43 protein-coding genes and 2 riboswitches (1 of these 45 only partly in view) are annotated in these 57,671 nt (G+C 72.3%); of the genes, 20 read left to right on the forward strand and 23 right to left on the reverse strand.

Annotated elements, in window-relative coordinates:
• Positions 1-159: 159 nt before the first annotated feature.
• Together fes and fhuB are read right to left on the reverse strand one after the other, a co-directional pair.
• Positions 160-1,443 carry an enterochelin esterase gene (fes, locus tag ACIRR8_RS19530; RefSeq protein ID WP_404066093.1) on the reverse strand — a complete coding sequence of 428 codons (1,284 nt, stop codon included), beginning with the start codon at positions 1,441-1,443 and terminating at the stop codon, positions 160-162.
• Between the two features lie 14 nt (positions 1,444-1,457).
• On the reverse strand, positions 1,458-3,872 hold the full coding sequence (fhuB, locus tag ACIRR8_RS19535) for a Fe(3+)-hydroxamate ABC transporter permease FhuB (RefSeq protein ID WP_404066095.1): 2,415 nt from the start codon (positions 3,870-3,872) through the stop codon (positions 1,458-1,460).
• Positions 3,873-3,973: 101 nt separating this feature from the next.
• On the opposite strand from fhuB, the gene ACIRR8_RS19540 reads away from it, so the two are divergent.
• The 6 genes from ACIRR8_RS19540 (at position 3,974) to rho (ending at position 10,116) form a co-directional block, all read left to right on the forward strand.
• Entirely contained in the window at positions 3,974-4,804 is an 831-nt protein-coding gene (locus tag ACIRR8_RS19540; protein ID WP_404066097.1) for a 2,3-dihydro-2,3-dihydroxybenzoate dehydrogenase, read from the forward strand.
• 90 nt (positions 4,805-4,894) lie between these two features.
• Positions 4,895-6,100 (forward strand): isochorismate synthase DhbC, encoded by a 1,206-nt coding sequence (dhbC, locus tag ACIRR8_RS19545; RefSeq protein ID WP_404066099.1) that lies wholly within the window; start codon positions 4,895-4,897, stop codon positions 6,098-6,100.
• Complete coding sequence (locus ACIRR8_RS19550) at positions 6,097-7,728, forward strand: (2,3-dihydroxybenzoyl)adenylate synthase (RefSeq protein WP_404066102.1); 1,632 nt, start codon at positions 6,097-6,099, stop codon at positions 7,726-7,728. The genes dhbC and ACIRR8_RS19550 overlap by 4 nt, the downstream gene beginning before the upstream one ends.
• Before the next feature lie 51 nt (positions 7,729-7,779).
• Positions 7,780-8,412, forward strand: coding sequence for an isochorismatase family protein (locus ACIRR8_RS19555; protein ID WP_404066105.1), 633 nt, complete (start codon positions 7,780-7,782; stop codon positions 8,410-8,412).
• On the forward strand, positions 8,409-8,648 hold the full coding sequence (locus ACIRR8_RS19560; protein WP_404066108.1) for a phosphopantetheine-binding protein: 240 nt from the start codon (positions 8,409-8,411) through the stop codon (positions 8,646-8,648). The genes ACIRR8_RS19555 and ACIRR8_RS19560 overlap by 4 nt, the downstream gene beginning before the upstream one ends.
• Before the next feature lie 328 nt (positions 8,649-8,976).
• A complete protein-coding gene (gene rho / locus ACIRR8_RS19565) occupies positions 8,977-10,116 on the forward strand; it encodes a transcription termination factor Rho (protein WP_404066110.1) in 1,140 nt (379 codons plus the stop codon).
• A 9-nt stretch (positions 10,117-10,125) separates the two neighbouring features.
• On the opposite strand, the gene ACIRR8_RS19570 is transcribed toward rho, so the two are convergent.
• Genes ACIRR8_RS19570 through ACIRR8_RS19585 form a run of 4 tightly spaced genes read right to left on the reverse strand, consistent with a single transcriptional unit; the run spans position 10,126 to position 15,319 of the window.
• The gene (locus ACIRR8_RS19570; protein WP_404066113.1) at positions 10,126-10,989 is read right to left on the reverse strand and encodes an ABC transporter ATP-binding protein; all 864 of its coding nucleotides are present in this window, start codon (positions 10,987-10,989) and stop codon (positions 10,126-10,128) included.
• Positions 10,986-12,809, reverse strand: a complete 1,824-nt coding sequence (locus ACIRR8_RS19575; protein ID WP_404066116.1) for a dipeptide/oligopeptide/nickel ABC transporter permease/ATP-binding protein — start codon at positions 12,807-12,809, stop codon at positions 10,986-10,988. Before ACIRR8_RS19575 ends, ACIRR8_RS19570 begins: the two co-directional genes overlap by 4 nt.
• Complete coding sequence (locus ACIRR8_RS19580; RefSeq protein WP_404066119.1) at positions 12,806-13,747, reverse strand: ABC transporter permease; 942 nt, start codon at positions 13,745-13,747, stop codon at positions 12,806-12,808. Before ACIRR8_RS19580 ends, ACIRR8_RS19575 begins: the two co-directional genes overlap by 4 nt.
• A gap of 45 nt (positions 13,748-13,792) precedes the next feature.
• On the reverse strand, positions 13,793-15,319 hold the full coding sequence (locus ACIRR8_RS19585) for an ABC transporter substrate-binding protein (protein WP_404066121.1): 1,527 nt from the start codon (positions 15,317-15,319) through the stop codon (positions 13,793-13,795).
• A gap of 186 nt (positions 15,320-15,505) precedes the next feature.
• Here ACIRR8_RS19585 and ACIRR8_RS19590 point away from each other — a divergent pair, with 186 nt between their 5' ends.
• Positions 15,506-16,216, forward strand: coding sequence for a TetR/AcrR family transcriptional regulator (locus ACIRR8_RS19590; RefSeq protein ID WP_404066124.1), 711 nt, complete (start codon positions 15,506-15,508; stop codon positions 16,214-16,216).
• Here the strand turns inward: ACIRR8_RS19590 and ACIRR8_RS19595 are convergent.
• Positions 16,206-17,129 carry an SGNH/GDSL hydrolase family protein gene (locus tag ACIRR8_RS19595; protein WP_404066126.1) on the reverse strand — a complete coding sequence of 308 codons (924 nt, stop codon included), beginning with the start codon at positions 17,127-17,129 and terminating at the stop codon, positions 16,206-16,208. The two genes, ACIRR8_RS19590 and ACIRR8_RS19595, sit on opposite strands and share 11 nt — an antisense overlap.
• A gap of 406 nt (positions 17,130-17,535) precedes the next feature.
• Between ACIRR8_RS19595 and ACIRR8_RS19600 the strand changes: the two genes are divergently transcribed.
• Together ACIRR8_RS19600 and ACIRR8_RS19605 are read left to right on the forward strand one after the other, a co-directional pair.
• On the forward strand, positions 17,536-19,902 hold the full coding sequence (locus tag ACIRR8_RS19600; protein ID WP_404066128.1) for a glycoside hydrolase family 3 C-terminal domain-containing protein: 2,367 nt from the start codon (positions 17,536-17,538) through the stop codon (positions 19,900-19,902).
• A complete protein-coding gene (locus ACIRR8_RS19605; RefSeq protein WP_404066131.1) occupies positions 19,899-21,305 on the forward strand; it encodes a serine hydrolase domain-containing protein in 1,407 nt (468 codons plus the stop codon). Before ACIRR8_RS19600 ends, ACIRR8_RS19605 begins: the two co-directional genes overlap by 4 nt.
• An 89-nt stretch (positions 21,306-21,394) precedes the next feature.
• Here ACIRR8_RS19605 and ACIRR8_RS19610 read toward each other — a convergent pair whose 3' ends face one another.
• Both ACIRR8_RS19610 and ACIRR8_RS19615 read right to left on the reverse strand, forming a co-directional pair.
• Complete coding sequence (locus tag ACIRR8_RS19610) at positions 21,395-22,003, reverse strand: TetR/AcrR family transcriptional regulator (protein WP_404066133.1); 609 nt, start codon at positions 22,001-22,003, stop codon at positions 21,395-21,397.
• Positions 22,004-22,013: 10 nt separating this feature from the next.
• Positions 22,014-23,276, reverse strand: a complete 1,263-nt coding sequence (locus ACIRR8_RS19615; protein WP_404066564.1) for a glycoside hydrolase family 1 protein — start codon at positions 23,274-23,276, stop codon at positions 22,014-22,016.
• 325 nt (positions 23,277-23,601) lie between these two features.
• Here ACIRR8_RS19615 and ACIRR8_RS19620 point away from each other — a divergent pair, with 325 nt between their 5' ends.
• Positions 23,602-25,227, forward strand: coding sequence for a family 20 glycosylhydrolase (locus ACIRR8_RS19620; RefSeq protein ID WP_404066136.1), 1,626 nt, complete (start codon positions 23,602-23,604; stop codon positions 25,225-25,227).
• A gap of 116 nt (positions 25,228-25,343) precedes the next feature.
• Positions 25,344-25,796, forward strand: a complete 453-nt coding sequence (locus ACIRR8_RS19625; protein ID WP_404066139.1) for a hemerythrin domain-containing protein — start codon at positions 25,344-25,346, stop codon at positions 25,794-25,796.
• Positions 25,797-26,004: 208 nt separating this feature from the next.
• Here the strand turns inward: ACIRR8_RS19625 and pgm are convergent, their stop codons facing one another.
• The 5 genes from pgm to aceA form a co-directional block, all read right to left on the reverse strand.
• Entirely contained in the window at positions 26,005-27,648 is a 1,644-nt protein-coding gene (gene pgm, locus ACIRR8_RS19630; RefSeq protein ID WP_404066141.1) for a phosphoglucomutase (alpha-D-glucose-1,6-bisphosphate-dependent), read from the reverse strand.
• A gap of 213 nt (positions 27,649-27,861) precedes the next feature.
• Positions 27,862-28,932: a chitinase gene (locus tag ACIRR8_RS19635; RefSeq protein WP_404066144.1), complete on the reverse strand. Its 1,071-nt coding sequence runs from the start codon at positions 28,930-28,932 to the stop codon at positions 27,862-27,864.
• Between the two features lie 245 nt (positions 28,933-29,177).
• Positions 29,178-30,065, reverse strand: a complete 888-nt coding sequence (locus ACIRR8_RS19640; protein ID WP_404066147.1) for a 3-hydroxybutyryl-CoA dehydrogenase — start codon at positions 30,063-30,065, stop codon at positions 29,178-29,180.
• A complete protein-coding gene (aceB, locus tag ACIRR8_RS19645; RefSeq protein WP_404066150.1) occupies positions 30,062-31,654 on the reverse strand; it encodes a malate synthase A in 1,593 nt (530 codons plus the stop codon). The genes ACIRR8_RS19640 and aceB overlap by 4 nt, the downstream gene beginning before the upstream one ends.
• An 80-nt stretch (positions 31,655-31,734) precedes the next feature.
• A complete protein-coding gene (gene aceA / locus ACIRR8_RS19650) occupies positions 31,735-33,015 on the reverse strand; it encodes an isocitrate lyase (protein ID WP_404066153.1) in 1,281 nt (426 codons plus the stop codon).
• Between the two features lie 388 nt (positions 33,016-33,403).
• Here aceA and ACIRR8_RS19655 point away from each other — a divergent pair, with 388 nt between their 5' ends.
• On the forward strand, positions 33,404-34,897 hold the full coding sequence (locus ACIRR8_RS19655) for a short-chain fatty acyl-CoA regulator family protein (RefSeq protein ID WP_404066155.1): 1,494 nt from the start codon (positions 33,404-33,406) through the stop codon (positions 34,895-34,897).
• Between the two features lie 27 nt (positions 34,898-34,924).
• On the opposite strand, the gene ACIRR8_RS19660 is transcribed toward ACIRR8_RS19655, so the two are convergent.
• Entirely contained in the window at positions 34,925-36,334 is a 1,410-nt protein-coding gene (locus ACIRR8_RS19660) for a hypothetical protein (RefSeq protein WP_404066158.1), read from the reverse strand.
• Between the two features lie 120 nt (positions 36,335-36,454).
• Positions 36,455-36,533: riboswitch (cobalamin riboswitch) on the reverse strand.
• A 146-nt stretch (positions 36,534-36,679) separates the two neighbouring features.
• A riboswitch (cobalamin riboswitch) is annotated at positions 36,680-36,753 on the forward strand.
• A 139-nt stretch (positions 36,754-36,892) separates the two neighbouring features.
• On the opposite strand from ACIRR8_RS19660, the gene ACIRR8_RS19665 reads away from it, so the two are divergent.
• Genes ACIRR8_RS19665 through ACIRR8_RS19690 form a run of 6 tightly spaced genes read left to right on the forward strand, consistent with a single transcriptional unit; the run spans position 36,893 to position 44,889 of the window.
• Entirely contained in the window at positions 36,893-39,682 is a 2,790-nt protein-coding gene (locus ACIRR8_RS19665) for a prenyltransferase/squalene oxidase repeat-containing protein (protein ID WP_404066161.1), read from the forward strand.
• A gap of 23 nt (positions 39,683-39,705) precedes the next feature.
• Entirely contained in the window at positions 39,706-40,614 is a 909-nt protein-coding gene (locus ACIRR8_RS19670) for a hypothetical protein (RefSeq protein WP_404066164.1), read from the forward strand.
• A gap of 7 nt (positions 40,615-40,621) precedes the next feature.
• The gene (locus ACIRR8_RS19675; protein ID WP_404066166.1) at positions 40,622-41,791 is read left to right on the forward strand and encodes an energy-coupling factor transporter transmembrane component T; all 1,170 of its coding nucleotides are present in this window, start codon (positions 40,622-40,624) and stop codon (positions 41,789-41,791) included.
• The gene (locus ACIRR8_RS19680; RefSeq protein WP_404066169.1) at positions 41,788-43,440 is read left to right on the forward strand and encodes an ABC transporter ATP-binding protein; all 1,653 of its coding nucleotides are present in this window, start codon (positions 41,788-41,790) and stop codon (positions 43,438-43,440) included. Before ACIRR8_RS19675 ends, ACIRR8_RS19680 begins: the two co-directional genes overlap by 4 nt.
• Positions 43,437-44,273 carry an ECF transporter S component gene (locus ACIRR8_RS19685; protein WP_404066172.1) on the forward strand — a complete coding sequence of 279 codons (837 nt, stop codon included), beginning with the start codon at positions 43,437-43,439 and terminating at the stop codon, positions 44,271-44,273. The genes ACIRR8_RS19680 and ACIRR8_RS19685 overlap by 4 nt, the downstream gene beginning before the upstream one ends.
• A gap of 58 nt (positions 44,274-44,331) precedes the next feature.
• Complete coding sequence (locus ACIRR8_RS19690) at positions 44,332-44,889, forward strand: CchlQ (protein WP_404066175.1); 558 nt, start codon at positions 44,332-44,334, stop codon at positions 44,887-44,889.
• A gap of 371 nt (positions 44,890-45,260) precedes the next feature.
• Here the strand turns inward: ACIRR8_RS19690 and ACIRR8_RS19695 are convergent, their stop codons facing one another.
• The gene (locus ACIRR8_RS19695; RefSeq protein WP_404066178.1) at positions 45,261-45,716 is read right to left on the reverse strand and encodes a hypothetical protein; all 456 of its coding nucleotides are present in this window, start codon (positions 45,714-45,716) and stop codon (positions 45,261-45,263) included.
• Between the two features lie 271 nt (positions 45,717-45,987).
• Here ACIRR8_RS19695 and ACIRR8_RS19700 point away from each other — a divergent pair, with 271 nt between their 5' ends.
• Positions 45,988-46,977, forward strand: coding sequence for a DUF3048 domain-containing protein (locus tag ACIRR8_RS19700; protein ID WP_404066181.1), 990 nt, complete (start codon positions 45,988-45,990; stop codon positions 46,975-46,977).
• A gap of 45 nt (positions 46,978-47,022) precedes the next feature.
• Here the strand turns inward: ACIRR8_RS19700 and ACIRR8_RS19705 are convergent, their stop codons facing one another.
• On the reverse strand, positions 47,023-48,756 hold the full coding sequence (locus ACIRR8_RS19705) for a discoidin domain-containing protein (RefSeq protein ID WP_404066183.1): 1,734 nt from the start codon (positions 48,754-48,756) through the stop codon (positions 47,023-47,025).
• A 354-nt stretch (positions 48,757-49,110) separates the two neighbouring features.
• Here ACIRR8_RS19705 and ACIRR8_RS19710 point away from each other — a divergent pair, with 354 nt between their 5' ends.
• On the forward strand, positions 49,111-51,303 hold the full coding sequence (locus ACIRR8_RS19710) for a discoidin domain-containing protein (protein ID WP_404066186.1): 2,193 nt from the start codon (positions 49,111-49,113) through the stop codon (positions 51,301-51,303).
• A gap of 152 nt (positions 51,304-51,455) precedes the next feature.
• Here ACIRR8_RS19710 and ACIRR8_RS19715 read toward each other — a convergent pair whose 3' ends face one another.
• The 6 genes from ACIRR8_RS19715 to ACIRR8_RS19740 form a co-directional block, all read right to left on the reverse strand.
• Complete coding sequence (locus tag ACIRR8_RS19715) at positions 51,456-52,445, reverse strand: zinc-dependent alcohol dehydrogenase family protein (RefSeq protein ID WP_404066189.1); 990 nt, start codon at positions 52,443-52,445, stop codon at positions 51,456-51,458.
• On the reverse strand, positions 52,442-53,332 hold the full coding sequence (locus tag ACIRR8_RS19720) for a carbohydrate ABC transporter permease (RefSeq protein WP_404066192.1): 891 nt from the start codon (positions 53,330-53,332) through the stop codon (positions 52,442-52,444). The genes ACIRR8_RS19715 and ACIRR8_RS19720 overlap by 4 nt, the downstream gene beginning before the upstream one ends.
• Positions 53,329-54,294 (reverse strand): carbohydrate ABC transporter permease, encoded by a 966-nt coding sequence (locus ACIRR8_RS19725; protein WP_404066194.1) that lies wholly within the window; start codon positions 54,292-54,294, stop codon positions 53,329-53,331. Before ACIRR8_RS19725 ends, ACIRR8_RS19720 begins: the two co-directional genes overlap by 4 nt.
• Complete coding sequence (locus tag ACIRR8_RS19730; protein ID WP_404066196.1) at positions 54,291-55,664, reverse strand: ABC transporter substrate-binding protein; 1,374 nt, start codon at positions 55,662-55,664, stop codon at positions 54,291-54,293. The genes ACIRR8_RS19725 and ACIRR8_RS19730 overlap by 4 nt, the downstream gene beginning before the upstream one ends.
• 154 nt (positions 55,665-55,818) lie before the next feature.
• Entirely contained in the window at positions 55,819-56,580 is a 762-nt protein-coding gene (locus ACIRR8_RS19735) for a DeoR/GlpR family DNA-binding transcription regulator (RefSeq protein ID WP_404066199.1), read from the reverse strand.
• Positions 56,581-56,849: 269 nt separating this feature from the next.
• A protein-coding gene (locus ACIRR8_RS19740; RefSeq protein ID WP_404066201.1) for a radical SAM protein crosses the window boundary here: on the reverse strand, positions 56,850-57,671 show its 3' portion. 516 nt of this gene lie beyond the right edge of the window; only the last 822 of its 1,338 coding nucleotides appear in the window; the start codon falls outside the window, past its right edge; its stop codon occupies positions 56,850-56,852.

Below are 57,671 nucleotides of genomic sequence, written 5' to 3' on the forward strand. Positions count from 1 at the left end.
CCCCGGGGGGGGGGGGGGGGGGGGGGGGGCCCCCCCCCCCGCCCCCCCGGGGGGCGCCCCCCCCGGGGGGGGGGGGGGCGCCCCGCGGGCGGGGCCCCCCCCCCCGCCCCTTTCCGTGTTCCGGGGAGGCGACTTTCGGTGTTCCGGGGAGGCGACGCGTTACGGGCGTCCGAGCAGCTCGGCCAGTCCGTCCGCCAGGCCGCCGCGCCAACAGGCATAGTCGTGGCCGCCGTTGAACTCCCGGTAGCGCACGTCGTAACCGCGCGCCCGCAGGATGTTGCGGAAGCGGCGGTTCTCCGCCAGCAGCATCCACTCCTGGTGGCCGACCTCCACGTGGAGAGTGACGGGCCGGCGCTCACCCCAGGCGTACTGCCTGGTGAGCCACTCGCCGTCGCGGTCGTCGTCGGGCCACCAGAAGGAGCCGGACTGGGAGAGCGCGAGGCCGAAGCGGTCCGAGCGCTGGAAGGCGGCGAAGGCTGCGGTCAGCCCGCCCGCGCTCTGGCCGGCGACGACGGTTCGGGCCGCGTCCGCCCCGGCCCCGTACTCCTGCTCCGCCCAGGGCAGCAGGGTGTCCGCGAGCCAGTCGACGAACGGGGCGCTGCACGCCAGGTCCTCCATGCGGCGGCCCATGGTGTCGATCAGCACCGCGACGGTGGGCGGGATGTCGCCGTCGGCGTGCAGGTTGTCGAAGATGTCGCCGACACCGAGCACCGGCCCCCACATCTCGCCGTCCAGAAGCACGGCGAGCGCGTACGGGCCCGCGTCCTGGTGGTGGCCGGGCGGGAGGTGGACCGTGATCCGGCGGCCGTCCACCTCGGTGTCGAGGCTCTCGCCCCGGTCCACCTCGTCGCGGCGCCGGGTGCGTGACTGGTCGGGCGCCGCGGGGAGTTCGAGTACGGAGGCGGGGTTGCGGCCTTCGCGGGAGGGCAGCGGGGCCCCGGTGTTGAGCGGGTCGGGCTCGGCCTGGTCGAGGACCAGGCGCCAGGAGGGACGGTCCGCGCGCAGGGCGTCCTCGCGGGTGCCGCGGGTGGCGTGGAACTGGTACGAGGCACGGTGGTCGGTGCGGAGCCGGTGGCTGATGGCCCAGACCCCCGTGCCCTCGACCCGTTCCATCAGGTGCGGGGCGAGGTCGCCCGCGTGCCGGTCCTTGTCGGTGACCGTGTGGACCAGGGCCAGGACGTGGGTGGCGGGGCGGGCGGGATCCTCGCGGCGGACGAGGGTGACCAGCCGGTGGTCGGCCTCGCCCTCGGGGTCGGGTTCCACGAGAGGGGCACCGATTTGGGAGACGTACCGCCAGAACGCCTCCTCGGCGTCCGGCCTGCCCGCGCGTACGTCCTCAAGAAGCGTACGCAGCAGGGGGCTTCGCACGGTGGGTACCTCGGATCGGCTGGGTCCCGCGGACACAGGCGGGGCGGGCGGGTTGCGGCGCGGTGGACAGGTCATGTGCGGGCCGCCTTTCAGACGCGGGTGGCGGCGGAGCGGCCGAGGAGCACCCAGAGGAGGAACGGGCCGCCGAGGACGGTCGTGACGATGCCGACGGGGAGTTCGACGCCGTCGAAGACGATCCGGCCGAGCGTGTCGGCGGCGACGACGAGGACGGCCCCGGTGAGCATCGAGCCGACCAGCGGAACGCGCAGCGGACCGGCGAGCCGGGAGGCGATGACCGGCGAGGCGAGCGCCACGAAACCCACCGGTCCGCAGATGCCGACCGCGAGCCCCGCGAGGCCGACGGCCAGCAGCAGCGCGAGGGCGCGGACCCGGCCGGGCGCCGAGCCGAGCGAGGAGGCGGTGGCGTCGTCGAAGCGCAGGACGCCGAGGTGGCGGGCGACGGCGAGGCTGATGGGGACGAGGACCGCGAGGCCGATGAGGACGGGTACGGCGACGGAGTAGCTGCGTCCGTTGAGGCTGCCGGAGGTCCATACGTACAGCGAGCCGGCGGAGCTCAAGGACCTACGGGAGAGGACGACTTGGGTGATCGCGGAGGCCAGGGCCGACATGGCGAGGCCGACGACGAGGACGCGGTAGCCGCGCTGGCCGAGGCCGCCGGAGACGGTGGTGACGACGATGACGGCGACCAGGGCGCCGATCGGCCCGGCCCACCAGGCGCCGAACGTTCCGGTGGCGCTGAGGGTCACGGAGAGCAGCACGGCGGCGGTGGCACCGTCGTTGACGCCGAGGAGTTCGGGCGTGGCGAGGCGGTTGCGGGCCAGGGTCTGGGTGAGGCAGCCCGCGAGGCCGAGTGCGGCGCCCGCGGTGAGGCCGGCGACGATGCGGCCGAGGCGGAAGTTCTGGACGAGCAGCACGTCGAAGCGGTCGCCCTGGCCGAAGACCGCGCGGAAGGTGCGGACCACGCCCATCTCGCTCTGGCCCGCGTAGGCGGAGAGGACGACGGCGACGAGCAGGGCCGCGGCGAGCACGATGGCGGCGAGGGCGGCGCGGCGGGTGATCAGCAGGGAGAGAGGGCCGCGGCGGACGACGACGGTGTCCGGCGGGCGGACCCGAACGGCTTTGGGCTTAAGGGACTTGGCGCGCGGCAGGGCCAGTTCGAAGCGGCGCGGGCGGTCCGGGGCGCGCTCCTCGGTGGCGGGTTCCGTCATGCCCATCGAGGCCAGTTGCCTGGAGCGGACGATGGCGATGAGGACCGGGGCGCCGATGAGGGCGACGATCACGGAGACGGGGGCCTCGAAGGGCCGCGAGACCACGCGGGCGGCGACGTCCGAGACGGCGAGCACGCAGGCGCCGATGAGCCCGGCGAGCAGGAGGCGGGCGGCCAGTCGGGTGCCGGCGATGGCACGGGCCAGGAATCCGGCGAGCAGGCCGAGGAAGGAGATGGGTCCGGCGAGCGCGACGGCGGAGGCGGTGAGGAGCGTGACGCCGATGGCGACGACCGTACGGATGACGGGCGGCCGGTGCCCGAGGCTGCGGGCCAGATCGTCGCCGAGCGCGAGAGCGGAGAGCGGTCGGGCGATGAGCAGCGCGACGAGGAAGCCGATGGCGAGGACGGGGGCGAGGCGGCCGAGCTCGCCGAACCCTTCGACACCGGCAAGGGAGCCGAGGACCCAGAAGCGGAATCGATCGTAGGTTTCGGCGGAGTTGACGACGATGACGCTGGTGAGCCCGCCGAAGGTGGCGCCGAGCGCGGCACCGGCGAGCACCAGGCGCATGGGAGAGCCGCCGCCGCGTCGTCCGGAGATGAGGAGGACCAGGCCGCTGGCGACCACGGCGCCGACGAACGCACAGACCAGGTAGGCGTAACCGGAATCGAAGCCGAGGAGCGCGATGCCCGCGACGACGCCGAGCGAGGCGCCGGCGTTGACGCCGAGCAGGCCGGTCTCGGCGAGCGGGTTGCGGGTGACCGCCTGGAGCAGGCAGCCGGCCACACCGAGGGCCGCGCCGACGAGCAGCGCGGTGAGGGTGCGCGGGAGGCGGAGGTCTCCGACGACGAGGGAGAGGCGGGCGTTGTCGCGGGCCCCGTCCCGGTTGAGCAGGTAGTCGAGCACGCCGCCGACGCCGACCTCGCCCGCGCCGATGGAGAGCGAGAGGCCGCTCAGCAGAAGGACGGCCGCGGCAAGACCGGCGACGGCGAGCGCCACGGTCCGGCGGCCGGCCGACGGCTCGGTCCCGACCGCGGCGCCAACTGCGGCTGCGGCCGCACCCAGGGCCGGTGCCGGGACGTCCGAAGCCGTCTCCGTACCCGGCGGTATCTCCGCATCGGGTACGGAACCGGGTCTGGAACCGGATTCAGGAGCGGGTTCCTCCGGTCCGGCGGGCGATGTCTTCGCCTTTCGTTCGCTCCCCCCTCCGTCCAACTGGGCGGCTGGGGAGTCATGTTCGGGAGCCGAGGCCGTGGTTCCCGTGTGCGGCGTTTGCATAAGGTGAGGCTAACCTAACCACATATCGACGGTCCGGCACCCTTCCGGGCGGTCGACTGAATTTAGGTTACCCTTACCTAACATCGAGGGGGAGGTTGTTCATGTATGCGGACATACCGGGCAGAAGTGGCGAGTTCGAGGGCCGCACGGCTCTGGTGACCGGTGCCGGACAAGGCATCGGAGCCGCCGTCGCCGAACTGCTCGCCGACCTCGGCGCCCAGGTGGCCGCCACCGACCGGGCCGGCCACACCATCGAGGCGCTGGCCGCCGACTGGCCACGGCGGCAGGAGAAACTGCCGGCGGGCGAGCGGTCGGCGGGCTCTCTGGAACCGTATGTGATGGACGTCACGGACCGCGTCGCGGTGGAGAACACCGTGGCCCGCGTCGAGGACGAACTCGGCCCGGTGGACGTCCTGGTGAACGTCGCGGGCATCCTGCGCGCCGGCCCGGTGGCCGCGCTCTCCGCTCAGGACTGGGCGGACACCTTCGCGGTGAACACCACCGGCGTCTTCCAGGTCTCGCAGAGCGTCGCCCCCCTGATGGCGGCCCGGAGGACCGGCGTCATCGTCACCGTCGGCTCCAACGCGGCCGGGATCCCGCGCACCGGCATGGCCGCCTACGCCGCTTCCAAGGCCGCCGCCGCCGTGTTCACCAGGTGTCTCGGCCTCGAACTCGCCGGCAGCGGCGTACGCTGCAACGTCGTCGCCCCCGGCTCCACCGACACCGCCATGCAGCGGGCCCTGTGGACCGACCCGGGTGCCGAACAGCGGCTGATCGACGGGGACCCGTCGACGTACCGCACCGGCATTCCGCTCGGCCGGATCGCCGAACCCGCCGACATCGCCGACGCGGTGGCGTTCCTCGCCTCGGACCGCGCCCGCCACATCACGCTCCAGGAGCTGTACGTCGACGGCGGCGCGACCCTGCGCTGACCGGCGGCCCCCGCACGACCCTCCGTACCACTTCACCTTCCCAGCCAGCCCCCCGCACCCGCTGACGGGACCATCGAGAATGGAGTCCCCGTGTCGACGGCATCCCAGGTCGCCACGCACGTCCCCCCGGCCGATCCGGCCCACCCCGCCGTAGGAGCGGCCACCTCTCTCCTGGACGCCTACACACCGGGCGACACGTTCCTCGCCACGCCCGGACGCACGCTGCTCGCGCGCGGACCGGGGCGCGAGGTCCCGCACGACCGGAGACCCTTGACCGACCGGGTGGACGCCACCCTGGCCGAGGCCGTCGCCGCCGGACAGGAGTCGCCCGTGGTGATCGGCGCCATCCCGTTCGACCACACGGCACCGGCCGCGCTCACCGTGCCGGCGTCGGTGCGCACCGCCCCGCCGCTCGCCTCCGACCCGATGATCGCCCTGCCCGCCGGCCCCTCCGCCACCACCGACTGGCAGATCCGCCCGGTGCCCGAGCCCGAGGTCTACGGCGAGGGCGTCGCCGCCGCCGTGGCACGCATGTGGCGCGGTGAGTTCAGCAAGGTGGTGCTGGCCCGCACCCTGGAACTCACCTCCGGCGCCCCGCTCGACCTGCCCGCGATGCTCCAGCGGCTGGCCCGCCGCGACCCCTCCGGCTACACCTTCGCCCTGCCGACCGGCCCTGCCCGCACCCTGATCGGCGCCAGCCCCGAGCTGCTCGTCTCCCGCCACGGCGACCAGGTCGTCGCCAACCCGCTCGCCGGGTCCACACCGCGCAGCTCCGACCTCGCCGAGGACGTCCGCCGGGCCGCGACACTGCTGGAGTCGGTCAAGGACCTCCACGAGCACGCCGTCGTGGTGGACGCCGTCCACCAGGCATTGGCCCCGCACTGCACCGGCATGACCGTCCCGGCCCGGCCGACCCTGATCCGTACCGCGACCATGTGGCACCTGTCGACCACGGTCACCGGCACCCTCGCCTCCGCCTCCGCCTCGGCGCTGGACCTGGCGATGGCGCTGCACCCGACACCCGCCGTCTGCGGCACGCCGACGATGACGGCCCGTCAGGTCATCGCGGAGACCGAGCCGTTCGACCGCGGCTTCTTCACCGGTGTCGTCGGCTGGGGGAACGCCGACGGTGACGGTGAATGGGTCGTCACGATCCGCTGCGCCGAGGCCGAGGAGCGCACGCTGCGCCTCTTCGCCGGCGCGGGGATCGTCGCCGCCTCCGAGCCCGAGGCGGAGACCGCCGAGACCGGCGCCAAGTTCCGTACGTTCCTGAGCGCCGTGGGAGCCGAGCTGTGAGTACGCAGACTGCTCCCACCTGGCCCGCCGAGTTCGCCGAGAAGTACCGGGCGGCCGGCTGGTGGCGCGGGGAGACCTTCGGCGAGATGCTGCGGCAGCGCGCCGAGGAGCACCCGGACCGGATCGCGATCGTCGACCCGGTGGCCGGGAACCGGTGGACGTACGCCGATCTCCACCGGCGCGCCGACCGGCTGGCCGCGGGCTTCCTCGCCCGCGGTATCGGCAAGGGCGACCATGTGGTGGTCCAACTCCCCAACATCGCCGAGTTCTTCGAGGTCATCTTCGCGCTGTTCCGGATCGGCGCGCTGCCCGTCTTCGCGCTCCCCGCCCACCGCGAGAGTGAGATCGCCTACTTCTGCGAGTTCACCGAGGCGGCCGCCTACGTCATCGCGGCCGAGAGCGGCGGCTACGACTACCGGGAGCTGGCGGCGAAAACACGCTCCCACGTACCCACGCTGAAGCACGTGTTCGTCGCGCAAGGCGATCCCGGCGCGTTCGAGGCGCTGGCCGAGGTGGCCGAGGAGCCGGTCGGCTACGGCGGGCCGCGCCCTGACGACCTGGCCTTCCTCCAGCTCTCCGGTGGCAGCACCGGCGTACCGAAACTGATCCCGCGCACCCACGACGACTACATCTACTCGCTGTGGGGCTCCAACGAGATCTGCGGGATCGACGAGAACAGCGTCTACCTGGTCGCGCTGCCCGCGGCCCACAACTTCCCGCTCTCCTCCCCCGGTTCGCTGGGTGTGCTGTACGCCGGCGGGCGCGTGGTGCTGTGCCCGCAGCCCTCGCCCGAGGTGGCCTTCCCGCTGATCGAGCGCGAGGGTGTGACCATCACCGGCCTGGTGCCGCCGCTGGCCCTGCTGTGGACCGAGGCCGCACCCGGCAGTGCGCATGACCTCAGCAGCCTGGACGTGCTGCTGGTGGGCGGTGCCAAGTTCAGCGAGGAGGCGGCCCGCCGGGTGCGTCCCGCGCTGGGCTGCACGCTCCAGCAGGTCTTCGGGATGGCGGAGGGGCTGGTCAACTACACGCGTCTGGACGACCCGGTGGAGACCATCGTCACCACGCAGGGCCGTCCCATCTCGCCGGACGACGAGATCCGGGTCGTCGACGACGAGGACCGCGAGGTGGAGCCGGGCGGGACGGGCCATCTGCTGACCCGGGGCCCGTACACGATCCGCGGCTACTGGAACGCGCCCGAGCACAACGCCCGTTCCTTCACCGAGGACGGCTTCTACCGCACCGGCGATGTCGTCCGGGTCACGGAGTCCGGCCACATCGTCGTGGAGGGGCGCGCCAAGGACCAGATCAACCGGGGCGGTGAGAAGGTCGCCGCCGAGGAGGTGGAGAACCACATCCTCGCCCACCCGGCCGTGCACGACGCCAACGTGGTGGCGGAACCGGACCCGTATCTGGGTGAGCGCGTCTGCGCGTACGTGATCCTGCGCTCGGGCGCCGGTCCGCTGAAGGCGGTGGCGGTCAAACGCTTCGTACGGGAACGGGGTCTGGCCGCCTACAAGGTGCCGGACCGGGTCGAGTTCGTGGACGCGTTCCCGCAGACCGGGGTCGGCAAGGTCTCCAAGAAGGACCTGCGCAACGCCGCCGCCCGCACCGCCGTCCCCGCTCCCTGACGTCTCCGCCGCACCTCTCCCCGCACCTCCTCGAACGGAACCCTCACCACCATGGCTCTCCCCGCCATCACCCCGTACCCCATGCCGGCCGCCGACGGACTGCCCGCCAACCGTGTCGACTGGACCGTCGACCCGGCGCGCGCCGTGCTCCTCGTCCACGACCTGCAGAACCACTTCCTGTCGGCGTACGACCGGCAGGCCGCGCCCGTGCCCGAACTCCTGTCGCATGTGGCCGAGTTGAAGAAGGAGGCGGCGCGCCTGGGCGTGCCGGTCCTCTACACCGCGCAGCCCGGCGGCCAGAGCGCCGAGGAGCGCGGGCTCCAGCAGGACTTCTGGGGCCCCGGGCTGCCGGCCGACGAGCACGCGGCGGCCATCGCGGACGAGGTCGCACCCGAGGACGGTGACACCGTCATCACCAAGTGGAAGTACAGCGGTTTCGTCCGCACCGATCTCCTGGAGCGGCTGCGCGAGCGGGGCCGCGACCAGATCGTCCTCACCGGCGTCTACGCCCACATCGGCGTTCTGATGACGGCGTGCGACGCGTGGATGCAGGACATCCAGGTGTTCGTGGTCGCCGACGCGGTGGCGGACTTCTCCGCCGACGACCACGCGATGGCGCTGCGCTGGGCGGCCGGCAAGTGCGCCGTCGTCACCACCACCCGAGCCGTCTTCGAAGGGAAGTGACCGCCGTGGCGCTGACGTTGGAGCAGCTGCGCGCCGATGTCGCCGATATCCTCGGCGAGGAGCCGGAGGAGATCCCGCTCGACGAGAACCTCGTCGACCACGGGCTCGACTCCGTCCGTCTGATGTCCCTGGCGGCGGCATGGCGCCGCGACCACGGGATCGAGGTGGCCTTCGCCGACCTCGCGGAGAAGCCGGCCCTGGAGGCCTGGGCGCCGCTGCTCGGCGTGGCCGCCTGAGCGGACGGCGGCGGTAGGCAGTCCTTCCGAGGGCGGTGCGGACCCGGCAGTACCGGGGTCCGCACCGCCCTCGGCGCGTTCTCCCCAGGGGCCGTGCTATAGTGCGATCAGCATACGTGGATGCCCCCTCGTCGGGCACCGGTGCTGATCTTCTCTCTCCATCGCTGTCGCGCCCGTCCTCGCAGGACCGGCGATCCAGCTTCTCCCGCAGCGATCTCGCTGTCTCTCCTTCCGGCTGCCGGGCTTCCGTGCCCCGGAGCGGGTGTGACGATGCCGCCCCTCCGTACGCCGGTCCCTCATGCGCCATGTCCGCGAAAGGACCCCTCCCATGATCACCACACTCGAACGCCCCGCCGTCCACGAGCCGCGCCCGGTCCGGGCCGCGGGCCTCCTGGACACCGCCCCCGGCGGCCACGGCCTCCTCCGCGTCCACGGCGGCCGCCCCTCCCCCGACGACATCAAGGTCTCCCCCGCGCTGATCCGCCGGTACGGCCTGCGCAAGGGCGACGCCGTGGAGGGGGGCTGCGAGCGGCCGCGCGTCCTCGCGTCCGTCGACCGGGTCAACGGCCTCGTGCCGCAGGCCCTGGGCGGCCGTGCCCACTTCCGTGACCTCACCCCGGTCCACCCCGCCGAACGGCTGCGGCTGGAGACGGAGAAGGGCGGTCCGGCGCTCCGGATCGTCGACCTGGTCTCTCCTGTCGGCAAGGGCCAGCGTGGCCTGCTCGTCGCGCCGCCGAAGACCGGAAAGACGGTCCTGCTCCAGCAGTTGGCCGCCGCCGTCGCCACCAACCACCCCGAGTGCCACCTGGTGGTGGTCCTCCTGGACGAACGCCCCGAGGAGGTCACCGACATGCGGCGCTCGGTACGCGGTGAGGTGTACGCCTCCACCTTCGACCGGCCCGCCAAGGAGCACATCGCCCTCGCCGACCTGGCCGTGGAGCGCGCCAAACGCCTCGTCGAGCAGGGGCAGGACGTGGTGGTCCTGCTGGACTCCCTCACCCGGCTGTGCCGCGCCCACAACAACGCGGCCGGACCGGGCGGCCGCACCCTGAGCGGCGGGGTCGACGCGGCGGCCCTCGCCGGTCCCAAGAAGCTGTTCGGTGCGGCGCGCAACGCCGAGGAGGGCGGCTCGCTCACCATCCTGGCGACCGCGCTGGTGGAGACGGGCTCCCGCGCCGACGACTTCTTCTACGAGGAGTTGAAGGGAACCGGCAACATGGAGCTGCACCTGGACCGCTCGCTCGCGGACCGGCGCGTCTTCCCGGCGGTCGACATCGCCCGCTCCGGCACCCGCCGCGAGGAGCTGCTGACGGGCGCCGCCGAGCTGGCCACCGTACGGGCGCTGCGCCGCGCCCTGCACGCCCGGGACGGTCACGGCGGCCTGGAGGCGCTGCTGGACAAGGTGCGCCGCACCCCGGACAACGCCACGTTCCTGCGTCAGGTGCAGCCCACCGTGCCGGGCACCTGAGCACACCGCTCAGCGCCGCGCGGACAGCTCCGCCGCCTCCCTGCGCCGCCGCTGCTCCCGTACGTCGGCGACCGGTGCGGCGGCCATCAGCGCCCGGGTGTAGGGGTGGCGGGGCTCCGAGGTGACCTGGACCGCGTCACCGGTCTCGACGAGTTCGCCGCCCTGGATGACCGCCACCCGGTGGCTCATGAACCGGACGACCCCCAGGTCGTGCGTGACGAAGAGGTAGGCGACCTGCGTCTCCTCCTGGATCTCCAGGAGGAGTTCGAGGACGGTGCGCTGGGTGGTCAGGTCCAGCGCGGAGACCGGTTCGTCGCAGATGACCAGCCGGGGGCGCAGGGCCAGGGCGCGGGCGATGGCGACCCGCTGGCGCTGCCCGCCGGAGAACTCCCGGGGCAGCCGGTCGGCGGCGTCGGCGGGCAGGCGTACCCGCTCCAGCAGTTCCGCGATCCGGGCCCGTGCCTCCTTGGTCCCGGTGCCCTGGCCGAGCAGGGGTTCGCCGAGCGTGTCGCCGACCGTACGGGAGGGGTTGAGCGAGGTGTACGGGTCCTGGAACACGACCTGGAGGTCGCGGGCCAGGGCCCGTCGGCGCGCCCGCCCGGCCCGCTCGATGCGGCTGCCCGCGAAGGTGATGGTGCCCGACTCCACGGGTGCGAGGCCGAGGACCGCCCGGCCGATCGTCGTCTTGCCCGAGCCGGACTCGCCGACCAGGCCGAGGGTCTCCCCGGGGCGGATGTCGAGGCTCACCCCCTTGAGGATCTCGGCGCGCGGTGCGCGGCGGTCCTTGCCGGGGTAGGAGACCCGTAGGTCGCGGAGGGAGAGCAGGGCGTCCGGGAACTCCTCGCCGCGCTCGTCGGTGGCGTAGCTGGTCATACGGTGGCGCTCCTCGCCTCTCGTGGCTGCCACGGCTCCCGGGGCGGCGCGTCGTCCAGGACCGCGTCGAGCAGGGACCGGGTGTAGGGGTCGCGCGGCGCGTGGACGACCTGTTCGGCGGTGCCGGTCTCGACGATCCGGCCGGCGCTCATCACCGCCACCCGGTCGCAGAGGTCCGCGACGACACCGAGGTTGTGGGTGACCAGGAGGACCCCGAGCCCGCGGTCCCGCTGGAGGCGGCGCAGCAGTTCCAGGACCTCCGCCTGGACGACGACGTCGAGTGCGGTGGTGGGCTCGTCCGCGATGAGGAGTTCCGGGTCGCAGGACATCGCCCCGGCGATCAGGACGCGTTGGGCCATACCGCCGGAGATCTCGTGCGGATACAGCCGCATCGCGCGTTCGGGCGACGGGATCTCCACCAGCCGCAGCAGGTCCAGCGCGCGGGTCTCGGCCTCCTTGCGGGTGATCCCGAGGACGTGGCGCATCGGCTCCATGAGCTGGCTGCCGATGGTGAAGGCCGGGTCGAGGTTGCTCATCGGTTCCTGGGGGACGTACGCGACCGTTCCGCCCCGCAGGGTGCGGTGGTCGCGCTCCGGCAGGCCGACGGTCTCCCGCCCGTTGACGGTGATGCTGCCCGACCCGATCCTGCCGCCCTCCGGCAGGATGCCGAGGACCGAGAACGCCGTCTGGGACTTGCCGGACCCCGACTCGCCGACCAGACCCACGATCTCGCCGGGTGCGACGTCGAGGTCCACACCGTGCACGACCTGCCTGGGCGGGCCGTCGGGCCGGTCGTAGACCACGGTGAGGCCGCGCACCGAGAGCAGCGGGCTGCGCGGTCCGGACTCCGCCGGGGTCTCGAAGGCCGGTGCGGGGCGTGGCCGTCGCGGGGAGCGTCCGCCGTCCGCCGGTCCGCCGCGTTCCTCCAGCGCGTCGCGCAGGGCGCCCGCGAGCAGGACCAGTGCGCCGTTGGTGATGCCGAGGGCGAGTCCGGGCCAGAGCATGAGGAGCGGGGCCCGCTGGATGTTCTGGAACGCCTCGTTGAGCATCGCGCCCCAGGTGGCCGAGGAGCCGCTGCCGACGCCGAGGAACTCCAGTCCGGCCTGGAGGCCGATGGCGATCCCGGCGACCAGGGCGACCTGGATGATGACGGGGCCGCGTACGACGATGAGGATGTGCCGCCCGACGATGCGGGCGTCGGAGAGTCCGGACACCTTGGCGGCGTCCACGTACAGCTCCTTGCGGACGTTGGCGACGATGCCCCGCACCAGGCGGAAGAAGCTGGGCGCGGCGAGCACGCCGAGCACGATCATCAGGACCCAGACGTTGGGGCCGAGGATGGCGCGGGAGGCGAGCAGGACCACCATGGCGGGCAGGGCCATGACGAGGTTGACGGCCCAGTTGGCCGCCGAGTCGAACCAGCCGGCGCGGTACCCGGCGTACAGCCCGGTGGGCACGCCGAGCGCGAGGGCCACGCCCAGGGCGATCAGCGCGCCGCCGAGGGTGTTGCGGCCGCCGTACAGGAGGCGGGAGAGGATGTCGCGGCCCGCCGAGTCCATACCGAGCGGGTGCGCCGCGCTCGGCCCCTCGAACGCGGCGCCCAGCGCGGAGGCGTCGGGGGCCTGCGGGGCGATGAGCGGCGCGAGGAGCACGGCGGCGACCAGGAGCAGCAGGACTCCGGCGGAGGCGGCGCCGAGCGGGTTGCGCAGGAGGCGCCGGGGCAGTCCGCCGCGTCCGGCGGCCCGGGTGTCGGAGGCGGGTGCGGAGTCGGGTGCCGGGCGGGGCGGGGGCGCCGGGTCGGCCGGGAGGTTGTCGCTCATGCGACCCTCGCCTTCGGGTTGAGCCAGCCGATCATGACATCGACCAGGAGGTTGATCAGGACGACTCCGATGACCGTGAGCATGACCAGGGCCATGATCACGGGGATGTCGCCGCGGGTGGTGTAGGTGACGGTCATGCTGCCGATGCCGGGGAGCCCGAAGATCTGCTCCACGATGACCGCGCCGCCCAGCAGGCCGACGAACTGCATGCCGAGCACCGACAGCGCGGGCGCGGAGGCGTTGCGCAGGACGTGCCGGAGGACGATCCGCGAGGTGGGCAGCCCACGGGCGCGCAGCGTGCGGATGTAGTCCTGGCGCAGTACATCGATGACCGCGCCCCGGACCTGCTGGGAGACGCCGGCCACCGAGGCGACCGACAGCGCGAGAATGGGCAGCGTGATGGTGGAGAGCCAGCCGGACGGCGACACGGAGAACGCGGTGTAGCCGATGGCCGGGAACCAGTTGAGGTTGACCGCGAAGACCAGCACGATCACCAGGGTCACCAGGAAGCCGGGGAGCGCGTACCCGATCACGCCGAGCACCTGGACGAAGCGGTCGGCGGCGCCGCGCCGCACTCCGGCCCAGACGCCGAGCAGGAACGACACGACGGTGGCGACCAGGGTCACCCCCACCATCAGGCTCGCGGTGACCGGGAGCCGGGCGGTGACCGCGGTGGTGACGTCCTCGCTGGTGAACCAGGAGGTGCCGAGGTCGCCGCGGAGCGCGTGGGAGAGCCAGTCGGTGTACTGCGCGAGGACCGGCCGGTCGAGTCCGAGCGCGGTGTTCTTCGCGTCGACGGCGGCCTGGTCGGCGCCCTGGCCGAGCAGCGTACGGCCGACGTCGGTGTCCGGGATGGACAGCAGCAGGTAGGAGAGGAAGGAGATGACGAGGAGGAGCAGGGCTCCCGCCGCGATCCTGCGGGCGATGAAGTTCAGCATGGCACTCGGTATCTGTCGGGCGCTTCAGGAGAGGCCGTCGTGGTCTCAGCCGGCGGGGGCGTAGTTGTAGATCGACGGGACGGCCATGCCGGACTGCGGGGTGATCCGCACCGTGCCGTCGGAGACGTGCAGGTACGTCATGCGGTAGAAGGGCACGAACCACCCCTCCTCGACCAGGTGCCGGTTCAGCTGCCGGGCGGCTTCCTTCTGCTTCTTCCCGCCGCTCTGGATCTGCGGCAGGAGCTTGCCGACGGTCGCGTCGGTGGTGCCGAACATGTTGAACGTGCCCGGGGTGACCAGTTCGTTGACGACGATCCAGTCGTCGGCGGCCTGGCCCATGTTCATGACCATGCCGGGGTAGGCGCGGTCGGTGAAGATCTTGCGGAGCGCGGTGGAGCCGTCGAGTTCCTCCCACGTCAGCGTGATGCCGACGGCCTTGAGGTCGGTGGTCAGGGAGGAGGCGAGGGCGTCGTTGACGATCGCGCTCATCCGGGGGAGCTTGAGGGTGAACCCCTTGGCGTACCCGGCGGACTTCAGCAGGGACTTGGCCTTGGCCGGGTCGTGCGCGTAGTACGTGTCCAGCGCCTTGTCGTAGCCCGCGGTGTCCGGGCCGAAGACCTGGCCGGTGGCGGCGCCGCGGTTCTGCCGGATGGTGGCCAGCATGGTCTTCCGGTCGACCGCGTGGTTGAGCGCCTGGCGCACGCGGGCGTCCTTGAGCGCCGGAGTGATGGCGCCGCCCCGGTCGAACAGCAGCAGCCCCTGGAAGTCGAACTCCTGCTCCGTCGTCTTCACCCGGGGGTCGGACTCGATGCTGATCTGCTGGTCGGCGTTCTGGAGGAGGGCCGCGTTCACCTGGCCGGTCCGCAGGCCGTTGACGATCGCCGTCTCGTTGTCGAAGAAGCTGATCGCCAGCTCCTTGTACGGGAGTTCCTCGCCCCAGTAGTCGGCGTTGCGCTCGTAGACCCACTTGGTGCCGATGGTCGTCTTCGCCTTGGCCAGGCGGTACGGGCCGGTGCCGTCCGGGGTCGTCTTGAGGGCGTCGCCCTTGGCGAAGGCCGCGGGGTTGGCCATCAGGCCGGCGGCGTCGCTGAGGTAGAAGAGCATCGCGGGGTCGGGCTGGGCGAGCTTCAGGGTGACGTGCGTGGCGTCGGCGACCTCGACGGACGTGAGGTCCTTGAGCCACTTGGCCGCCGCGCCGCCGCCCTTCTTGAAGCGCTCCAGGTTGGCCTTGACGGCGGCGCCGTCGAAGGCGCTGCCGTCGGCGAACTTCACGTCGTCGCGCAGGGTCAGGGTGAGGGCGGTCCTGCTGTCGTCGTACGTCCACTCGGTGGCGAGCATCGGGCTGAACTCGCCGTCGGACTCGCGCTTGACCAGGGTGTCGTAGACGGCCTGGAAGAACGGCAGGGCGCTGCCGACCGCCTGGGAGGGGTCGAGGCTCTGCGGGGAGGTCAGCGTGGCGAGGTTCAGCTGCGCTCCGGCGCTGCCCTGCGGGCCGCTGCCCGCGCAGCCGGCGAGCGTGAGGACGGCCGCCAGGCAACCGGCCAGGGCCGCGTTTCGGGTGGTTCTGCTCATGGGTTCGCTCCGTCTGGAGAGCCCGGGAAGGACGTCCCGGGGTGGAGTGGCGGTGAGCCTACCTGCGGAATTAACCACTTGGTAGGTTTTTTGAGCGGGAAATTAACCAGCTGGTAAGTTCCGTGGGGTGGAGTCAGGGGTACCGGGCGGCGACGCCGTGTCCGACGAGCACAGGGGGCCGCCGCGATGAGCACAGGGACCGGGCGTGCCCCGTACCGGCCGGGGGCCGAGGAAGCCCGTCCGTCGAAGGGGGAGCGCACCCGCGCCCGCATCCTCGACGCGGCGGCCGAGCTTTTCGCCCGCTCCGGCTTCAACGCGGTCTCGCTGCGCGACATCGCCGCCCACGCGGGGCTGACCCATGCCGGACTGCTGCACCACTTCCCGGGCAAGGACCGTCTGCTCCTGGAGGTCCTGGAGCGACGCGACCTGGTCGACGCCCGCGAGCTCTTCCCGGGTCTGCTGCGGCCGGGCTCGCCCGCTCCGGAACCGGCCCGGCGGCTGCGGCTGCTGCTGGATCTGGTGGCGCGCAACAGCCGGACGCCGGGCCTGGTCGCGCTGTACGCGAAGCTGTCCGCCGAGGCGACCGATCCGGACCACCCGGCGCACAACTACTTCACCCGGCGCTACCGGTACCTGCGCACCGAGCTGACCGGCGTCGTGGCCGGTCTCCAGCGGGCCGCCGGCGCGGACGGCGCCGTCGACCCGGGTGTGGTGGCCGGTCAGCTGCTGGCGCTGATGGACGGCTTGCAGACGCAGTGGCTGCTGGAGCCGGAGGCCGTACCGATGGAGGCGCTCGTACGCGACTTCCTGGACCGCCTGGGACTGCTGCCCGAGGACGGTACGGAGGACACGGAGGGGGCGAGGGACGGCGCGGAGGCCGGCGGCGTCAGCCGTTGAGGGTTGCGAGGCCCGCATCGGCCGTGCTCCGGTGTCCGGCCGCATTGGGGTGGAACCCGGTCGCCTCCGCGGTCTCCTCGGGCTCGATCCAGCGCACGCCCTGCGGCTTGCACGCGTCGTGCCCGACCGAGGGCGTGTAGGCGTCGGCATAGGCCGCGCCCTGCCCGGCCGCCTGCTGCGCGAGCATCGCGTTGAGCTGCTTCTGCTTGTCCCGGAACCAGGCGAAGTCGCCGTCGGCGAAGGGGACGACCGGCCGGCAGGAGGTGCCGTCGTCGGGGACGATCGCCGGATACCCCACCACCAGGACGCGGGCCTGCGGCGAGCGGGCCTGGATCGCGGCGAGGACGGCGGCCACCTTCGGCGCGGTGGCGCCGATGCGGGTGCCGATCTCGTCGGTGCCGAGCAGGGTGTAGCTCCGCTTGCACGGTGCGCCCAGCGGGGCGAGCTTGCCGAGCAGGACGCAGCGGGTGAGGACGCCGGGGAGATCGAGGTCGTTGCCCCCGATGCCGAGGGTGACCAGGGTCGTGTCGGTCCGCAGGGCGTCCAGTTGGGGCGGCGCCGATCCTTGCGGGGCGGCCATGTGACGGGTGTCGGCGCCCGCGCAGGTGACATCGGTGAACGACGCCACCGGGAGGGCGGCGGCCACCAGGGCCGGGTAGTTGCGCGAGGAGCGGCCGCAGGCGGCGTCCGTCTGCTCGGGGATGCCGGGGCCCGAGCTGAAGGAGTCGCCGAGCGCCACGTAGTGGACCGGGGCGCTCCGCGCGGCATCGCCGGACGTTCCCGGTGCCGGGGCGGCCGTGGCCGGGGCGCCGGCCGTGGCCAGGAGAGCCGTGGCGGCGGTGGCGGCCAGGGCGGCGGCAGTGGTGCGGCGTCGATGTACGGCGGGGGCGGGGTGCCTGGCGGCAGGGTGCATGGCCAATCCTCGTCTCTTCGGCGCGGAGGCGCCGTCGGAAGGTGGGAAGCAGAGGCGGACGCGGGTGCGGGGCGGTGGGCACCGGCTGACGCGGGGTCGGACGAGGGTCACTCGGAGACCGGACGGACCGGAGAGCGAAAACCGTACGATGAACGGTTTCCAGCCGTCAAGGGTGCGCGCAGCGCCGTTCCGCCACCGCCGGCACCCCCGGGCGCACGGCGCGGAGCCGGGCGGCGCACACCCTTGACACCCAAAACCGATCAACTTACGGTTTTTACGATGGCGGCCGTACGTCCGGCCCCATCCCCTCCGAGCCGCCCGGGGCGGATCCGCCGCCGAGAGCCGGCCGCTCCCCCGCCTCCCGCATCCACGCCCACGCCCCCACTCGACCCGACAGGTGCGCCGTATGACGACCGACCAGACCTCACCGCCCCCGGCGGCAGACCCCTTTGCCGATCCGCTCACCCTGGCCGAGAAGGCCTCACTGACCAGTGGCGGCGGGGACTTCGTCACCTCGGCCGTGGACCGGGCCGGCGTCCCGGCCGTCACCCTCTCCGACGGGCCGCACGGGCTGCGCCTGCCCAAGGAGGCGGGCGACGGAGGCCAGCTCGACCTGCACAGCGCCGCCCCGGCCACCTGCTATCCGCCCGCCGTGGCGCTCGGCAGCAGCTGGGATCCGGAGCTCGCCCACCGCGTCGCCGGAGCGCTCGCGGACGAGGCGAGGGCGCACGGTGTCCGGGTGCTCCTCGGTCCGGGCATCAACATCAAGCGCTCACCGCTCTGCGGTCGCAACTTCGAGTACTTCTCCGAGGACCCGCTGCTCACCGCCGAGCTGGGTGGCGCCATGGTGCGCGGGCTCCAGGAGTCCGGTGTGGGCGCGGCACTCAAGCACTACGCGGCCAACAACCAGGAGACCGACCGGATGCGGGTCAGCGCCGACATCGACGAGCGCCCGCTGCGGGAGATCTACCTCCGGGCCTTCGAGCGCATCGTCCGCCGCGACCGCCCCTGGTCCGTGATGTCCTCCTACAACGCGGTCAACGGGGTGACCCTCTCGGAGAACACCCGGCTGCTGACCGACGTCCTGCGCGCCGAGTGGGGCTTCGACGGCATCGTGATGTCCGACTGGGGTGCCGTACGCGACCGGGTCGCCGCCCTCCGCGCGGGTCTGGACCTCCAGATGCCCGGCACCCAGGGGCGTACCGACGCGCAGGTCGTGGCCGCCGTGCGGGACGGCTCCCTGGACGAGGCGGTGCTGGACACCGCCGTGGAGCGCCTGGTCCGCTTCGCCCGGCGCGCCGCGACCGGCGACGGCCGCCCCGAACCGCGGATGACCGTGGACGACCACCACCGCCTCGCCGGGGAGGCGGCGGAGCGATGCGTGGTGCTGCTCAGGAACGAGGACGGGCTGCTGCCGCTGAGCCCGGACGCCGGAAGCGTCGCCGTCATCGGTGAGCTGGCCCGCACCCCCCGCTACCAGGGGGCCGGCAGCTCCCAGGTCACCCCCACCCGGCTGGACGTGCCGCTCGACGCGCTGCGCGACCGCGCCGGGGGAGCACGGGTCGCCTTCGCCCCCGGGTACGCCCTGGCGGTCGGCGGCACCGTGCGGGCCCCGGCCGACGAGAACGCGCTCACGGAGGAGGCGGTCCGGCTCGCCGCCGGGTCCGACACCGTGCTGCTGTTCCTCGGCCTCTCCTCCCAGGACGAGTCCGAAGGGTTCGACCGGGACCACATCGATCTGCCGGAGGACCAACTGCGCCTCCTGGAGGCCGTCGTGGCCGCCAACCCGCGTACCGTCGTCGTCCTCTCCAACGGCGGAGTGGTCCGCACCGACCCCTGGCACCGCACGGTCCCCGCACTCGTCGAGGGCTGGCTGCTCGGCCAGGCGGGCGGCGGGGCGCTGGCCCGGGTCCTGTTCGGCGACGTCAACCCGTCCGGCAAGCTGGCGGAGACCGTACCGCTGCGACTGGAGCACTCCCCGAGCCACCTCTCCTTCCCCGGCGAGGAAGGCCATGTCCGGTACGGCGAGGGCGTCTTCGTCGGCTATCGGGGGTACGACGCGGCCGACCGCCAGGTGGCGTTCCCCTTCGGCCACGGGCTGTCGTACACGACGTTCACGTACAGCGGGCTGCGGGTCACGCCGGAGGAGGACGGCAGCCGTTTCGCGGTCGCGGTCACCGTCGCCAACACCGGGTCGCGCACCGGGCGTGAGACCGTCCAGGTGTACAGCGGCGGCCCCGCCGTCTCGTCCGTGGCGCGTCCGCCGAGGGAGCTGCGCGGCTTCGCCTCGGTGACGCTCGCTCCGGGCGAGAGCGGCGAGGTGGTCGTCCGCGTCTCCCGCGACGACCTCGCGTACTACAGCGAGCGGGAGGGCGGATGGCGGGTCGAGGGCGGCGACTACGTCATCGCGGCGGGCGCGTCGTCGCGCGACCTCCGGCTCAGCGCCGAGGTCACCGTGGCGGGCGATCCCCCGCGGCTCGTGCTCACCGGCCGCAACTCCCTCGCCGAGTGGCTGGAGCACCCCGTCGGCGGCCCGCTGCTGATGAAGGGGTTCGCCGAGGGCCGGGCCGCGGCAGGGGCTGAGGCGGGGCCGAGCGCGCTGGAGAACCCGGTGCTGTGGCGGTTCCTCGCCGGGATGCCGCTGGAGGTGATCGCCGACTTCCCGCAGAGTCCGGTGGGTCCCGAGGGCGTGGCCGCTCTGGTGGCGGCCGCGGCCTCGCCCGGCGCGGCCGACACCCCCGGCGCACCCGGCACGGACGAGCCGCGGGCATGAGCGGACGCCGTCCGGCCCCGGAGGTCACGGGAATCGTGCGGCCGGGCTGGGAAGGCGTCCGGGACGCGTTCACGCGCGGCCAGTCGGGGGACCCGGGCGGCGCGCAACTGGCCGTCCGCCACGAGGGCCGGACGGTCGTGGACCTCTGGACGCCGGGCCTGGGCCGGTTCGGGTACGGCGCCGGGGCGGTCGGGGGCGCGGTGCCCGACGGCGTTCACGGGACCGGGGCCGGGTACGGAACCGGGGCCGAGGCCGGGACCGCGACCGCGACCGGCTACGAGAACAGGACCGAGGCCGAGGCCGGGCGTGACGCCGAGACCGGATACGGGAGCGAGCGCGGAGCCGGAATCGGAGGCGAGGTGTTCCGGGCCGATTCCGTGGGTGTCCTCATGTCGGTCTCCAAAGCCCTGGTGGCCGTCTGCGCGCATCTGCTGATCGAGCGGGGCCTCCTGGATCCGGACGACCCCGTCGCCCGACACTGGCCCGAGTTCTCCGCCGCCGGAAAGGCGGGGACCACGATCACGGACCTGCTGGCTCACCGCGCCGGGCTCCCGGCGTACACCGACGACCCGGCGGGCCTCCCGGACCCGTTTCTGCTGGACCCGAGGGCCCGGGTTCGGGCCTTGGCGGCGATGTCTCCGGTGTGGGACCCGGGGAAGGCGTTCCTCTACCACGCGCTCACCTACGGCGATCTGGTCGGCGAGGTCGTCCGCCGGGTGTCCGGCGAAAGCGTCGGCCGGTTCTTCGCCCGCGAGGTCGCCGGGCCCCTGGGGCTGGACCTGTGGATCGGCCTGCCGGAACGGGAGGAGCACCGCTTCGTACCGCAGCGGGCGGTGCGCCCCGACCCGACGCCCGGGCAGGTGGCGCAGGCGGTGGAGCGGGCCGGCCTCGCCCCCGGCGACCGGCTCGCAACCTCGCTGCGGGCCTCGTCCGCCGAACTCGGCCGCGCCACGGCGTCCTTCGGCACCCGCCGGGGCCGGGCGGCGGAGTTCCCGGCGGCGGGAGCCATCGGCGACGCCCGCTCCCTCGCCCGGCTGTACGCGGCTCTCGTCGGCCACGTGGACGGCGTACGGCTGCTGTCGGCGACCACGGTGGACCGGGCGAGGACCCCCTGCACCGACCACCTGCCGCAGCCCGGAGTTCTGCACCGGCTGGACGGGCCCGACCGCTCACGTTTCGGGCTGGGCTTCGAACTCCCTCGGCCCGGCCTGCCGTTGCTGGGCGAGGGGTCGTTCGGACATGCGGGCGCGGGCGGCCGGCTGGGGATGGCCCATCCGGAGAGCGGACTCGCGGTCGGCTACGTCTGCGCCGCGATGGCGTGGGAGCCGTCGGCGGGACCCGATCCCCGGTGGATGCCGTGGACCGAGGCGGTACGGAAAGCGGCCGGGCTCAGCGGCGGCTGAGGCCCGGCCCGGCGGGGGCACTCCCCCGGTGCCGGCAGGAGGCGGCGGGCGGGAAGGCCGGAAAGCCGTCCCCGCCCGCCGCCGTCGTCTCACCCCCGCTCGGGCTCCGAGACCCCGCGTCCGCCGTCCCGGTCCACGGCCAGCAGCCGGAAGACGTCGTCGATCGGCTGCTCCATGTCGGTCGAACGGTCGATGAGCCACTGCAACTGGATGCCGTCCGCCAGGGCCAGCAGCAGCACAGCCAGCCGCTCCGGCGGAATCTCGGTGGTCAGCCGCCCCTCGTCCATCCGCTGCCGCACATACCCCGCCACCCGCTCGCGCAGCACCGGATAGCGCTCGGCGAAGTGCGCGTGCGCCGGGTGCTCCGGGTCACTGGCGGCGGCGGCCATGGAGACGAACAGCTCCACCAGTCCGGGGGTCTGCGCCCCCTCGCGGATGATGTCGCGGTAGCTCGGTTCCCCCGGGCGCTCGGTCTGGCGCACCCGGGCGGTCTCGTCACGCATCCTCAGGACCTGGGTGAGCAGGTCCTCCTTCGAGCTGAAGTAGTGCATCAGACCGGGGAGGCTGAGGTTGCATCTGGCGGCCACCTTCCGCAGCGAGGTGCCCCGATAGCCCTCGGCGGCGAAGATCTCCAGTGCCGCGTGCAGGATCTCCGTGCGCTTCGCCTCGCCCTTTTCGTACGGGCCCCGTTTCGCCATGACCGGAAGCCTAACCGGCGTGCCGGCCACCGGCGGGCACGGCCTCGGGCTCCGGTCCGGGCTCCGGCTCCGGGCCCGGGAGGCGTCCGGCGCGGGCCAGGGCGCCGAGCCAGTGGGCGGACGGCTTCGGGGTCCGGGCGAAGGTCTCCCGGTCGACCGCGATGAGCCCGAAGGTGGGCCGGTAGGAGCCCCATTCGTAGTTGTCCAGCGCGGTCCAGTGCAGGTAGCCGCGTACGTCGATCCCGTCCCGCAGCGCGTCGGCCACCCCGGCCAGCGCCCGGGTGGTGTAGGCGATGCGGCGTTCGTCGTCGTCGGTGGCGATGCCGTTCTCGGTGACCAGGACCGCGACGTGCGGGCCGACCACGTCGGCGGTGTGACGGATCGCCTCGCCGAGAGCCTCGGGGTAGTACTCCCAGCCGGTCAGCGTCGTCTCCACGCCCGGTGCCACCGGCAGCGGCCCGTCCGGGCCGATCCGGTGGCGCGTGTAGGCCTGCACGCCGACCCAGTCGTCCTCACGGGAGGCGTGGAGGAAGACGTCCTCGCGGGGCCAGGCGTACGCGGCGGCGACCTCGGCCGCTCCGGGTTCGGCCTGGTAGACCTGGTTGGCGACCGTCCATCCGACCTGGAGACCGGGATCGGCCGCCTTGAGGACCTCGCGGGCCGCCCGGTGGGCACGGATGAGGGCCTGGGTGACCTCGGGATCGGGGTCGACCGTGGCGGGGTCGAAGGCGGCCGCACCGGATCGCTCCTTTCCCTCGGGCGCCGGGGCTTCCCCCTGTCCGATCCCCATGCGGCGGACGACCGTGTGCATCAGCGCGACCATGTTCGGTTCGTTGATGGTCGCCACATGGCGGACGCCTGCGGCGAGGATCTCGGTGGCGACCTCGGTGTAGGCGGCGAAGAGGTCGGTGGACTCCGGGGCGCTCCAGCCGCCGAGCGCGCTGAACCAGTGCGGCGAGGTGAAGTGGTGCAGGGTCACCACCGGGGTGAGACCGCGCTCCAGCGCCCCCTGGACCATGGCCCGGTAGTGGGCCACCGCCGCCCGGGAGACGTGTCCGCGCTCGGGTTCGATCCGGGCCCATTCGATGGAGAACCGGTAGGTGTTGAAGCCGAGTCCGCTGAGCAGGTCCATGTCCTGCGGCCAGCGGTGGAAGCTGTCGACCGCGTCACCGCTGCGTTCCGCGACGAAGGTGCCCGGGCGGTTCTCGACGGCCCACCAGTCGCTGGACACGTTGTTGCCCTCGACCTGGTGGGCGGCGGTGGACGCCCCCATGAGGAAGCCCTCGGGCAGGACGGGTCCGGGGGTGTTCGGCAGCGCCACGAGGCGGCTCCTTCCATCGCGAAGTCCGCGCCGACGAGGGGGCGTCGACACCGTCCGCGAAAAGCGTTCATTGATCGGTTTTCGTGTTAGCGTACAGGCGCACCCGGCCCGGCAGGAAGAGCCGCAGCTCATCCCGGCCCCCGGGAGCCACCTGCTCCGGGAGGCCGGGCCCGACCTGACGCGGACGCCCGGCCTCCCGGTCCGCCACCCCCGCGACCGGCCCGGCACACAGGCCGGACACCCGGCCCCGTTCCGGCCCTGCCAGTGGAGGAGCCCCATGAACGCCGTCATTCCCGAGCCCCGGACCACCGCCCCGGCCACCGGCCAGGACCCGGGCCCCCGTACCGCCGGACCCTGGCGCGTCCACGCCGCCGACCGGGCCCTGACCGGCGTCGCCGCCACGGTCCACGCCCTGCTGGAACCCCACCTGGGGAGCCGCCTGCTGCCGCTGGGCACCGCCCACCGCCCCGACGTCCCCACCCTCACGCTCGCCCTCGGCGACGGAGCCGACGGCTCCCCCGCGCCCGTCGGCGTCGCACCGGACGGGACGGCCCGGCCGGTGGACGAGTCCTACCGCCTGACCGTCGAGGCCGACGGCATCCTCTGCCGTGCCGCCACGCCCGTCGGTGTGTTCCGTGCCGCGACCACGGCGCTCCAACTGCTCGTCACCTCCGGCGGCCGCGTTCCCCGCCAGGAGCTGGCCGACGCTCCCCGATACGCCTGGCGCGGCCTGCTGCTGGACCCGGCGCGCGGCTACCTCACCCCCGACGAGGTCCGGCGGGTGATCGACCTCGCCGCGCTCTACAAGCTGAACGTGCTCCACCTGCACCTCACGGACAACGAGGGCTGGCGGCTGGAGATCCCCGGCACCCCTGAGCTGACCGCACCCGCGCCCGACGGCACACCGCGCGCCTTCTACACCACCGACGACTACCGCGGGCTCCAGGCGTATGCGGCGGAGCGGTTCGTCACCGTGGTGCCCGAGATCGATCTGCCCGGCCACTGCGCCACCCTGCGCGAGGCGCTGCCCGGTCTGCCCGACGCCCCCGCACCCGAGTGGCTGGCGGGCCGCTTCCCGTACGTCGCACCGCTGGACCTCACCGACCCGGCGACCCGAAAGGCCGTCGCCGCGATCCTCGCCGAGGTGGGCCGGCTGACGGACGGCCCCTTCGTCCATGTGGGCGGCGACGAGGCGGTGGGCGCCACCGAGGAGAGCTTCGCCCACTCCATCCGCGAACTGCGCGCGCTGGTGCGGGAGTCGGGCAAGCGGCCGATCGGCTGGCAGGAATCGTCCCGGGCGGGTGTCGGCCCCGACGACATCCTCCAGTTCTGGGTCGACGTCCCGATGATGGACCTGCCCGACACCGCCGACGAGATCGCCGCCCGCCCCGAACTCGTGGCAGCGGGGACCACGTTGGAGTTCGTCCAGGCCCTCAAGTCGTTCTTCGCCCCGACCGATCAGGATCTGACCCGCATCCTCGACGGCGGCGGCCGTGTGCTGCTCTCCCCGCAGTCCCATCTCTATCTGGACCGCGCCTACGCCCCGGAGGTCGTCCCGGCCGGCCGGGAGGCGGATGCCGCCCGCCTCGGCTTCCCGACCTACCGCCCGCTCGGCGTCGAGCACACGGCGGCCTGGGACCCGGTGTCCTACGGGATTCCGGAGGACCGGGTCGCCGGGGTGGAGGCGACGGTCTTCGCCGAGTCGGTGGAGTCGCTCGACGATGTGACGACCCTGCTGCTGCCCCGCCTCGCCTCCGTCGCGTCGGCGGCCTGGACCGGGCGCGCGCCCGACTGGACCGGCCACCGGGCCCGCCTGTCCCACCACGGCCGGCTCTGGGAGCAGCGCGGCCTCGCCTACCTGCCCTCCACGGAGATCCCCTGGGCGGCGGCGCCGGAGAGCTGAGGCGCGGATGGCGGTGCGCCCGCCGGTCCGGGCCCGGTACGGCGTTGGCACCGGCGCGTCGCCGGTGGGCGGGTCGTCCGGGTGGCACGATCTCGGGGACGAGAGGACGACCGGGCATGTGCCACTACTGCGGGTGCCGTGAGATCCCGTTGATCAGGGAGTTCATCGCGGAGCACGAGTCCGTCACCGATCTGGCCGGGGCGGCTGTGCGGGCCTTGGCATCCGGTGACCGCGAGCGCGCGCGAGCCCTCGTGGAACGCGTCGCCGTCGAGCTGCGGGCCCACTGGGCCGGGGAGGAGCGCGGGCTGTTCGCCGTGATGCGCGAGAACGAGGAGTACACGGCGTACGTCGACGCGCTCGCCGCGGAGCACCGGGAGCTGGCGGTCTTCCTCGACGCCCTCGACCTGGACTCGGCCGGGCAGCGGGCCGCGTTCGTCCGGGCCGTGGACGAGTTGCACGCCCATATCGCGAAGGAGGAGGACGGCCTCTTCCCGGCCTCCCTCACCGAACTGACCGGTGACCAGTGGGACCGGTCCATGGAGGCCTGGCGCGCGGCCCATCCCCGCTGAGCCCGGACCGACCGGACGCGGGGAGACCCCTGCCGCACATGAGCGACCGCCCGGAGGCCGTGAGCGCCCCGCCGCGCCCGGACCGCCCGCCCGGGAACCCGGGCGGGCCACGCCGGACCGGTACGCGCCGGGTGCGGAAGGCTCTCCTTCCCGCACCCGGCGCGCCGAGCAGGACCCGTCCGGGGCACAGAACCTCCAGCGACCCGGCTCAGGCGCTGCCCAGCGCCTCCGAGACGAGGGCGCGCGCCTCCTCCTGGACCTGGCCGAGGTGTTCGGGCCCCTGGAAGCTCTCCGCGTACACCTTGTAGACGTCCTCCGTGCCCGAGGGGCGGGCGGCGAACCAGGCGCTGCCGGTGCAGACCTTGAGTCCGCCGATCGCCGCTCCGTTGCCGGGTGCCTCGGTGAGGACCGCGGTGATGCGCTCCCCGGCCAGCGTGTCGGCCTTGACCTGCTGCGGGGAGAGCTTGGCCAGGACCGCCTTCTCCTCGCGGGTGGCGGGCGCGTCGACGCGGGCGTACGCCGGGTCGCCGAAGCGGGCGGTGAGCTGCGCGTACCGCTGGGACGGGGTGGATCCGGTGACGGCGGTGATCTCGGAGGCGAGCAGGGCCAGCAGGATGCCGTCCTTGTCCGTGGTCCAGACCCGGCCGTCGCGGCGCAGGAACGAGGCGCCGGCCGACTCCTCGCCGCCGAAGCCGAGGCTGCCGTCGTACAGCCCGTCCACGAACCACTTGAAGCCGACCGGGACCTCCACCAGCGTGCGGCCGAGGTCATGGGCCACGCGGTCGATCATCGAGGAGGAGACCAGCGTCTTGCCGATGCCGGTCCCGGCGGGCCAGGCCTCCCGGTGGGTGTAGAGGTAGTCGATGGCGGTGGCCAGATAGTGGTTGGGGTTCATCAGGCCGCCGTCGGGCGTGACGATGCCGTGCCGGTCGGCGTCGGCGTCGTTGCCGGTGGAGATGGCGTACGCGTCGCGCTGCTGGATCAGCGAGGCCATGGCGTGCGGCGACGAGCAGTCCATGCGGATCTTGCCGTCCCAGTCCAGCGTCATGAACCGCCAGGTCGGGTCGGCCAGCGGGTTGACCACCGTGAGGTCGATCCGGTGCCGCTCCGCGATACGCCCCCAGTACGCGACGGAGGCGCCGCCGAGCGGGTCGGCGCCGATCCGGAGCCCCGCGTCCCGTACGGCGTCCAGGTCCAGGACGGAGGGCAGGTCGTCGACGTACGCGGTAAGGAAGTCGTGCCGGTGCGTGGTGTCGGCGGCCAGCGCGCGGGCGTACGGGATCCGGCGGACCTCACCGAGGCCCGCCTCGATCAGCGCGTTGGCCCGGTCCTGGATCCAGGAGGTGGCGTCGGACGCGGCCGGTCCGCCGTTGGGCGGGTTGTACTTGAAGCCGCCGTCGGCGGGCGGGTTGTGCGACGGCGTGACCACGATGCCGTCGGCCAGGTGCTCGGTGCGCCCCTGGTTGTACGTGAGGATGGCGTGCGAGACGGCGGGCGTCGGGGTGTAGCCGTCGTCGCTGTCGATGAGGGCGGTGACGCCGTTGGCGGCGAGCACCTCCAGCGCGGTGGTCCGGGCCGGTTCGGAGAGTGCGTGGGTGTCGGCGCCGAGGAAGAGCGGCCCGTCGGTGCCCTGGCGGGCACGGTAGTCGCAGATCGCCTGGGTGGTGGCGGCGATATGGTCGTCGTTGAAGGCGGCCGCGAGCGCGGAGCCGCGGTGGCCCGAGGTGCCGAAGGCGACCCGCTGGGCGGGGTCGGCCGGATCGGGGTGGAGGGCGTAATAGGCCGTCACCAGCCGTGCCACGTCGACCAGGTCTGCGGGCTGCGCCGGCTGCCCGGCCCGTGCGTGCGCCATCGGGTCTCCTCTTGCGTCTGCTTCGTCGGCGTCGGCCCTGGTGGGCGGGCCGGCGTCCCGGGATGGGCGATCACTGCGATCCGTACCCGATTCTGTCCCGTTGCCCCGCCCCGGCGCGTGACGGGTTCGCGCCATCGCGACCCCGTGTCCCGGCCGGGCAGCACCGCGCCCCCGATCCGGGGCGGGGGCCGGGGGCGCGGTGGGCTTCGGAGGTCAGCGGCCCTGGAGGCGCTTCACGTTGTCGCCGAAGGTCCAGCCCTTGGAGCCGTCCCAGTTCAGGGACCAGGTCATCAGGCCTTTCAGGGAGCCGTTGTAGTGGTTCCAGGCCTGGGAGACGAGCGACGGGGACATGTGGCCGCCGCCGGCGCCAGGCTGCGCGGGCAGGCCCGGGACCTGCTTGTCGTACGGGACCTTGATGGTGGTGCCCTGGATGACGAGCCCACGGTTGAGGCAGTCCGTCTGCGCGGTGAAGCCGGCGACCGTACCGGCGGAGTACGAGTCGCCGGAGCAGCCGTACATACTGCCGTTGTAGTACTGCATGTTCAGCCACCAGAGCCGGCCGTTGTCGGCGTACTTCTTGATGACCGGCAGATACGCGCCCCAGATCGAGCCGTAGACCACACTGCCGCCGGTGACGTACGCCGTCTCCGGAGCCATGGTGAGGCCGAAGTTCGACGGCATGGCGGCGAGGACGCCGTCGATGATGCGGATGAGGTTGGCCTGCGACGGCGAGAGCTGGTTGATGGTGCCGGTGCCGACGAGGCCGGTCTCGATGTCGATGTCGATGCCGTCGAAGTTGTACTTCTTGAGGATCGGGACCACGGTCGCGACGAACCGGTCCGCGACCGTGCTGGAGCTGAGGTCGATCCCGGCGGTCGCTCCGCCGATCGACATGAGGAGGGTGAGCCCGGAGGCCTTCGCCTGACACATCTCCGCGGGGGTGGCCACCTTGACGGTGTTGTCCATGCCGTCCTCCCACAGCACGGTGCCGTCGGAACGGATGACGGGGAAGGCCGCGTTGACGACGTTGTAGCCGTGCTGGGTGATACGGGAGTCGGTTACGGGGATCCAGCCGAGCGGCGGGTGGACGCCGTTGGCGGCGCCGTCCCAGTTCTCCCAGTAGCCCTGGAGCACCTTGCCGGTGGGCTTCGACTTGACCGCGCAGGTCTCGGCGGCCGTGGTCCTGAGGGGATCGGCGGCCTTCGGCGGTACGGCTCCGATCAGCATCGGTACGGCGAGTGCCGCGGCCAGGCCGAGGCCCAGCAGGCGTGCGGTACGGCTCATGATCCGTAGGTCCTTCCTGCCCGGGTCGACCGCCGACGGCGCGAAGGGTTCGCCCCGACCCGCCCAGTGTCGTGACCCTGCCAAAACCGTAGAATGGTCCAGACCTTCGGTCAAGAGGTCTGGACCAGACTGCCCGGCACGGGCGTGGAGACACCGCGGCGGGGTGGGAAGCAGCACAGTCAACTGCTCCGCACCCCGCTCGGCACCGGCCGCGGTCCCTCAACCGCGGCCCCGGCCCGGGCCCCTCAGCCCCGGTCGTACGTGTGGAACCCGCGGCCGGCCTTCCGGCCGAGCAGCCCCGCCTCCACCATCCGCTGGAGCAGCGGCGGCGGGGCGTGGAGCGGTTCCTTGAACTCCTCGTAGAGCGATACGGCGATGGAGGCCACCGTGTCCAGGCCGATCAGGTCCGCCAGCTTCAGCGGGCCCATCGGGTGGGCGCAGCCCAGCTCCATGGCGGCGTCCACGTCGGCGGCGGTCGCGTAGCCGGACTCCGCCATCCGGATCGCGGAGAGGAGGTACGGGATCAGCAGCGCGTTGACGACGAAGCCGGAGCGGTCCTGGGAGCGGACCACCGTCTTGCCGAGCACGTCGGTCACGAACGCCTCGGTCGCGGCGACGGTGGCGGGCGCGGTGTGCAGGGACGGGACGACCTCCACCAGCGGCAGCACCGGCACCGGGTTGAAGAAGTGCAGGCCGAGGACGTGGTCGGCGCGGTGGGTGGCCATGCCGAGGCGCATGACCGGGATGGCGGAGGTGTTGGTGGCCAGAACGGCTCCCGGGTCCTCGACGATCTTGTCGAGGGCGGCGAAGACCTCGGTCTTGGCCTCGGCGTTCTCGACGACCGCCTCGACCACGAGCCGGCGGTCGGCCAAGGCGTCGAGATCGCCGGTGAAGACCAGCCGGCCGAGCGCGTCCTCGGCGCTCGGGCGGTCCAGCTTGCCGCGCTGGACGGCTCGTTCCAGCGAGATCGCCACCCGTTCGCGGGCCCGGCCGGCAGCGGTGGCGTCGGCCTCGCAGACGACGGTGTGCAGCCCGGCCCGGGCGCAGACCTCGGCGATCCCGGCGCCCATCTGGCCGCCGCCGACGACACCGACCTTGGTGATGGGCGCGGCAGGGGTGATGGGCGCGCTCATGCCTGCACCGCCGGGCGGCCGACGAGGTGGCGTGCGTACGCCTCTGTGGTGAAGAAGGCGGGCAGCTCCTTGGCGAGGGCGGTACGTTCGAACAGGTCGCGGACCTGGTCGAGCCGGGCCCAGGGATAGGTGGCGCCGAGCGTGGCCAGCTCCTCCTCGAAGACGCGCTCCACCGTCGAGCGGTCGACCGTACGGTGCTTGAGCCACTGCCAGATCTGGACCCGGGCGATCTCGGCGGTCGCCGCGTCCTCCATCAGTCCGTTGAGCGCGACGGCGCCCTGTCCGTTGAGCCAGGCGTCGTAGTACCGGAGAGTGACGGCGATGTTGTCGCGGACTCCCTCCGGGGTCGGACGTCCTGCGGTACGGCGTACGGCGACCAGCTCCTCGGCGGTGACGTGGACGTCGTCGCGGGTGCGTTCCAGCTGGTGCGGCCGGCCGCCGAGCACCTCGTCGAAGACGGACCGGCAGACCGGTACCAGGCCCGGGTGGGCGACCCAGGAGCCGTCGAAACCGTCCTCGGCCTCGCGCTCCTTGTCGAGCCGGACCTTGGCCAGGGCAGCCTCCTGCGCCTCGGGGCCGCCGCCGGGAATCTGGGCGGCCATGCCGCCGATGGCGTGGGCGCCGCGCTTGTGGCAGGTGCGGACGAGGAGTTCGGTGTAGGCGCGCAGGAAGGGGGCCGTCATGGTGACCGTGGCCCGGTCCGGGAGGACGAAGTCGGGGCGGTGCGCGAAGTTCTTGATGAGACTGAAGAGGTAGTCCCAGCGGCCCGCGTTGAGGCCGGCGCTGTGCTCGCGCAGTTCGTAGAGGATCTCCTCCATCTCGAACGCTGCGGTGATCGTCTCGATGAGGACGGTGGCCCGGATCGTGCCGCGCGGGATGTCCAGCAGGTCCTGGGCCAGCAGGAAGACGTCGTTCCAGAGGCGGGCCTCGTACCGGTTCTCCAGCTTGGGGAGGTAGAAGTACGGTCCGCTGCCCGCGTCGATCTGGCGGCGGGCGCAGTGGAAGAAGTAGAGGCCGAAGTCGACCAGTGCGGCGGGGACGGGCCGTTCGTCGATGACGAGGTGCTTCTCGGTGAGGTGCCAGCCGCGCGGCCGGACCATGATGGTGGCGGGCCGGTCGGTGAGCCGGTACTCCTTGCCGCTCGTGGTGGTGAAGTCGATGCGGCGGTCGATGGCGTCGACCAGGGTCAGCTGGCCCCGGACGATGTTCTCCCAGGTGGGCGAGGTGGCGTCCTCGAAGTCGGCCATCCACACCTGAGCGCCGGAGTTGAGGGCGTTGACCGCCATGGAGCGCTGGGGCGGCCCAGTGATCTCCACCCGCCGGTCGGTGAGGCCAGGGGCGGGCCGGGCGACGCGCCAGTCGGGGTCACTGCGGATCGGCTTGGTGGCGCGGGAGAAGTCGAGCGGGGTGCCGCCGCGCAGCAGGGCGGAGCGGCGGCGGCGCTCGGTGAGCAGGTCGAAGCGGCGGGCCGTGAAGGCCGCGTCGAGGCGGGCGATGAAGTCGAGGGCCTCGGGGGTGAGGACTTCCTCGTGCCGGTCGCCCGGTGCGCCGAGGACCTGGACGCGGCCGGTGGTGGCAAGGGTGGTCATGCGGGTCTCCTCAGCGGGGTGCGGGCGGTGGCGGACCCCGGGCGCGGGGGCGGTGGAGCCCCCACGCCCGGTGGGGGCTGCTAGTGGAACTGCTCCTCCTCCGTGGAGCCGGTCAGTGCCGTGGTGGAGGAGGCGGGGTTGATGGCGGTGGAGACCTGGTCGAAGTAGCCGGTGCCGACCTCGCGCTGGTGCTTGACGGCGGTGAAGCCCTGCGCCTGGGCGGCGAACTCCCGCTCCTGGAGGTCGACATAGGCGGTCATGCCCTGCTCGGCGTAGCCGCGCGCCAGGTCGAACATGGCGTGGTTGAGGGAGTGGAAGCCCGCCAAAGTGATGAACTGGAAGCGGTAGCCCATCGCGCCCAGCTCCCGCTGGAACTTGGCGATCTGGTCGTCGTCCAGCGCGGCCCGCCAGTTGAAGGAGGGCGAGCAGTTGTACGCGAGCATCTGGTCCGGGTGCTCGGCGTGGATCGCCTCGGCGAACTCGCGGGCCTGGGCGAGGTCCGGGGTGCCGGTCTCGACCCAGATGAGGTCGGCGTACGGGGCGTAGGCGAGGCCGCGCGAGATGACCGGCGCCATGCCGTTCCGGACGCGGTGGAAGCCCTCGGCGGTCCGCTCCCCGGTGATGAACTGCGCGTCGCGCTCGTCCACGTCGCTGGTGATGAGGTTGGCGGCGAGTGCGTCGGTGCGGGCCACGATCAGGGTCGGGACGTCCGCGATGTCGGCGGCGAGGCGGGCCGCGTTGAGGGTGCGCACATGCTGGGCGGTGGGGACGAGGACCTTGCCGCCGAGGTGGCCGCACTTCTTCTCGGAGGCGAGCTGGTCCTCGTAGTGGATGCCGGCCGCACCGGCCTCGATCATCGCCTTGGTCAGCTCGAAGGCGTTGAGCGGTCCGCCGAAGCCGGCCTCCGCGTCGGCGACGATCGGGGCCAGGTAGTCGGTGGTGTCGCCGGCGTTCTCGGCGGTGGCGATCTGGTCGGCGCGCAGCAGGGCGTTGTTGATCCTGCGGACCACGCTGGGAACGGAGTTGGCCGGGTAGAGGCTCTGGTCGGGGTAGGTGTGGCCGGCCAGGTTGGCGTCGGCGGCGACCTGCCAGCCGGAGAGGTAGATGGCCTGGAGGCCGGCCTTGACCTGCTGGACGGCCTGGCCGCCGGTCAGGGCGCCGAGCGCGTGGATGTAGTCCTGCTCGTGCAGCTGGCGCCAGAGCCGCTCGGCGCCGCGCCGGGCGAGGGTGTGCTCCTCGCAGACGCTGCCGGAGAGCCGGACCACGTCCTCGGCGCTGTAGGTGCGCTCGATGCCCTTCCAGCGGGGGTCGCTCGCCCACCGCCGCGCCAGCTCTTCCGCCGTCGTCCTTGCCTGCGCCATGGCGTTACTCCCGAAGTCGTGTGGGTCGATCGTGTGAACGGTGTGTCGTGTGAAAGGTGCGAAGCTGCGTCACCGAGTGACGCGACTCCTGGATGCGGCCCACCGGACCTCCGAGGTGGAACGGTAAGCAATGCGCCCGGCGAACCGGTCCGAGTTTCCGAGGAGTACGACGTCAGGGCGTGAAATCGTGCTCGGATCCCCGATCCGGAGCCGGTGTCCGGTGGGCCGCAGGAACAACTCTGGCAGTGGCACTGAGTGCCATCAACCGAGGACGCATGCCAAGTTCTGCGAATCTTTCCGCGCACTTTGCCAAGGTTGCGAAGGCTCCGGAACGCCGTATCGCGGCTAGGGTTGTCGATATGTTGACCATGGCGCGAGGGGTCCCGGCATGAGCAAGACCTATGCGGGCGCGCGGCTGCGCAGGCTGCGTGAGGAGCGCGGGCTGAGCCAGGCGGAGCTGGCGCGGATGCTGGCGATCTCGCCGAGCTATCTGAACCAGATGGAGCACGATTCGCGCCCGCTGACGGTGCCGGTGCTGCTGCGGCTGACCGAGGCGTTCGGGGTGGACCCCGGCTTCTTCTCCGAGCGGGACACCACCCGGGTGCTGGCGGATCTGCGCGAGGCGCTGGCCGACGAGGTCGGCGCGGCGCGGGTCTCGGCCGCCGAGCTGTCGGAGCTGGCCTCGCGGCTGCCGGGCGTCGCGAACGTGCTGCTGGACCTGGGCCGCCGCAACCAGGCTCTGGCCGAACGGCTCGCGGAGGCGGCCGAGCTGCGGGGCGGCGGCGGGCCGGAGCTGCCGCGCTCACCGCACGAGGAGATCCGCGAGTTCTTCTACCGTCGGCAGAACTACCTGCACGAGGCGGACCTGGCGGCGGAGGAGCTGGCGGCGGAGATCGGGGTACGTCCCGGTGAGGTCGTACGGGCGCTGTCGGCGCGGCTCACCGAGCGGCACGGCATCCGGCTGGCCACGGCCGACGACCGGCGGGGCCGGGGCGGGGGCGCGTCGGGGGGCCGCCGTCCGGCGCTCCACGGCAGCGACGAGAACACCAGGAAGGCGGACACCGGCCGGCTGCACCACTACGACCCGGACGAGCGGGTGCTGTACCTCTCCAGCCGGCTCCGGCCCGGCCAGCAGGCGTTCCGGATGGCGACCCAGCTCGCGCTGCTCGAGTACGGCGGCGAGATCGCGCGGCTGGCCTCCGAGGACTACGACGAGGGATCGGCGGTGTGGCCGCTGGCGAGGATCGGGGTCGCCAACTACGTCGCGGGCGCGCTGATCCTTCCGTACCGCGCCTTCCACACGGCGGCGGAGGAGGTCCGGTACGACATCGAGCGGCTCACCGACCACTTCGGGCTCGGCTACGAGACGGTCTGCCACCGGCTCTCCACGCTCCAGCGGCCCCGGCTGCGCGGCGTGCCGTTCTCCTTCGTCCGGGTCGACCGGGCCGGGAACATGTCGAAGCGGCAGTCCGCGACCGGGTTCCACTTCTCGCGCGCGGGCGGCACCTGCCCGCTCTGGAACGTGTACGAGGCGTTCGCCGCTCCCGGACGCATCCACGTACAGATCGCGGCCATGCCCGACGGTCGGCGCTACCTCTGGACCGCGCGCGCCGTGACGCGCCACCGGGGCGGCTGGGGCGAGCCCGGCAAGACGTTCGCGATCGGGCTCGGCTGCGAGATCCGGCACGCGGGGCGGCTCGTCTACTCCGACGGTCTCGACCTGGACAACGCCTCGGCCGCGACACCGATCGGCATGGGCTGCCGGATCTGCGAGCGGCTGGACTGCCCGCAGCGCGCGGTGCCGCCACTGGGCCGGCCGCTGGCCATCGACGAGAACAGCAGCACGTTCGTGCCGTACCCGGTGCAGGGGGCGCCCCGGTAGCCGGTGCGCCCCCTGCACCGGACCGGGTCAGGAGTAGCGCAGCGCGATCGTGTCGCCGACGCCGATCACCTTGTTACGGGTGGCCCCGGTGAACGCCGAGCCGTCGGTGGACACCTTCCAGGTCGCCGAACCGGCGTTGGCCTTGCCGTTGACGGAGGTGATGGTGCCCGTCCCGGAGGCGGGGACCACGGAGGTGACGCAGCCGGCCGGCGTGGAGGCGGTCGACGCGGCGGCCAGGACGGTGCCGAGGTCGGTCGTGGCGCCGGTGGGCGTGAAGGCGACGTTGCAGACCTTCAGGGTGGCGGTCCCGTCGTCCACGGTGAGCGCCAGCTTCGTCGCCGTACCGGAGGTGAAGCCGCTCGCCGCGACCCACTTCGGCGCGCCGGCGGTGACCGGGGTGGGCGGGGCCGCGGTGAAGCCGCCGCCGGCGACCGCGCGCAGGGCGTCGGTGGAGGAGTAGGCGGACGGGCTGGTGTCCGAGGGCTGGTACTTGAAGCCGCCGGCCGGGTTGAACTGGTTGGCGATCAGGAAGTCGATCGGCGTCTTGCCGGCCGGGGTGAGGAAGTCGCCGGTCTGCGGGTTGATGCCGCAGGCGTTGAGGCCGGAGACGGCCCAGCCGTTGGAGCTGGTGTTGATGCCGTAGAGGGCGTTGAACGCGCCGGAGCCGTTGACCAGCTTGCTCTTGAGGAACGCCTTGGCCTGGACGATGTCGGCGTCGGTGTTCGGGACGCCGGAGGCGCAGAGCGCGGCCATGGAGGCGCCGGTCATGTCGATGTCGCCCGGCTTGGCCAGCTCGGTCGCGTTGCCCTCGGCCTTGGCGTAGGTCCAGCCGCCGTCGTTGTGCTGGTTGGCCCGGATGCGGGTGACGATCTTGTCGACGAGCGCCTGCGGTACGCGCTGGGCGCCGGCCTGGGTTCTGGCACCGCCGAGCGCGAGGGCGGCGAAGACCGTGCCGTTGTAGTTGGCGGAGGGACCGAAGTAGCCGGCCTCGGCGTTCTGCCAGTAGCCGTAGATGTCGGCGATGAGGTTGCGCGAGGCGGAGACCCGGGCCGGGTCGATCCCGGCGGCGTACGCGTTGAGCGTGCCGCGCTGGTAGTCGGTGACCACCGGGGTGGCGGAGGGCCAGCCGGGGGTGGAGAGCAGGTTGCGGTAGACGGTACGGGCGTTCTTCGTGGCGTCGCCGCCGGGCGTCACGTCCACGGCGGCCGTACCGGCGGCGGCGAACGCGCTGAAGGCCCACTCGTTGGAGAGCCCGGACCCGGCGTACGAACCGTCGGCGGCCTGGAGGGTCTTGAGGTACGCCACACCGTTGGTCTTCGAGGTGGCGATCTGGGCGGGCGTGGAGGTCGCGGCGGCGGGAAGCGCCGTGAGGACGAAGGCCCCGACGACGGCGGGCATCACGACGGCGAGACGACGGGACGTGCGAGAACGGGGCATGTGCCTGCTCCTGGAATGAGGGGCGCACGGCACCGCACGCCGCCTGGTCAGGCACCGGGCGGAGGTGGGTGGCCGACGCCCGGACGCGTGGGTACGGCTTCGCTGGTACAGCTGCCACCAGGGCATTCGGGCTCGGTAACGGCCCCCTGCCGTCCCACACCGCTGCGCGTCAGCCCCGGATTCGCACCGGGTTCCCCCTCATGGCAGGCCAGGACGCTACCCGAGCCGGCAGGGGCGCGCCAGGCAGGGCCGGGGCGCACGGGGGCGCAAAGGCGAGGAGACATACACCACCTTGACGGTCTCTTCGAGCGCGTGTTCAAATCCGGCTGATAAGCACTCAGCCCCAGGGGAAGCCGGTCGGAATCCGGCGCTGACCCGCAACCGTAGGCCCGCCACCGCGCGGGCGAGCCGGAATGCCTGGAGCCTGGAACGTCAGCGAGAAGCGCCGTCGCGGACTACGGCGTGGTTCGAACAGCTCCCCCGCGGCTGCCTTTCACGGCCGCGTCCCGGGGAGCCGTCTGCCACGCACGCCCGCCCGGACGAACACGAGGGGCCGTGGTGGGGACCGCACAGCAACAGGACCGGCGCGCGGCCGGCAGAAGACTCCTCTCACTGTTCTCGGCGGCAGCGGTGACCTTCGCCGCGGGTCTGGCCTTCGTCACCGGCGCCGCTCCGGCGGCCGCCGACCCGATCGAGCAGTGCACACCCACCGTCGGCGCCGTCGTGGCCGTGGACTTCGGCCCGTTCGGCGGCGGTGTGGTGCGCGGCTGCGACACCACGCCGACCAGCGGGTACGAGCTGCTGCGCGACGGCGGGTTCACCACAGAGGGCACCCGGCACGACGGGCCCGGCTTCATCTGCCGCATCGGGACCAACTCCTTCAACTCCGGTACTCGGTACCCGACTCCGGCCACCGAGGACTGCGTCCTCACCCCGCAGGCCACCGCCTACTGGTCGTACTGGATCGCCTCGCCCGGCCAGTCGAACTGGTCCTACAGCCCGCTCGGCGCCATGGACCGCAAGCCGAAGCCGGGCGACGTGGACGCCTGGGTGTTCGGCGGCACCGACGTCGGCGGCACCACCGGCCGGCCCGCCTTCACCCCGGACGACGTCCGCGCGCGCGGCACCACGCCGGATCCGTCGGATACACCGACGGACGGCCCGAGTGTGCCGGTCGGGAAGATCGACGTCCCGGCCGCCGCCCGCTGGGTGTCGGAGCGGCTGCACGACGGCTCCCATGTGGTGGACGAGGGCTCCGAGACCCCGAACTACTTCCTGACCACCGAGGCCGCGTACGCGCTGGCCGCCGCCGGAGGGAAGGGCCCGGCCCTGGACAAGGTGGTGGCCCGCCTCGCCTCCGGCGCCACCGAGTACGCCTACACCTCGGGCCCCGAGGAGGCACCCGACACCACCGCCGCGGCCCGGCTGGCGCTGGTCGCGGCGGTCACCGAGGGCGACGCGCGCGACTTCGGCGGGCACGACCTGCTCGGTGACCTGGAGAAGAACGTCTGCGCGGGGGGCGGCGCGCCGGGGTGCACGGCCAAGGGCGACTTCCGGGGCGCCTCGTACGGGGACGGGCAGGCGCTGGCCGTCCTGGCGCTGCTGCGCGGCGGGATGGTGCCGCCCGCCGACACCGTGACCCGGCTGACCCAACTGGTCTGCGACGACGGCTCGGTGACCAGTATCCTCATCGGCCCCGAGGAGCACTGCGACGGCGATCCGATGACCACCGGCCTGGTGGCCCTGGTGCTGGACGAGGTGGGCGGCCATGACGCCGTCGTCGCCAAGAACGTCGCGTATCTGAAGAAGGCGCAGCTCAGGAGCGGTGCGTTCGCCGCGTACAACGGTTCCACCACCGGCTCCGTCCCGGCCACCGCCTACGCGGCGCAGGCGCTGCGCGCGCTCGGTGGCACCCGGGCCGCCGACACGGCGGTCTGGTGGCTGTCGCGCGAGCAACTCGCCGACGGCGGCTTCGGGTTCGACGAGGGTGCCGAGGACGGCGCGCTCTACGCGACGGCCCCGGCCGTGCTGGCGGGCAGTGGCACCAACCTGGTCACCCTGACCACGAAGGTGCCCGAGCCCACCGAACCGCCGACCACTCCCCCGACGACCCCGCCCACCACGACCCCACCGACCACCACCCCGCCCGCCGGCGCCGGCCCGGACCTCAAGAAGGGCGTCGCCTACCTCACCAGCCCCGCCAACCTCCGGCAGGGCCGGTACTACGCGGCGGGCGGGTCCACCACCCGGGCCGACTTCGGCCTCACCATCGACGGCGCCTTCGCGCTGGCCGCGACCGGCCACGACAACGACGCTCTCCGCACGGTCGTGGACTTCCTGGACCGGGGCGGCAAGGACGGCGAAGCCCGTACGGTGCACGACTGGACCAACGCCGGCTCCGCGCACGCGCTGGGCGGCTCGATGGGCAAGGCGGCGGTGCTCGCCCAGGTCGTCGAACGCGACCCGCGCGACTTCGGCGGCAAGGACCTGATCGCCGGTCTCGCCGATGCGGTCTGCACCACCAAGAGCCCGCAGCCGGACCGCAGTTGCGCCGACAAGGGCGCCTACGCCTACGCGATGTCCGTCTTCGGCCAGTCCCTCGGCGTCATCGCCCAGGTGCGGGCGGGCGAGACGGAGGCCGCCGAGGCGCCGATCGGCTATCTGGCCGGTCTCCAGCACACCTCCACGGGCGCCTGGCCGAGCCTGGTCCCGCCGACGGGTGACGCGGACGTCGACTCCACGGCGATGGCGGCGATGGCCCTGGACCTGGTCCCCGGTGACCCGCACGCGGCGGCGGTGAAGAGGGCGCTGGCCTGGATCGCCGGGAAGCAGCTGCCGGACGGCGGCTTCCCGGGCGCGGCAGGCAACTCGGTCAACTCGGCGGCGCTCGCCGTGCAGGGCCTCTCCCTGGACGCCGAGAAGTACGGGAAGCAGATCGCGAAGGCGCGGAAGTTCCTGGCCTCGCAGCAGAACGCGGACGGCGGCTTCAACGTGGCCAAGGAGGGCCAGCGCGGCTCCGACCTGCGCGCCTCGACGCAGGCGGTGGGCGGTTCGACGGGTATCTCGTTCGGCGTGCTGACCCGCTCCCTGGACGGTACGACCCCGAATCCGCTGCCGTCCTCCTCCCCTCCGGTGATCATCACGCCCGGCGACAGCGCGGGTTCCGCCGGTGGACCGGGGATCGTGGACGCGAACGCTCCGGGCGGCGGAAGCGGAGGCGGAGGCAGTCTCGCGTCGACCGGTGGGCAGGCGCTCGGCCTGGCGGCGGCCGCCGTACTGATCCTGGCGGGCTGGGGCGCGGTCGTGGCCGCACGCAACCGGCGTACGGCCGTGGGCGGTGAGCTGTGAGGGCATCCGCTCACACCGCGGCCGTGCTGGGACTGGTGGGCGCGGCGCTCCTCGCGCCCGCCGCTCCGGCGGCAGCGGCCCCGCAGCCGATCGGGAAGTGCACGACCTCGTCGGGTGTGGTGCTGGCCGTGGACTTCAGCCAGTGGGGCGGTCCCGTCTACCGCTCCTGCGGTACGACGCCGACGACCGGCTACGAGCTGCTCAACCAGGGCGGCTGGCGGACCACCGGCACCGGGCACGACGGACCGGCGTTCATCTGCCGGATCGGCTACAGCGGTCACCAGGGCGGCAAGCAGTATCCGACGCCCCAGCAGGAGGACTGCGTCCTCACCCCGCCCGCCTCCGCCTACTGGTCGTACTGGCACGCCGACCCGGGGCAGAACACCTGGGAGTACAGCCAGTTGGGCGCCATGAGCTACCAGCCGAAGCCCGGCAGCGTGGACCTGTGGATCTTCGGCGGGACGGACATCGGCGGCACGAAGGGCCGCCCGACACTCACACCGAACCAGCTGCGGGCGCACAACTCCCTTCCCACGGGCGGCGATCCGGCCCCGCAGCCCCCGCCGAAGCCGAGACCGCAGCCCGATCCGGTACGGACGACGGAGCAGCCGGGCGGTAGTGCTCCGGCCGCACCGCCGCCGCCATCTGCCGCGCCTCCTTCACCGACCGCCTCAGGCGGCATGCCCCCGTCCGCGTCCGCTTCCCCCTCCGCCTCGCCGTCGCCCTCCCCCAGCGCTTCCGCCTCCTCCCCACCCCCGAGTGAGGTCGTCGCGGCGCCGGGCGAGGAGACGAGGGTGGTGGACGCCGCTCCGGCGCCGGACGCGGAGCACGACTCAGGCTCGGTGGTGCCCCTCGCGGCGACGGCCGGTCTGGTGGCGGTGATCGGCGGCGCGGCCGTCTTCGCCGCGAAGCGCCGCCGCCGTGCGGAGTAGCGCCGGCGTGACCCGTACCGCTCCGGTGAAACCCGGCACGCCGGTGCCGGACACCGGCGGGAGGCGGCTTCCGCGCACCCTGCATCCACTCGCCTGGTGGATCTGGGCGCTGGCCCTCGCCACCGCCGTCAGCCGGACCAACAACCCGCTGCTGCTCTTCCTGGTCCTCGCGGTGCTCGGTCACGTCATCACCATGCGCCGCACCGAGGCCCCGTGGGCGCGGGGCTTCAAGTACTACCTCTATCTGGCGCTTACGGTGGTCGCGATCCGGGTGATCTTCCGGGCGGTCTTCGCCACGGGTATGCGCCCGACCGACCACCACCTCTTCTCGCTCCCTCACATTCCCACTCCGGACTGGTACGCGGGCATCCAACTCGGCGGCCCCGTCTCGCTGGAGGCACTGCTGTCGGCCGCCACGGACGGGCTCCGGCTCGCCTGCATGCTCTGCTGCATCGGCGCGGCCAACACGCTGGCCAACCCGAAGCGGGCGCTGCGCGTACTGCCGGGTGCGCTGTACGAGTTGGGGGTCGCCGTCACCGTATCGATCAGCGTGGCACCGCAGTTGGTGCAGAGCGTGCAGCGGGTCTCGCGCGCCCGCCGTCTGCGGGCCGGCCGCAACAAGGGGCTCAAGGCGTTGCGGGGCATCGTCGTGCCGGTCCTGGAGGACGCGTTGGAGCGGTCGCTGCGGCTGGCCGCGGCGATGGACTCGCGCGGCTACGGGCGGGCCGGCTCGGCCACGCGCGGATCGCGCCGGCTGACCGGGGCGCTGATGCTGGCGGGCATGTGCGGACTCTGCGCCGGAGCGTACGGGCTCCTCGATCCGACCGCGCCGAAGCTGCTCGGGCTGCCCGCGCTGGCGGCCGGTTCCGTGCTCTGCGTGGCCGGGCTGCGGCTCGGCGGACGCCGGGTGACGCGGACGACGTACCGGCCCGATCCGTGGCGGTTCGCGGAGTGGGCGGTGGCGTCCTGCGGGGTGCTCTCGGCGGTGCTGCTGTTCACCGACGTCGGTTACGACCCGGCCGCGTTGAACCCGTCCTTCCATCCGCTCAGCTGGCCGACACTGCCGCCCGTCCCGGCCGCCGCCATCCTGCTGGCCGGAGCCGCCGGGTTCCTGGCTCCGCCGCCGAGCAAGCCCGTCCCGTACGTCTCCGTACCGCGCACCGAGGAAGCCGCATGATCACCTTCGACCAGGTCACCGTGGAGTACGACGGGGCCGACGAGCCGGTCCTGCGGGAGGTGGACCTGGAGGTCGAGGAGGGCGAACTCTGCCTGGTGGTGGGCCATACGGGGGTCGGCAAGTCGACGCTGTTGGGCGCGGTGAACGGGCTGGTGCCGCACTTCACGGGCGGCACGCTGTACGGCACGGTCACCGTCGACGGCCGCACCACCGCCGACCATCCGCCGCGCGAGCTGGCCGATGTGGTCGGCGTGGTCGGGCAGGACCCGCTGGACGGTTTCGTCACGGACACGGTGGAGGAGGAACTCGCCTACGCAATGGAGCAGTTGGCGATCTCTCCGGCGGTGATGCGGAAGCGGGTGGAGGAGACGCTCGATCTGCTCGGGCTGGCGGATCTACGCCACCGGGCGCTGTACGAACTCTCCGGCGGCCAGCAACAGCGCGTCGCCATCGGCTCGGTCCTCACCGCGCACCCGCGCGTCCTGGTCCTCGACGAGCCGACCTCCGCGCTCGACCCGACAGCGGCGGAAGAGGTGCTGGCCGCGGTCACCCGCCTGGTCCACGACCTGGGCGTCACGGTGCTGCTGGCCGAACACCGGCTGGAGCGGGTGGTGCAGTACGCGGACCGGGTCATCCACCTCCCCGGCGACGGCCGCGTGGTGTCGGGGGCACCGGCGGACATCTTCACCACGTCGTCGATCGCGCCGCCGATCGTGGAGCTGGGCCGCGCCGCGCACTGGTCACCGCTCCCGCTCGCGGTCCGGGACGCCCGGCGCGCCGCCGCCCCGCTGCGCACCGCCCTGGCGACCACCGCACCCCCGCCCGTGCGCCTGCTGCCGGAAGAGCCGGGCCCGGCTCTGCTCACGGCGCGCGGGGTCACGGTGGCGTACCGGGGCGTGGCGGCGGTGCGCGAGGTGGACCTCGATCTGCGGGCCGGCGAGATCACCGCTCTGATGGGCCGCAACGGCTCGGGCAAGTCGTCGCTGCTGTGGGCGCTCCAGGGCTCGGGCCCGCGCAAGTCCGGTACGGTACGTGTCGACCGAGGAGACACGCAGGGCTCGCGCGACCCCAAGTCGCTCTCCGCCGCCGAGGCCCGGCAGCTCGTCGGCCTGGTCCCGCAGACCCCGACCGACCTCCTCTACCTGGAGAGCGTCAAGCAGGAACTCGACCAGGCGGACACCGAGTCGGCGGTACGGGAGGGCCACGGCCTCTCCGCCCGCGCGATCCTGGACCGGCTGGCGCCCGGCATCGACGGCGCGACCCACCCGCGCGACCTCTCCGAGGGCCAGAAGCTCGCGCTGGTCCTGGCCATCCAGCTGACCGCGGCGCCCGGAGTCCTGCTGCTGGACGAGCCCACCCGCGGCCTGGACTACCGGGCCAAGACCCAGCTGATCGCGATGGTCGACGAACTGGCCGCCGAAGGGCGGTCGGTGGTGATCTCGACCCATGACGTCGAGTTCGCGGCGCGGGCGGCCGACCGGGTGGTCGTGATGGCCGAGGGCGACATCGTCGCGGACGGCCCGACCACCGAAGTGATCGTCGCCTCACCGGTCTTCGCCCCGCAGGTGGCGAAGATCCTGTCGCCGCTGCCGTACCTGACGGTCAATCAGGTAGCCGCCGCGCTCCCGGCCGGGGAGGCGGGCGCATGACAGAGCTTCCGCCGCTCACCGACCGCCCGGCCGGCGCCATCCGCATCGGTCCGCGCGCCGGGATCGTCATCGCCCTGGCCGCGTTCCTCGGCCTGGTCGCCTTCTTCTGGCCGTTCCTGGTCGCCCCGGGCAAGCTGGGGGCCAACTACGCCCCGCCGCTGATCTTCGGCGTCCTGCTGGTCCTCGTCCTGTGCGTGGTGATCTCCGAGATCTCCGAGGGCGGCATCAACTCCAAGGCGCTGGCGATGCTCGGGGTGCTCTCCGCCGTCAACGCGGCGCTGCGGCCGCTCGGCGCGGGCACGGCGGGGATCGAGACGGTGTTCTTCGTCCTGGTCCTGGCGGGCCGCGTCTACGGTCCCGGCTTCGGCTTCACGCTGGGCTGCACATCGCTCTTCGCCTCCGCGCTGATCACCGGCGGGGTCGGGCCGTGGATGCCGTACCAGATGTTCGGCTGCGCGTTCGTCGGCATGCTCGCGGGCCTGCTGCCGCGCGCCACGGGCCGCCGCGAGGTGATGATGCTCGCGGTCTACGGCTCACTCTCCGGCTACCTCTTCGGTTTTCTGCTGAACCTGTCCTTCTGGCCGTTCTCGGTGGATCCGAACAGCTCCATCGCCTACCTGCCCGGCCTCCCCTTCACCGAGCAGTGGCAGCGCTACCTCGCCTTCGACGTGGCGACCTCGCTGGGCTGGGACACCGGGCGGGCCGTCACGAACTTCCTCTGCATCACCCTGGCCGGCCCCGCGGTCCTCACCACGTTCCGCCGGGCGGCCCGCAAGGCCCGCTTCCGGGCTCCGGTGCGGTTCGCGGGGCCGAAGGCACAGGGCCCGCGGTAGACCCACGGTAGATTCGGGGACACCGCAGGAACGGGGATCACTTCTCTGGGGGGAAGTCGTGGACTGGGGAACGCTCGTCGCGACGGTCAGCGGTGGCCTCATCGCCATCTCGGGGACCGTACTGGCCGACCATCTGCGTCGGCGCCACGAGAACGACCGCGAGGCGGCGGAACGGCGGCGCGCGGTGTACATCGAGTTCATCTCGGCCGTCGGGGACTGCCACTCCCGGCTGCGGCAGATCGCCCAGGACCAGGACACCGCCACCGACCCGGACCGGGCCGCCCGCGCGGCCCTGAGCGAGGCCGCCGTCCACGAGGTGCGGGAGCGGTTCTTCATCGACGCGTCGGCCGATGTGGCCGGTGCGGGCCAGGCGATGTTCGCGCAGCTGCGGGCGGTCCAGCGCGTGGTGGCCGCGGGCGCCGGGCACACGTCCGCAGCCTTCCACGATGCCTACCACCCCTACCTGGACCGGGTCTGGGCCTACCGGGTCCAGGTGCGCAAGGAGCTGCGGGACCGGACGTTCTCACCCGCGTCCTTCGGGTGGGCGGACTGGGACGGCAAGGACCGCTGCCCGATATGCCGGGATGAGCTGACCGTGGGGCGCGATGGGCGATGAACGTACAGTGCGATCATCGCTTTTTACCCGACCTCGCAACGGTTGCAGCACCGCTTGAGATGCGACAAGCCGACAATATCCGCAAGCCGCGAATGGGCGGGCGTACCCACGGACCGTTGCTTTCCGAGGGACATTCCTGCCAGTAGGCGCTCCGTCGAGGCCGGCGGGGTTCTCGGTCCGGTTGATGCACCGCACCATCAGTTGCGGGATCTCGTCGGGTGTGATCCGAGGACCGGTCGGAGGCGCCTGCTGGACGGCGTACGTGATGCCGCCGTGGCTCGTGGCGGCCTGCACGACCGGGCCGTGGACGGTGCCGGAGAGGTCGTTCCGCGCGACGGTGTGGTGGGACCCGTCACCGGCGCCCGGGACGCTCACCTGGCGCCTGGTTCCGGCCGGGGAACCGCCGCACCCCCGCCGTTGAAAGTCAGCCCGGAGATGTCGTGCCCCTGGATCACCTGGCCGTAGTACGTCCCGCCGTTGGTGCTGTTGTTGACCGTGACGGTGGGTGCGGGCGGCTGGTCCGGGGCCAGTTCGTCGAGCAGGCTCCGCAGCTCCCGCTCGGCCTCCGGGTTGTCGCGCAGGGCCCGGCGGAGCCTGACGCGCCACTCCGCGGCGATGTCCGCGGCCCCCTCCTCGTCGCCGCTGCCGCGCGCCGCCATCAGCTCCGCGCGGGACTGCTCCAGCTCGGCGTCCACGTCCTCGCTGTCCCCGCCGCGCGCCAGAAACCGGGCCACCCGGCCGCGCACCTGGTTCCACGCCTCGGTCGCCATCAGCCCCACGAAGGCGCTCGCTCCTGATGCCGCCAGCGCCGTCAACTCGGCTTCCACCGGACCCCCCTCTGCCTCACCCGTCACCGTGCGGACACGTAACCCGTCCCTGGTGCAACCGTAAAGAGCGAACAGTCCCATCGGAAGCGGAATCGGGGGTGCGGCGCCGTGCAGTTCCGGCCATGTCGGCCGGGGCAGCTGTGCACCGGGGCGTGTGGCGGGCGCGTACGCAACCGTGAGCAGCCCCGGTGCGTGATGATGGAGGAAGGGCCCGACGCGGCAGCGCTCCGCCGGGACGGCCGGCCGGTGCCCCGGAAGGACGGTCGTCGCCATGTCCGCACCCCTCCGCAGGGCCACAGCCCCCCGGACGCCCGTGACCCCCCGGTCGAAGACCCCGGCCGCGGCGCTGATCATGGCGCTCCTCCTCGTCCTCCTCGCGGCCGGCTGCACGGGCGGCGGTTCGGCGCCCGACAGCCGGAGCAGTGGTCCGTCCGGTACGGGGGCGGACGCCGAGGTGCTCGCGGTGAAGATCGACAACGTGGTGCCGGCCCGGCCGCAGACCGGTCTCCAGCAGGCGGACATCGTCTACGTCGAGCAGGTGGAGGCCGGGCTCAGCCGGCTCCTCGCGGTCTACTCCTCCGAGGTGCCGCCGGTGATCGGGCCGGTCCGCAGCGCCCGGGAGACCGATCTGGAGCTGCTGCGCCAGTTCGACCGGCCGGTGCTCGCCTTCTCGGGGGCGCAGAGCAGGCTGCTGCCGGCCATCGAGCGCGCGCCGCTCGACGCCGTACCGCCGTCGGCCGCGCCCGGGGCGTACTTCCGGGGGTCCGAGCGGCCGGCGCCGCACAACCTCTACCTGCGGCCGGAGCGGATTCCGTACACCGCTTCGGGGACCGGAGCCGTGGCGGCGCTGGGGCTGCGGTTCGGGCCGGCGCCGTCCGGCGGGAGCGCCGAGGAGAGCCGCACGGTCCGCTTCCCGTCCGCGCGCACCACCTTCACCTGGTCCGCCGAGCGCGAGCGGTGGCTGGTCGCGATGGACGGCTCGCCGGCCCGTGGGAGCGAGGGTGGACAGCTCGGGGCCGCCACGGTGATCGTGCAGGAGGTGACCGTACGTCCGTCGTCCCTCGGCGACCGGTCCGGGAACAACACGCCGTTCACCGAGACCGTGGGGTCGGGGTCCGCGCAGGTGCTGCGGGACGGCAAGGCGTACGGGGCCCGGTGGACGCGGCCCGCGGCGGACGCGGACACGCGGTTCACCACGCCGGACGGCGGGCGGATCGACCTGGCCGAAGGGCCGCTCTGGATCGTGTACGAAGCCCGCTGAGACTCCGGCGGAGGTCGGACCGGGCCGTCCTCCGCCGGAGTGGTGCTACTGCCAGACCTTGATGTAGTCGACGCTCAGCTTCTGCGGGAACCGGCTGGTGGTGTCCGGCGGACCCGGCCAGTCACCGCCGACCGCGTTGTTGAGGATCAGGAAGAAGTCGTGGTCGAACACCCACGGTCCGCGGGTGCGCTCCAGCTCCTCCCGGTCGACCCGGAACGACACCTGGCCGTCGACCCGGAACGTCATGCCCGTGCTGTTCCAGTCCACCGAGAAGGTGTGGAAGTCGTCGGCGTAGTTCGCGCCGCCGGGCAGGGAGTGCGGGCCTCCGTAGCCGGCCGCGCCGTTGTAGGCGGGTGCGTGCAGGGTGGAGTAGGTGGTCTTCGGCTCCTTGCCGACGTGTTCCATGATGTCGATCTCGCCGGTGTAGGGCCACGGGCGCCCCTTGTCGAAGTAGTCCGCGCCCAGCATCCAGAACGCGGGCCAGAGCCCCTGCGTGCCGGAGACCTTGATGCGCGCCTCGACCCGGCCGTAGGTGAACTGGAACTTCCCGTAGGTGTTGAGCCGCGCCGAGGTGTACTGGCAGGTGGTGCTGGAACTCAGCGGGTCGCGCGGGCAGGACGAGCCGGGGGTGACTTCGCGGCGGGCCTCCAGGACGAGGTTGCCGTTGCCGTCCTGAGCGGCGTTCTTGTTGTTCGTGTAGTACTCCAGCTCGTTGTTGGGGCCGGTTCCGGTCTCCGGGACCCACTTGGCCGGGTCGGGTGCGGCGCCGGCGGGGCCGTTGAACTCGTCGCTGAAGACCAGCCGGTCGTAGGTGGGTTCCGGCGGCAGCGGCGGTGCGGGGATCGGCGCGCCGCCGGTGCCCCAGACCTGGAACTCCCAGAGCGAGTAGCCGTACTGGCCGCTGCGCTGGGTGGCGTACAGGCGTACGTGGCGGCCGGTGCCGGTGACGTTCAGGGTCTCCTTGAAGCCGGTGCCGGTGGTGGTGGAGTGGATCGTCCGCCAGTCGGTTCCGTTGTCGGAGACCTCGATGCGGTACGCGCGGGCGTACGCCGGGTCCCACTGGAGGACCACGCGGTGGATCTCGGCGCGGGCGCCGAGGTCGACCGCGATCCAGCCGGGGTCGGTCCAGCCGCCTTCGGGGCTGGTGGCCCAGCGGCTCGCCGGGTCACGGTCGAAGGCCTTGTCCGGGCCGCACTGCCAGCAGGTGCCGTCGTGCTGGGAGGTGGAGGCGGAGCCGGTCTTCCCGTACGAGAGCAGGACGTCGCCGCCGGGGCCGGTACCGCCGGTGGTCGAGTAGACCTGGAACTCGTGGAGGGAGTAGCCCCACGGGGTGGCGCGCTGGGTGCCGACGAGCCTGATGTAGCGGCCGGTTCCCGAGACGGTGAGCGTCTCGACGCCTCCGGTGCCGGTGGTGGTGGAGTGGATCGTCGTCCAGTCGGTGCCGTTGGCGGAGAGTTCGATCCGGTAGCCCTTGGCGTACGCGGCCTCCCAGTCCAGGACGACCTGTCCGACGGCCGTGTCCCTGCCGAGGTCGATGCGGATCCACTGGTTGTCGCTGAACTCGCTGGACCAGCGGGTGCCGCGGTTGCCGTCCACGGCGTTGGGCGCGGTGAACGGGCCTTCGGCGCTGGAGGCGGTGGCCGGCTTGCCCTGCGAGACGAGGGCGGGGGCGGCGACGGCCCGTTCCGGGGCGAGGGCCACCGCGAGGGTGAACAGGAGGGCCACCGCGGCCATGACGGCCACGGCGCCTCGAAGCCGTGGTGTTCCACGGGCATTCATGTGAGCTCCTTGCTCTGTAGCGGGATGAAGGCCGAGAGAGCGCTCCCCGCAGTGGGGAGCGTGGCGGGAGTCACGCCAACCGTCAAGGGGTTACGGGGCAGTTGACCCGGACACCTGAAGAGCCTCGTCCGACTTGTCCCGTCGGATTGCCGCCAACTCCGTTTGCGCTTTCAGGAGATGAAACATCAGGCACGCCAGGAGGCCGGCCCCGGCGATCCTGTGCACAACTCTTGACGCGACCGAAACCCGGGAGAATCATTCGGCTACCGAGAGAGCGCTCTCTTTCTTCGCCGGGAGCGCGTGCCACCCCCGCCTCCCGCCCCCCGCACAGCTGACACCTCAGGAGATCAGGACATGTCTGTTGCCCTCGTCAGACCCTCGCGGCCCCCGGCGGCCGCACTTCACCGACGGCGCGGAATCGGCTTCGCGCTGGTGACCGCCCTGGTCGCGACTCTGCTCGGCGTCCTGCAGACCGCTCCGGCACAGGCCGCGCCCGTCCTGCTCTCCCAGGGCAGCCCGGTGACCGCCTCCAGCCAGGAGAACGGCGGTACGGCCGCCGGCAACGCGGTCGACGGCAACCCCGGCACCCGCTGGTCCAGCGCGTTCTCCGACCCGCAGTGGATACGGATCGACCTCGGCTCCCCGGCCGCGCTCAGCCGGGTGGAGCTCTCCTGGGAGACCGCGTACGCGAAGAGCTACCGCATCGAGACCTCCACCAACGGCACCACCTGGACGAACGCCTACTCCACCACCACCGGCCAGGGCGGGAACGAGACGCTCACCGTCTCCGGCGAGGCCCGTTACGTACGCCTCACCGGTACCCAGCGCGCCACCGGATACGGCTACTCCCTCTGGGAGTTCAAGGTCTTCGGTACGCGGGACGGAGGCGGCGGGCCGCAGATCCCCGGCGGTGGCGATCTCGGGCCGAACGTCCATGTCTTCGACCCTTCCACGCCGGACATCCAGGGCAGGGTCGACGCGATCTTCCGGCAGCAGGAGTCCGCGCAGTTCGGCAACGGCCGGCACGCGCTGCTGTTCAAGCCCGGTACGTACAACAACATCAACGCGCAGATCGGGTTCTACACCCAGATCGCGGGCCTCGGCCTCCACCCCAACTCCACCACCTTCAACGGTGATGTGACCGTGGACGCGGGCTGGTTCAACGGGAACGCCACGCAGAACTTCTGGCGCTCGGCGGAGAACCTCACCCTCAATCCGGTCAACGGCACCAACCGCTGGGCCGTCTCGCAGGCCGCGCCGTTCCGCCGCATGCACGTCAAGGGCGGCCTCAACCTGGCCCCGAACGGCTACGGTTGGGCCAGCGGCGGCTACATCGCCGACAGCAAGATCGACGGCACCGTGGGCCCGTACTCCCAGCAGCAGTGGTACACCCGGGACAGCTCGGTCGGCGGCTGGACCAACGCGGTCTGGAACATGACCTTCTCCGGGGTGCAGGGCGCGCCCGCGACCAGCTATCCGAACCCGCCGTACACCACGCTGGACACCACTCCGATCTCACGGGAGAAGCCGTTCCTCTACCTGGACGGCAGCGAGTACAAGGTGTTCGTGCCGGCGAAACGCGTCAACGCGCGCGGTGTCTCCTGGGACGGCGGGAACCAGCAAGGTGAGTCCATCCCGCTGAACCGCTTCTACGTCGTCAAGCAGGGCGCCACCGCGGCGACGATCAACGCGGCGCTCGCGCAGGGCCTCAACCTGCTGTTCACGCCCGGGGTTTACCACATCGACCAGACGATCAACGTGAACCGCGCCAACACCGTCGTGCTCGGTCTCGGGCTCGCGACGATCATCCCGGACAACGGCATCACGGCGATGAAGGTCGCCGACGTCGACGGCGTGAAGCTGGCCGGCTTCCTCATCGACGCCGGTCCCGTCAACTCGCCCACGCTGCTGGAGGTCGGCCCGCAGGGCGCCTCAGCCGACCACTCGGTCAACCCCACCACCCTCCAGGACGTGTTCATCCGCATCGGCGGCGCGGGCCCCGGCAAGGCGACCACCAGCCTGGTGGTCAACAGCGACGACGTGATCATCGACCACACCTGGATCTGGCGCGCGGACCACGGCGAGGGCTGGGGCTGGGAGACCAACCGGGCCGACTACGGCCTCCGGGTCAACGGCGACGACGTGCTGGCCACCGGGCTGTTCGTCGAGCACTTCAACAAGTACGACGTCGAGTGGTACGGCGAACGCGGCCGCACCATCTTCTTCCAGAACGAGAAGGCGTACGACGCCCCCAACCAGGCGGCCATCCAGAACGGCACCACCAAGGGGTACGCGGCCTACCGGGTCGACGACTCGGTGAACCAGCACGAGGGCTGGGGCATGGGCAGCTACTGCTACTACAACGTCGACCCGACGATCATCCAGGAACACGGCTTCAAGGCACCGGTCAAGCCGGGCGTGAAGTTCCACAACCTGCTGGTCGTCTCGCTCGGCGGCAACGGGCAGTACCAGCACGTGATCAACAACATCGGCTCGCCCACCTCGGGAACGTCGACGATCCCTTCGACCGTCGTCAACTTCCCCTGACCCAAGAGGTGGACGGCAGGTGGACCGGCCCGGTGTCCGGCGGCCCGGACCGGTCCACCCCGCCGTGACGGCGGAAGCCCTCCGGTGGACGTGACCGCGGGCATGGGCGCGCGTGCCGGAGGCCCCGCACCACCACCTCCGGCACGCGCCCCCTACGGCTGCACCACGATCTTCCGCCCCACCCCCGCCTTGAACTGGTCGATCGCCTCCGGGTACCGCTCCAGCGGCAGCCGGTCGCTGATGAAGACCGCCGGATCCAGCACGCCGCTCGCGAAGAGCGCGGCGGCCCGCTCAAAGCTGTGCAGGACCGCCATCGAGCCGGTGATGGTGATCTCCTGGTTGTAGATCCGGTACGGCTCGATCACCGCGGTCGTGGCGTAGTCGGCCACCCCGAACTGGAGGAACGTACCGCCCTTGGCGACCCGGCCCAGGCCGTCCTGGATCGCTCCCGCGTTGCCGGTGGCGTCGATGACCACGTCCCAGCCGCCGGGCCGGTCCAGCTCCTCCGCGCGGGCGGCCGCACCCGTGCAGCCGAGGAGTTTCGCGGTCTCCAGGCGCTGCGCGTTGATGTCCAGGACCTCCACCGACGCGGCGCCGGTGCGCTTGGCCAGCTCCAGCATCATCAGGCCCATCGTGCCGGAGCCGTAGATGAGGACCTCGGCACCCAGGTTGCCCTTCAGGACGTCGTAGCCGCGAACCGCGCAGGAGAGCGGCTCGATCAGGGCCGCGTCGCGGACGTCGATGTGCTCGGGCAGTTTGACGCAGTTGGCGACCGGGGCGACGGCGAACTCGGCCGCTCCGCCGGGGACGGTGACACCGATCGCCGCCCAGTTGTCGCAGAGGTTGCCGCGGCCGGAACGGCAGTAGCGGCACTCGTGGCAGTGCAGCGAGGGATCGACGGCCACCTTGTCGCCGACGGCCAGCTCGGTGACGCCGGTGCCGACGGCGACGATCTCACCGGCGAACTCGTGGCCCGGGACGATCGGCAGGGTGGGGGCGAACTCGCCCTGGAGGATGTGGAGATCGGTGCCGCAGAGCCCGCAGGACGCCACCTTCACGACCACGTCCCGCCGGCCGGGCGTGGGGTCGTCGACCGTGGTGACGGACACCTTGCCGGGGGCCTCGACGATGGCTGCCCTCATTTGACTGCTCCCAGTGAAAGGCCCTGGACGAGTTTGTCCTGGGCGGCGTAGCCGGCGATGAGCACCGGCAGGGACACGACCACGGACGCTGCGCACAGCTGGGCGAGGAAGAGGCCCTGGCTGGTGACGAAGGTGGTCAGGTGGACGGGCGCCGTCCCGGCGACCACGCCGGTCAGCACCCGGGCGAACAACAGCTCGTTCCAGCTGAAGATGAAGCAGATCAGAGCTGTCGCGGCGATGCCGGGGGCGGCGACCGGGGCGACGACGCGGCCGAGGACCGTCGGCAGCCTCGCTCCGTCGACCTGGGCCGCCTCGATGATGGAGACGGGCACGTCGGCGAGGAAGGACTGCATCATCCACACCGCGATCGGCAGGTTCATCGAGGTGTAGAGCAGGACGAGCAGCCAGATGTTGTCCAGGAGCCCGGTGTTCTTCGCGAACAGGTAGATCGGCAGCAGACCGGCGACCACCGGCAGCATCTTGGTGGAGAGGAAGAAGAACATCACGTCGGTCCACTTGCGCACCCGCCGGATGGAGAGCGCGTACGCGGCGGGCAGCGCCAGCAGGAGCACCAGCAGCGTGGAGAACAGTGACGCCGTGAGGGAGTTGACCAGCGGGGGCCAGGGGGTCGGGCCGCCTCCGCCGCCGAAGAAGGTGCGGTAGCCGTCGAGCGTCAAGGCGGCTGCCAGCGACGGCGGGTTGGTCGCCGCATCGGCCTCCGAGTGGAAGGAGGTCAGCACCATCCACAGGGCGGGCAGGCAGAAGACGAGGCCTACGGCCCAGGCGGCCAGGCCGAGGACGGTGGAGCGCCTGCGGGCGCGGGCCGTCGGCGCGGTGGCCTTCGCGGTGGCTCGGGTGCGGGTCGGTGCTGCGGTCGAGGCGCTCATGCGCGGCTCGCCTCCTCACGGAAGAGGGACGAGACCACCCGGAGCGCGAAGGTCGCGATGATCACGGTGCCGATCACCACGACCACGCCCACGGCGGACGCCAGTCCGTACTCATGGGCCCGGTAGAAGGTCTCGTAGACGGTGTACGGGAGGTTGGCGGTACCGAGGCCGCCCGCAGTGATGGTGAACACGGCGTCGAAGTTCTGCACGATGTACACCGAGCCCAGCAGGACGCCGAGTTCGAGGTAGCGGCGCAGGTGCGGCAGGGTCAGGAAGCGGAACATCTGCCAGGGTCCGGCGCCGTCGAGGCGGGCGGCCTCCATCATCTCGGCGGGGCGGCTCTGCAGTCCGGCCAGCAGGATCAGCATCATGAACGGCGTCCACTGCCAGACGAGGGCCGCGGCGACGGCCATCAGCGGCATCTCGGAGGTCCACTCCGGCTGTGCGATCGACTCGATGCCGAAAAGGTTGCCGAACCAGGTCAGCACACCGTTGAACAGGCCGTATTCGGGGTTGTAGAGCGCGTGTTTCCAGAGCAGCGCCGCCGAGACCGGCACGATGAGGAACGGCGTGATGAGGAGGGTGCGGACGAAGCCGCGGCCGAAGAAGGTGCGGTCCAGGAGCAGGGCGAAGGCGAGGCCGAGTGCGACGCTGACGATCACGACCGTCGCGGTGAGCAGGACGGTGGTGAGGACCGATTCGCGCAGGGCCGGGTCGGTGAAGACGGAGCCGTAGTTGGCGAATCCGGTGAAGTGGCGCTGGTCCGGCTTGAGCGAGTTCCAGTCGAAGAAGGAGATCACCAGCGTTGCCACGAAGGGCAGTTGGGTGACCACGATCAGGAAGACGAGGGCGGGGAGCAGCGGTGCGCGGGTCGCCCAGGCCTTGGCTCTGCTGCCGGTGGGGCGCTTGCCGGGCGGGGCCGGCCGGGGCGGGGTCGGCCGTACGGCGGTGGTCGTGGTCATCGGTACTCCTCCGCTACCTTCTCGGCCAGCTTCTGGGAGGTGGCGAGTGCGGCGTCCACCGACTGGCGGCCCGCGATGGCTGCGCTGATCTCCTGCGCGACCTTGGTGCCCAGGTCGGTGAACTCCGGTACGCCGACGAACTGGATGCCAGCCGTGGGGCGCGGCTGGGTGCCGGGGTTGTTGGGGTCGGCCTCGGAGATGGCCTGCTGGGTGACGTCGGCGAACGCCCCTGCCTCCTTGCGGTAGTCGGGGTGGGCGTAGGTGGTCGCCCGTTTGCCCGCGGGGACGTTGGACCAGCCGCTGGTGGCGCCGACGAGCTCCTCGTACTCCTTGCCGGAGGCCCAGGAGATGAACTTCCAGGCGTCGTCGGCCTTCTTGGAGGCGTTCTGCATGCCCCAGGCCCAGGTGTAGAGCCAGCCGGAGCTCTTCGTCTGCTCGACGGGGGCCGGTACGTAGCCGATCTTGCCCTTGACCGGGGAGTTCTTGGCCTCCAGCGATCCGGCGCCGGCGGTGGCGTCGTACCACATGGCGGTCTTGCCCTGGGTCATGTTGTTGAGGCATTCGGCGTACCCGGACTGCGGGGCGCCGAGCTCTCCGTGTTCGCGTACCAGGTCGACGTAGAACTTGGTGGCCTTCTTGAACTCCGGCGAGGTCAGCTGCGGTTGCCAGTCCTCGGTGAACCAGGTGCCGCCCATGGTGTTGACGACGGTGGTGAGCGGGGCGATGACCTCGCCCCAGCCGGGCAGGCCGCGCAGGCAGATGCCCTTCATCCCGCGCTGTGATCCGTCGGTCTTCGCGGCGAGTTCGGCGACCTCCTTCCAGGTCGGTTTGGCGGGCATGGTGAGCCCCTCCTTCTCGAAGACGTCCTTGCGGTACATCAGGAAGGAGGACTCGCCGTAGAAGGGCTGGGCGTAGAGCTTGCCGTCCTTGTGGGTCAGCGACTCGCGCAGCGGCGGGAGGATGTCCTGCTGGTCGAAGTCCGGGTCGGCGTCGACGTATGCGTCCAGCGGGCGCAGCCAGCCGTTCTCGGCGAAGAACGGCAGCTCGAAGTTGGAGATGGTGGCGATGTCGTACTGGCCGGCCTGGTTGGAGTAGTCCTGGCTGATCTTGTCGCGGACGTCGTTCTCGGGGAGCACCGTGAAGTGGACGGTGATGCCGGTCTCCTTGGTGAAGTGCTCCTTGGTGAGCTTCTGCAGTTCGACCATCTGCGGGTTGTTCACCATCAGGACGTTGAGGGCGTCACCGCCCCCGAAGGAGGTCCCGCCCGCTCCCGCGCAACCGGTGGCGAGGAGGGCGAGTGCCGTGGCGGTGGCGGCCGTGCGCGGCAGGCGGTGGCGTGGTCCGTGTCGTCGGCGGGGGTGAGGGCGCATGGGGACTCCTGATCAGTCGTAGCGGCTCGGTGATCGGGTCGTGCAAGTCGGGGGGTACGGCGCGGGGCGTGCGGGCAGGGCGAACCGCGCCCCGACGGGGGCGGGGCGCGGTGATCTCTGGGTGGTGCGGCCGGTACGGGACCGGGGCGGCCGGTCAGACGCGGATGACCTGGGGGCCCATGAGGGAGTAGCGCTGGGCCTCGGCCGAGGAGAGCCCCGCGTCGGTGACGATCGTCTCGAAGTCGCCGACACCGGCGAACCGGCAGAAGCTCACCGCGCCGAACTTGGAGTGGATCCCGGCGAAGACCCGGCGTCGGGAGCTGCGCATGGCCTGGGCCTTGACCTCGCTGACGGCCGGGTCGGGGGTGGTGAGGCCGTACTCGCGGGAGATGCCGTTGGCACCGACGTACGCCAGGTCGATGACGAAGCCGGCGAGCATCTTGGAGGCCCAGTGGTCGACGGTGGCCATGGTGGAGCCGCGCACCCGGCCACCGAGCAGCAGGACGGAGATCTTCTCCGCGTCCGCGAGGACGGTGGCGACGGCCAGTGACGCCGTGACCACGGTCAGCGGCCGGTCCCGGGGGAACGCCTCGGCGACGAGCTGAGGGGTGAAGCCCTCGTCGACGAAGACGGTCTCGGCGTCCCCGAGCAGATCGGCGGCGGCGGCCGCGATCCGCGACTTCTGCGGGACGTTACGGGTGGTGCGGACCGCGAGCGTGGTCTCGAAGCCCGCCGACTCCACCGGGTAGGCGCCGCCGTGGGTCCGGCGGACCAGACCGTGCTCCTCCAGTACGTGCAGATCGCGGCGGACGGTCTCCTTGGCCACCTTGAACAGCGTTGCCAGGGCGTTCACCTCGACCGATCCGTCCCGGCGGGCGGTGTCGAGAATTCCCCTGCGGCGTTCGTCGGTGTCCACGACACACATCCCTGGCTCTTGCGGTGGCACGGTTCAGGCGGCGACCCGGTCCGTTCGGGCCCATGTGACGTTTTTACAAGCAGGTCAGCCGCTCGACCAGGCTCTTCGCCCCATCCCCTCTGCCCGTTCATGCCCGTTTCCGTCGGCGAACCGTCGCTGGTCACACCGGTACCACCGGGCTTTCCGGGCGCTTGCGGTGTCCGCTCCACCGGTTTTCGCGCCCGATCCGTGCCCGAACGCGGGGAACGGTGCCCGTTCGCCGCGGAACATCAGGCGACCGGCTCCTCCTCCAGGCCTTCCAGGCTGTCCATGAAGGAGCTCACCGAGAAGACCGCGCGGCCGGGTCCTGCCGGGCCGTAGCCGGGCGGGGAGTTGAGGCCGAACTCCTCCAGCGTCGCCCGGTACGCCTGGAGCAGGCGGATGTGGTACTCCAGCGGCGCGCCCAGCGGGTTGGCCTTGCCGAGCGGGGTGGTGGGCTCGGGGCACCAGGTGGTGAAGCGCGGCACGACCCCGTTCGACATGAAGAACCGCAGTCCCTCGGTGGTCGAGTCGATGGCCTCGCTCACCTTGGTGAAGCCGAAGGGTTCGGCCATCTCGATGCCCGCGACGAAGTTCGGGATGACGTTGCGCGGGCCGAACACCTCGGCGGACTCCAGGATCCGGCGGTGCCACTCGTCGCGGCCGACGTACCGCTCCTTCCCCGGGCAGTGCAGCTGGAAGAGGCGGCGGTCCCACACCTCGAAGTTGGGGTGGTAGATGCGGATGCCGTAGTCGTGGAAGCGCTGCACGTCCTCGCGGGGCAGCGCCTGGGCCACCACCTTGCCGGTCCAGCGGCCGGGGAAGCGCTCCTCGATGGCCTTGGCGTAGTGCCCGTAGAAGTCGGCCTCGTCGCGGCCGGCGACCTGGGAGGTGATCGAGCCGCCGGTGAGCGTGTAGGCGCGGGAGACTCCGGCGGTGTCGTACCGGTCGATGATCTCCAGGGCCTCCAGCACCTCCTCGACCGGCTTGACCCCGGTGTACGGGCGGCCGGCCGCCTTGTGCTGGCGCCAGTTGTGGTTGATGTCGCAGAACTGGCACTCCTCCTTGGCGCC

Source organism: Streptomyces sp. NPDC101178 (assembly GCF_044767965.1).
Classification (GTDB): domain Bacteria; phylum Actinomycetota; class Actinomycetes; order Streptomycetales; family Streptomycetaceae; genus Streptomyces.

Excerpts from the sequence above, each read along its gene's own strand:
- fes (WP_404066093.1), bottom strand. The coding sequence starts at position 1,443 with ATGACCTGTCCACCGCGCCGCAACCCGCCCGCCCCGCCTGTGTCCGCG.
- fhuB (WP_404066095.1), bottom strand. The coding sequence starts at position 3,872 with ATGCAAACGCCGCACACGGGAACCACGGCCTCGGCTCCCGAACATGAC.
- ACIRR8_RS19540 (WP_404066097.1), top strand. The coding sequence starts at position 3,974 with ATGTATGCGGACATACCGGGCAGAAGTGGCGAGTTCGAGGGCCGCACG.
- ACIRR8_RS19555 (WP_404066105.1), top strand. The coding sequence starts at position 7,780 with ATGGCTCTCCCCGCCATCACCCCGTACCCCATGCCGGCCGCCGACGGA.
- rho (WP_404066110.1), top strand. The coding sequence starts at position 8,977 with ATGATCACCACACTCGAACGCCCCGCCGTCCACGAGCCGCGCCCGGTC.
- ACIRR8_RS19570 (WP_404066113.1), bottom strand. The coding sequence starts at position 10,989 with ATGACCAGCTACGCCACCGACGAGCGCGGCGAGGAGTTCCCGGACGCC.
- ACIRR8_RS19575 (WP_404066116.1), bottom strand. The coding sequence starts at position 12,809 with ATGAGCGACAACCTCCCGGCCGACCCGGCGCCCCCGCCCCGCCCGGCA.
- ACIRR8_RS19580 (WP_404066119.1), bottom strand. The coding sequence starts at position 13,747 with ATGCTGAACTTCATCGCCCGCAGGATCGCGGCGGGAGCCCTGCTCCTC.
- ACIRR8_RS19585 (WP_404066121.1), bottom strand. The coding sequence starts at position 15,319 with ATGAGCAGAACCACCCGAAACGCGGCCCTGGCCGGTTGCCTGGCGGCC.
- ACIRR8_RS19590 (WP_404066124.1), top strand. The coding sequence starts at position 15,506 with ATGAGCACAGGGACCGGGCGTGCCCCGTACCGGCCGGGGGCCGAGGAA.
- ACIRR8_RS19595 (WP_404066126.1), bottom strand. The coding sequence starts at position 17,129 with ATGCACCCTGCCGCCAGGCACCCCGCCCCCGCCGTACATCGACGCCGC.
- ACIRR8_RS19600 (WP_404066128.1), top strand. The coding sequence starts at position 17,536 with ATGACGACCGACCAGACCTCACCGCCCCCGGCGGCAGACCCCTTTGCC.
- ACIRR8_RS19605 (WP_404066131.1), top strand. The coding sequence starts at position 19,899 with ATGAGCGGACGCCGTCCGGCCCCGGAGGTCACGGGAATCGTGCGGCCG.
- ACIRR8_RS19610 (WP_404066133.1), bottom strand. The coding sequence starts at position 22,003 with ATGGCGAAACGGGGCCCGTACGAAAAGGGCGAGGCGAAGCGCACGGAG.
- ACIRR8_RS19615 (WP_404066564.1), bottom strand. The coding sequence starts at position 23,276 with ATGGGGGCGTCCACCGCCGCCCACCAGGTCGAGGGCAACAACGTGTCC.
- ACIRR8_RS19620 (WP_404066136.1), top strand. The coding sequence starts at position 23,602 with ATGAACGCCGTCATTCCCGAGCCCCGGACCACCGCCCCGGCCACCGGC.
- ACIRR8_RS19625 (WP_404066139.1), top strand. The coding sequence starts at position 25,344 with ATGTGCCACTACTGCGGGTGCCGTGAGATCCCGTTGATCAGGGAGTTC.
- pgm (WP_404066141.1), bottom strand. The coding sequence starts at position 27,648 with ATGGCGCACGCACGGGCCGGGCAGCCGGCGCAGCCCGCAGACCTGGTC.
- ACIRR8_RS19635 (WP_404066144.1), bottom strand. The coding sequence starts at position 28,932 with ATGAGCCGTACCGCACGCCTGCTGGGCCTCGGCCTGGCCGCGGCACTC.
- ACIRR8_RS19640 (WP_404066147.1), bottom strand. The coding sequence starts at position 30,065 with ATGAGCGCGCCCATCACCCCTGCCGCGCCCATCACCAAGGTCGGTGTC.
- aceB (WP_404066150.1), bottom strand. The coding sequence starts at position 31,654 with ATGACCACCCTTGCCACCACCGGCCGCGTCCAGGTCCTCGGCGCACCG.
- aceA (WP_404066153.1), bottom strand. The coding sequence starts at position 33,015 with ATGGCGCAGGCAAGGACGACGGCGGAAGAGCTGGCGCGGCGGTGGGCG.
- ACIRR8_RS19655 (WP_404066155.1), top strand. The coding sequence starts at position 33,404 with ATGAGCAAGACCTATGCGGGCGCGCGGCTGCGCAGGCTGCGTGAGGAG.
- ACIRR8_RS19660 (WP_404066158.1), bottom strand. The coding sequence starts at position 36,334 with ATGCCCCGTTCTCGCACGTCCCGTCGTCTCGCCGTCGTGATGCCCGCC.
- ACIRR8_RS19680 (WP_404066169.1), top strand. The coding sequence starts at position 41,788 with ATGATCACCTTCGACCAGGTCACCGTGGAGTACGACGGGGCCGACGAG.
- ACIRR8_RS19685 (WP_404066172.1), top strand. The coding sequence starts at position 43,437 with ATGACAGAGCTTCCGCCGCTCACCGACCGCCCGGCCGGCGCCATCCGC.
- ACIRR8_RS19700 (WP_404066181.1), top strand. The coding sequence starts at position 45,988 with ATGTCCGCACCCCTCCGCAGGGCCACAGCCCCCCGGACGCCCGTGACC.
- ACIRR8_RS19705 (WP_404066183.1), bottom strand. The coding sequence starts at position 48,756 with ATGAATGCCCGTGGAACACCACGGCTTCGAGGCGCCGTGGCCGTCATG.
- ACIRR8_RS19710 (WP_404066186.1), top strand. The coding sequence starts at position 49,111 with ATGTCTGTTGCCCTCGTCAGACCCTCGCGGCCCCCGGCGGCCGCACTT.
- ACIRR8_RS19715 (WP_404066189.1), bottom strand. The coding sequence starts at position 52,445 with ATGAGGGCAGCCATCGTCGAGGCCCCCGGCAAGGTGTCCGTCACCACG.
- ACIRR8_RS19720 (WP_404066192.1), bottom strand. The coding sequence starts at position 53,332 with ATGAGCGCCTCGACCGCAGCACCGACCCGCACCCGAGCCACCGCGAAG.
- ACIRR8_RS19725 (WP_404066194.1), bottom strand. The coding sequence starts at position 54,294 with ATGACCACGACCACCGCCGTACGGCCGACCCCGCCCCGGCCGGCCCCG.
- ACIRR8_RS19730 (WP_404066196.1), bottom strand. The coding sequence starts at position 55,664 with ATGCGCCCTCACCCCCGCCGACGACACGGACCACGCCACCGCCTGCCG.